The sequence below is a fragment of the Undibacterium sp. Di24W genome, assembly GCF_049340325.1.
Taxonomy (GTDB): Bacteria; Pseudomonadota; Gammaproteobacteria; order Burkholderiales; family Burkholderiaceae_D; genus Undibacterium.
Genome location: NZ_JBMPOP010000013.1, coordinates 1 through 50,436, shown reverse-complemented (window position 1 = coordinate 50,436; position 50,436 = coordinate 1). Strand labels below are relative to the sequence as shown.

Here is a 50,436-nt window from a genome sequence, read left to right as displayed (position 1 = left end):
CTACCTGATCAACCACTGATAATTTAAAGGCCAAGGTGTAATCTCTTTGGCTCCTGCGTTCTGTTGATTTCATTGACGTTCCTTTCAATCACGAAGAAAACTGTCAATCTATTTCAGGACGGGTCACGACGATGAAAAAAAGCTGGCTTGGTTGAATACCGAGCCAGCTTTTTTGTAGGCCCTAACGAATTGGAACAACCACCTCCGCATAATCATAGAGTGCGCCAAGAATTTCCTCTGCCTCTTCATCAGCGGATTCTGAAAGTTGATCGATCTCATCGAAATACATATCGACTGTCCTTGCATTCCCTTCGCCATCTAATAGACGCGATACGCGGTGTTCTTCCCAAGCAAGCAACTCATCGTTGCTGAGGGAGTGAGGAAAATTACGCGCCCGATAGCGGAACAATAATTCGCTTAAACGTTGATCGCTAAAATACGGACGCGCGTTTGCTAATTGCTGTGGATTCATCTGGCGCAAATCATTCAATACTTTTCTATCTGCGCCGCAAATAAAGCCGCCATACAAATCTTCATCAACATCGACAGCTTCGAAGCTGGGGCGAGTGTAAACTTGCTCCCACAGTTGCGGGCTAATTCTTGTCAGTATGTTTTGCACGATATCAGCGTGCGCCATTATTTGCTGCATATCGATGTTCCACTTCGCAGTCATGTCACTGCTCAGCGTTTTTAGATTACCGATCACGATAGGTGACTTGTTCAGATGTACGGTCTTCACAGGAAGGCGTGATATGCCTTCCGGTAATGCATCCGTCTTGCTAAACATGCGTTGCTGTATCGTGCTCACATCTAGGTGTAGCAATTCGCCGGGATCAAATTGCAAGTCCCAGGCGATGACTTCATTTTTGTTGGTCGGATGTATGGCTAGTGGCCACATCACCGCAAGGCAACCGCGCTCGGTGCTGAACATGCCCGAAATATGTAGAAATGGTTTGCCGAGCGAGGGCAGACCGATCTCAGTAGCAACCCTGTCTTTCTTATGCAATGCAAAACAAAAATCAAATAGTTTGGGTTGCTTCTCTTTGATCAATTTTGCCAAGGCTATCGTGGCGCGTACGTCCGATAAAGCATCGTGTGCCTTAGTATGTGCAATGCCATTGGCTGCAGTCAAATGTTCTAGGCGAAAACTCGGTTTCCCCTCGTCATTTAAAGGCCAGTTGATTCCTTCTGGACGCAGCGCGTAGGTGGTGCGAATCATGTCCATAATGTCCCAGCGCCCACATTGATTTTGCCATTCGCGCGCATAGGGATCAATCAGATTGCGCCAGAACATGAAGCGTGTAATCTCATCGTCAAAACGTATCGTGTTATAGCCCACACCAATGGTACTTGTTGCTGCCAACGCTCGTTCAACTTGTACTGCAAATTCATGTTCCGGCAAACCCTGTTCCAGACATTGTTGCGGCGTGATATGCGTGATCAGGCAAGATTGCGGATCAGGCAAAAAATCATTTGCAGGCCGGCAAAAGATATTAATAGGTTCGCCGATCTCATTTAAATCTGCGTCGGTGCGGATCGCCGCAAATTGGGCTGGGCGATCCCTTCTGGTTTGTGCGCCAAAAGTTTCATAGTCGTGCCAGAGAAAGCTATGTGTATACATGCCAGTAGATTTATATAGGATTGAATGAACCTGAGAACTTATTTAGAGGAGCGCTCTTCTCGATTTCTAATGTAACTTTGTATCCCTATCGCCAATAGAAATAATAATACTGATAGGCCCATGAGACCTATGGTCCAACTAAAACCAGTCTCTTCATTAATCCACGGCATTTTCGTAAAATTCATCCCGAAGACACCAGTGATCAAAGTTAAAGGCATAAACAGCGCTGTAATAACGGTCAAGAGCCGCATGGTTTCACTGGTTTTATGTGCGACCGCCGCAAAGTGAATTTGCACGGAGGATTCTAAAGACGCTTCTAATCTACGGGTATGGTTTAAGACGCGATTGATATGTTCCATCACGTCATTTGTGCGTACTAAAAGCAAATCTTTCGCACGGCTAAGCTCGCCCCCTTTGGCATCATAAGTGTCGACAAAGTGATCGCGTAATTCCTGAATCGCATCGTACTGCTCTTCGCATAGATGCTCTAGCTTACGTAGCTCAACGCGTGAATCTAGCAGGGCGACCCAATTATTAAAAGGCTTTCGTGGATCCAATAAAGCACGCTGCCAGCGATCTAACTGGGTCGTCAGCGGTTGGCGCAGATCGAGGTATTGATCCACCATCAAATTTAATAAGCGTAGCATCAAATCTTCAGGTGATGCGGGCAAACGGCTGCTGAGGTTACTCCCATCTTTGGGTTTGTAGCTAAGCAGGCGTGCGCGCATTCCTTCTACCGTACGGCTTTGCAGCGAACGTACGGTGATTAGAGAATTGTCTAGCAAAAGAAAAGAAACGGGCTGTGTTTGCAATCGATGCAAAGCAGCTGGGATTTTCTTTTTGTTGGATTCGACCTTAGCATTCGTTTCAGCATTCAAGGCTAATTTCTGAAAGACGACTAAGTCATAATCTTGAGTGGCGTCAAAGTAGGATGGGTGGCTTAGATTGCAGATGTTTTTCAAATGCAAATCGTAGACACGTATACCGGTTAACTTTTCCACTTCATCGCGCCACGCCTCCGGGTTGCAAGCTACTTCGTTGTGCGTGCAATCGATCCACATGAAATGAGGCGCGTTATCAATTTGATCGTTCTCACCGTCTCCAATCAGGCCATCGTCGTTGCTAAAAGTTTTTGCGTTAAGTGCGACCTGTGTCTCGCTGATGAAAAAAATATCCATGTTTTACAAACTAAGCCATCAAATAGTGTCGATCAGTTGTGTGTAGATTTATTTTAACAAGCGCGCAATGTCGCGCGCGAAGTAAGTCAATATACCATCAGCACCAGCACGCTTAAACGCTAGTATCGCTTCCATCATTGTTTTGTCATGATCGAGCCAGCCATTTTGTGCGGCTGCCTTAATCATGGCATATTCGCCACTGACTTGATATGCGAAAGTCGGCACTTTGAATTCGTCTTTCACGCGGCGCACAATATCCAGATAAGGCATACCTGGCTTCACCATCACCATATCTGCGCCTTCAGCCAAATCTAAAGCAACTTCGCGCAAGGCCTCGTTGCTGTTTGCTGGATCCATTTGATAATTTGCTTTGTTACTTTTGCCCAGATTGCCCGCTGAACCAACTGCGTCGCGGAAAGGACCGTAAAAAGCCGACGCATATTTGGCTGAATAAGCCATGATGCGCGTGTGAATATATCCATTACTTTCCAATGCAGCGCGAATCGCGCCGATGCGTCCGTCCATCATATCGCTAGGCGCAACCACGTCTGCCCCCGCCTCTGCATGCGTCAATGCTTGTCTAACCAACATGGCGGTTGTCTCATCGTTGAGCACATAACCTTCCTCATTAATCAAGCCATCTTGACCGTGACTAGTGTAAGGATCTAAAGCAATGTCGGTCAGAATGCCGAGCTCTGGACAACGTGCTTTCAAAGCGCGAATCGCACGCGGAATCAATCCATCAGGATTGGTCGCTTCGACACCATCTTCAGTCTTCAATGAATTATTGATAGATGGGAAAAGTGCTAATACCGGGATTCCCAGTTGCACGCAGTCATCTGCAACCTCTAATAATTTATCTAAAGACAGACGCTCCACACCCGGCATCGATGCGACCGCTTCAACTTTGTTTTCTCCCTCAATCAGGAATACGGGATAAATTAAATCAGATGCGGTGACATGATTTTCGCGCATGAGTCTACGGGAGAAAGCGTCGCGGCGCATACGACGCATGCGAATGTGAGGAAAATGGGCGGACAGTGTATTAGACATGGCAATAAAAAATTATCGAGGTTAATGAAACTTTTCTTACGAATTTAACTCATAGTATCAGGCATTACGCTTACCGCTGGTCCTCCCTAAGCGGGGCGCCATTTGTTCCCATTCGATTGGCGTTTTTTTTACCCCGACACCTTCAAGTGTCGGGGTTTTTTTCAGATTCTAGTCTGCGTTTACACAAAATCAGAAGTAGGGTTGTTTTCACCAGGCCCTTCGATACTGAATTCAATCGCTTGATCTAAACCAGTTAATTCACGAATCTTTGCGTCTGCTTCTTCTATACCGGTGCGGTTTAATGCTGAAAATAATTGTGCAGTGTAGGGATAGGGGACCCCATCTTTATCGGTGTAGCTTGCAAGAATGTTTTGTGCCAAGCGTAAAGCATTGGTTGCATCATTGCGATTCAGTTTATCTGCTTTAGTGAGCAAGCAGTGAACTGGGCGACCTGTAGGTGCGAACCACTCCAGCATTTGTTTATCCAGATCTGTAAACGGGCGACGTGAGTCCATGATTAAAATCAAGGCGGATAATTGCTCGCGCGTTTGTACATAGTTACCGAGTAGAATATTCCAATGATTCTTCGCTGCGCCAGGAACTTCCGCATAGCCGTAGCCAGGTAAGTCAACCAGCAAAGCGCGGATTTCGTCTTGGCGTGTTTCATCTTTACGATGCTGCCCCACATGAGCACCGCCGATAGAGAAAAAATTAATGTGCTGGGTGCGACCAGGGGTTTTGGAAGCGAAGCAAAGTTTCTTCTGGTTACACAAGATATTGATGGCAGTAGACTTGCCCGCATTGGAGCGGCCAGCAAACGCGACTTCCGGCACCTGTAGTGTTGGTAAATTGCGCAAATGGTTAACGGTAGTAAAGAACCGGGCTTGCCATAGGATGGACATAGGTAGGAGCCAATCAAAAGGAGTAAAGCATAAAAAATGCGAAAAACGGGGCAAAACACAGATGTTTTCCCCTGAAAAGTGAGGTTTCCTAGCGTCAATTGACTTGGAATAGCTCAACATTTCCACTAAAGCTATTGTACAATAAGGGGTTAGCTACGTGGGCTTCATGACACAATGTGCGTTCCGTATGCTTTTTAGCTTCTTTAGCTTCCCTGGCGCTTCGATAGAACCGATTTCCAATTTTTAGTCTCAAGGTGTTTGAATGAACCGTGCATTTTTATCATTTTCCAAGTCCCTCAGTATTCTCGCTTTAGCGGCATCTTCGCTTGTTTCTGTTGCCTCCGCGAATGAAACTGCACATGCAGCTAAGCCAGTAAAGGCAGATCCTGCTAAAGGTGATGCGCTTTACAATAATGGTGACGCGACGCGCGGTATTGTTGCTTGCGTCTCTTGTCATGGCGCCGCCGGCAATTCAACCATTAGTGTGAATCCAAAATTATCCGGTCAGCATGAAGCGTATCTGGTTAAGCAATTAATGGATTTCACCACGCCTGCACGTAACAACGCTGTAATGACAACGTTCTCTAAATTAATGACAGCTGAAGACATGAAAAATGTCGCTGCTTTCTTGGCTGTGCAAAAACCAAAAGCGGGCGCTGCAAAAAATAAAGACATCGTGAATTTAGGTCAAACGATCTATCGCGCTGGTATCGCTGAGAAGAACGTCGCAGCTTGTGCTGGATGTCATAGCCCGAATGGTGCCGGTATCCCAGCACAATTTCCACGTATTGCAGGTCAACATCAGGATTACACGATCGCTCAGTTGACTGCGTTCCGTACTGGTGTTCGTAAGAACAGTGCGCAAATGGTGACGTTGGCAAAACGTATGTCCGATGACGAGATTAAAGCGGTTGCTGATTACATTGCAGGTTTGAAGTAATTTTTGCCTTTTCAGTTAAGCATTCGCAGTCAGTAATTCAAAGTCAATAAGAAAATTAACGGAGGGGGTGGCGCAGGCCATCCCCTTTTTGCTTTTGGAATTGTATGGAACTTGAATCAAATACTTCTGGTATAAAAATTAAGACGCAAAGAGCTTGGCTAGCGAATAGTGTAGAGCTGTTGTCGTCTATGCGGTTTGCAATCAGTTTGCTGACTATTATTTCGATTTCTTCCATTATTGGCACCGTGCTTAAGCAGAACGAACCCTTGCCAAATTATGTGAATCAATTTGGCCCGTTCTGGTTCGAGGTATTTCAGCATTTAAGTTTGTATTCTTTATACTCGGCATGGTGGTTTCTCACTATCATGGGATTTTTGGTGCTTTCAACTAGCTTATGTTTGATCCGTAATGCGCCAAAAATGCTAAAGGATATGCGCAGTTGGCGTGAAAACGTCCGAGAACAATCTTTGCGCAATTTTCATCACAAGGCGGAGTGGAATAGTGCTCTCCCGACGGACGAATTAGCTAAGCAACTTTCTGCTCAAATTAAACGACTCGGGTATCAATTCAAAATAGTACAAAAAGATCAGGCCAGTTTGATCGCCGCAAAGCAAGGCGCCGGTAATAAATGGGGTTACATCTTCGCTCATGCCGCCATTGTCGTGATTTGCGTCGGCGGTTTGTTAGATTCGGATTTGGCGATACGTTTTCAAACCTGGTTTGGCGGGAAAGTACCATTCGAAGGTAGTGGTGTACTCATTTCTCAAATTCCAGAGCAGCATAAACTTTCTTTGGCCAATCCTACTTTCCGCGGGAACATTGCGATTCCCGAAGGTATGAGTGGCAATACAGCAGTGATTCCGCGAACTAAAGGCGTGCTTCTGCAAGACTTGCCATTTACAATTGAGTTAAAAAAATTCAATATCGATTTTTACTCTACAGGTATGCCGAAATTGTTCGCTAGCGAAGTCATGATTAAGGATCATGAGACAGGTAAAAGCTTTCCAGCGACGATCAAAGTGAATCATCCTTTGGTCTATAAAGGCATCGCGGTATTTCAATCCAGTTTTGATGACGGTGGCAGTCGTTTGAAGATTAAAGCGCATCCTATGCAGGGTAGCGATAGTACTACTTTTGGTTTGGACGCGACTATCGGTGGTGCTACTTTATTAACGGCGCAGCAAACAGGCGACCGTGGTGAGTTTACAATCGAATGGACAGGATTCCGTCCGTTCAATGTAGAGAACATGGTGCGTGACGGACAAGACTTGCGTGCAGTAAATCCTAACGAAAATTTTACCCAAAAACTGCGTTCCGATTTAGATAAACACTCAGGCTCCGCCGCTAAGAATGCGAATAACAAAGACCTTAAAAACGTTGGGCCTAGTATGCAATATAAATTGCGTGATAAGAATGGCCAGGCACGTGAATTCCATAACTATATGATGTCAGTGCAATTGGAAGGGCGCTGGGTATTTTTAGCGGGCACGCGCGATTCTCCCAATGAGGCTTTCCGTTATTTGAGAATCCCGGCAGATGAAAATGACAGCATGGAAGAGTGGATGCGTTTGCGTTCGGCTTTGGCAGATCCGGAATTGCGTGCGAAGGCGGCAGAAAATTACGCCAAGCGTGCTTTGCCGACATCAAGTGGCCAAAGCATGCAGGCGCAGCTTGCGGCTTCGGCCAATAAGGGATTGAGTATTTTCGCAGGCGAGGGTGCTACACCTAAGTTGGCAGGATATACCGCGATTGCTGGTTTTTTAGAAAATATTCCGAGTACGGAGCAAGGCAAGGCCGCCGATGTATTTATGAAAATCTTGAATGGCAGTATGTGGGATTTATGGCAATTGGCACGTCAAAAAGATGGTTTGCCAATTTTAGAATTGAATGAAAAAAGAGCCGAATTTTTACAACTGGCAACCGCCGCTTTGTCCGATGCCTTCTTCTACGGTGCACCTGTATATTTACAAATGACTGGCTTCGACGAAATCAAAGCATCGGTGTTTCAAGTGACTCGAGCACCAGGCCAAAATGTCGTGTATCTTGGATGCTTATTTTTAGTCATTGGTGTGTTTTCGATGTTCTATATCCGTGAGCGCCGCTTGTGGTTATGGATTAAACGTGATGGTCAGCAAAGTGCAGTGTTGATGGCATTAAGTTCACAGCGTAAAACATTGGATTTTGAAAAAGAATTTGAACAGCTAAAGTTGCAGTTGGGTGTACCCGCACTGGTAGTTAATAGTGCGGTCGGAAACACGATTAAGACCCAGCCTGAAACTCTGGCTTAGCACGCGACAGGAATTTACTATTATGGAAACTTCAATGGAAACGAGTTTGACTTACCAAAGCTATTTTAAGCGTCTGTCGATTTTCGACTGGTTCTATGCGGTACTGCTATCTATGGGTTCTATGTATGCGATGAGCCGCTATGGAAGCTATATGGATGGCTACGAAAAAGCCATCTTGCTGTTTAGTGTACCCACTTTCGCTTGGTTGGGCTGGAATTGGAAGCCGATGCGTGTGCTAATGATGGCGCTCGCGCTGTTATCTTTGTTTGCGATTTCTCAGTACGGTGGATCTTTGGATGCTGCGAACAAAAGATTCTTTTTAAAGTACTTGTTTTCTAGTCAATCTGCTATTTTGTGGATGAGTACTTTTTTCTTTTTATCGACACTATTTTATTGGGGCGGCTTAATAGCGCGTTCTGACTTTGGTTCTTCGGTTGGTTCGGCTTTATGTTGGGCCGCTGTCGTGATGGGTTTTACTGGCTTGTTAGTCCGGTGGTATGAATCGTATTTGATTGGCGCGGACGTTGGGCATATTCCTGTCTCTAATCTTTATGAAGTATTTGTCTTATTTTCCATGATTACCGCTTTGTTTTATCTCTACTACGAAGGCAGTTACGGCACTCGGCAGTTGGGTGCGTTTGTCATGTTAGTGATCTCCGCTGCAGTTGCTTTCTTGCTGTGGTACACAGTCAGTCGCGATGCGGCAGAAATCCAACCTCTTGTCCCAGCATTGCAAAGTTGGTGGATGAAAATTCATGTGCCAGCCAATTTTATTGGCTATGGGACTTTCTCGTTAGCGGCAATGGTGGGTGTCGCTTATTTGTTCAAGGTAAGAGGCATCTTGCACGATAGACTGCCAAGTTTAGAAGTCTTAGACGATGTGATGTATAAAGCGATAGCAGTTGGCTTCGCCTTCTTCACGATTGCGACCATCCTAGGTGCGTTGTGGGCGGCGGAAGCTTGGGGTGGTTATTGGTCTTGGGATCCAAAAGAAACCTGGGCGTTGATCGTCTGGCTCAATTATGCTGCGTGGTTACACATGCGTCTGATGAAAGGCTTAAGAGGTCAAGTCGCGGCATGGTGGGCGGTAGTTGGTTTGTTGGTTACAACTTTCGCCTTCTTGGGTGTGAATATGTTCTTGTCTGGCTTGCATTCTTACGGCGCACTATAGATTAAACTGTTTTGAATTTTGAACGACGGCATGGATCAATATGATCTGTGCCGTTTTTTTTGCCCCAAAAAATTCAGAAGGAGCAGAAACTTTCTCCATTTTGTAAGGTTCAAACACATAAGCTCGACTTATGACACACTAGAGCTATTCAGTTTTCGTCGGTATCACTAATTAGGAGTCAATATGCGCACGCCGTCCCAAACATTTGGTGATCACCCACCTGTCGCTTCAGAGATTACCCCGCGTGAGATATTCGAATCACGTCGTGACTTTATTCGGCAAATGGCAGTCGGTTCGATAGCTAGCGCTGCCCTATTAGAAATGGCGCAACGCGAAGCCTTTGCGCAAAATGCAGGTGCTAAGTTGACTGCTGTAAGTAACCCCGCCTATATCAGTCTTGATAAAAAAACCGCTTATAAAGACGCGACTACCTATAATAATTTTTATGAATTTGGAACGGATAAGTCAGACCCCGCAGAAACTGCTGGTAGTTTAAGAACACGACCATGGACTGTGACGATAGAGGGTGAAGTCAAAAAGGCTATCACGCTCGATCTTGATAGTATGTTGAAATTAGCGCCCTTAGAGGAGCGAGTGTACCGACTACGTTGTGTTGAAGGCTGGTCTATGGTGATTCCGTGGATAGGTTATTCCTTATCGAATTTGTTGAAAAAAGTCGAGCCAACCAGTAATGCGCGTTATGTGGAATTCATTTCGCTCGCTGATAAGCGGCAGATGCCGGGTGTGAATCGCCCCGTTTTGCAATGGCCTTATACCGAAGGTTTGCGCATGGATGAAGCGATGCATCCGCTGACACTGCTCACCTTGGGAATGTATGGTGAAGTATTACCAAACCAAAACGGTGCACCTGTGCGTTTGACCGTGCCATGGAAATACGGATTTAAGTCGGCAAAGTCTATTGTCAAAATTCGTTTAACGAAAGACCAACCACGGACTTCATGGAATGTGTCTGCACCGGATGAATATGGCTTTTATTCAAATGTGAACCCTGAAGTGGATCACCCACGGTGGTCGCAAGGCTCTGAGCGCCGCATAGGGGAAGATGGTTTCTTAACACGCAAGCGCAAGACCTTAATGTTCAATGGTTATAGCGAAGTGGCCAGCTTGTATGCAGGTATGGATTTGAAGAAGTTTTATTAAGGCTTTGCATGAAATCATTAAGTAATCGTCAATTGCAACTGCTTAAAATCGCCGTCTTTATGCTGGCTGCGCTACCCTTTTTGCGTCTTGTTTTTGCGGTGTATCGTGATGATTTGGGTGCTAACCCTCTAGAGTTCATTACGCGTAATACGGGCGATTGGACTTTGTATTTTCTGTGCGTGACTTTATCGCTGACACCACTTCGCAAATTACTGCAATGGCATTGGCTGATCCGCCTGCGCCGGATGCTGGGTTTATATAGCTTTTTTTACGCTTCACTGCATTTCCTCACCTTTCTCTGGTTTGATCATTTTTTTGACATTGGCGATATGTGGCGCGACCTCGTAAAGCGTCCATTTATTACAGTGGGATTTATTGCTTTCGTTTTGCTGTTACCGTTGGCGATCACTAGCAATAATGTCATGATTAAGCGTCTCGGCGGCAAGCAATGGCAATTACTACATAGACTGGTCTATGTGATCGTACCTTTGGGTGTGTTGCATTATTTTTGGATGAAGGCGGGCAAAAACTTGTTGTTACAACCTTTACTATTTGCCGCCCTAGTCAGTATCCTGTTAGGAATACGTCTGTACTGGCGTTTTCAGGCTAGCGTCAAAAAATAGCCAGGTTATTTTTGCGAACTATCGGCAGCCTTAGCATTCGTTGAGTTTGCAGGAGTAAGGGGCGCGACTGGTGTCACCGACTTTTTCTCAGGCAAATACAAAGGGCCTTTTTGCCCACATGCACTCAAGAGTAAATTGCTTGAAAGTATCAACCCTGTCAAAAGCAGGGTTTTGTAAGTGCGTTTATTCAAAATCTAAGAACCCGTATAGAATGCTGCTTGAAGAAATGGTAGAAGTAGAACATCAATGAAAGCAGGAGTGTAACATGACGGAATCAGAATTTTTATCGCTGGCAGATACTTGCTTGCAACAAGCGCAGGATATGTTTGAACAAGCCTTTGAAACCGATGTTTGGGATGTTGATTGCAAGCGTAGCGGCAATGTATTGGAAATCGAGTTTGTCGAGAATGGTTCGAAAATTATTGTAAATAGCCAGGCACCGATGCAGGAGATGTGGGTAGCCGCACGCGCTGGGGGATTTCATTACAAGTATGACGGGGCATCTTGGCTCAATACGCGAGATAGTTCTGAATTGTTTGCCACTCTACGTAGTAGTGCGGAAGCACAAAACAAACTGTGATTTTGCAACTCGGTCAATTCGACCAGAAACCATAAAAAAGGCGAGAAGATCTCGCCTTTTTTTGTCTTCAGCCACGGCATGCGTTTTAAGTCCTACTCTACGATGACTTCTTCCGAATTTAGATTGCGTAAAGCTGATCCCGGTGGATTCTCAACGTAAAAATAGTCGCCTTCCGCCTGAATGATGCCGTTCGGAACTGGGCGTTCCATTATCGGAACATCTCGCAATGCACGTTGCATGTAACCAATCCAGATCGGCAAAGCGAGGCCACCGCCAGTTTCTCGGTTGCCTAAGTTGCGCGGTTGGTCATAGCCAATCCAGGCAACACCAACAATCTTCGCCTGGTAGCCAGCGAACCAGGCGTCAATCGAGTCATTTGTGGTTCCAGTTTTACCTGCTATGTCTGGTCGCTTTAGAACAAGTGCCTTCGTAGCGGTCCCAAAACGCACCACATCGCGCAGCATGCTATCCATTAAGAATGCATTGCGTTCATCGATAACACGATTGGCTTCGTCATCTGAGGTATCCGGACGTGCTTGCGATAAAACTTTTCCGTCTGTATCTGTGATTTTGCTAATTAAGTAAGGATTAACTTTGTAGCCACCGTTTGCAAATACGGCGTAGGCGCCCGCCATTTGTAGTGGTGTTACAGCACCGGCTCCCAGCGCTAAAGTTAAGTATGGAGGATTTTTTTCTGGAAGAAATCCGAAGCGGCTGGTGTATTCTTGTCCATACTTTGCACCGACTTTTTGTAAAATGCGGATAGAAATCATGTTTTTCGATTTGGTCAGTCCTTTACGCATAGACATTGGACCTTCGTACTTACCATCGTAGTTTTTCGGTTCCCATGCTTGTCCACCAGTTTGACCCGCATCAAAACTGATCGGCGCGTCATTGATAATGGTTAACGGTGATAAACCCTTTTCTAGGGACGATGAATAGATAAATGGTTTGAAGCTGGATCCTGGTTGACGCCAAGCCTGCGTGACGTGATTAAATTTATTAAAGTTGTAATCGAAACCACCTACCAGAGCTCGGATCGCTCCATCATCTGTATTCGCAGCGACAAAAGCAGACTGAACTTCAGGCATTTGTATGATGGACCAGTTCTTGCCCTCCAACATGACACGTATTACCGCGCCACGTTGTATCCGTTTGTTTGCTGGTGCATTTGGCTTCAATCCTGCTGCAGCAAAAGTCAAACCTGTGCTGGTAATCTGTATCTCTTCGCCATTTGCCAACACCGCACGTACAGCAGTTGGATTGGCGTCAAGTACCATCGCGGCCAATATATCATCGCTATCAGGATGATCAGCGAGTTCCTTTTCAATTAGTTCGTCTGCCGCTTCTTTGTTTCTGGGTAGCTCAATAATTGCTTCTGGACCTCGATAGCCGTGTCGACGTTCGTAGTCCATTACGCCTTTACGTAAGGAAGTGTAGGCCGCCTCTTGCTCTTCCTTGGTAATCGTCGTGTAGACATTCAAACCACGGGTATAGGTTTCTTCCTTGAATTGTTCATAGACTAACTGCCGCGCAAGTTCTGCAACGTATTCCGCATGGATACCAAATTCGGCGCTATTCGTTTTGATATGCAATTTTTCGGTTTTTGCAGCTTCAAATTGAGCCTCGGTGATGTAGCCAAGCTGCTTCATCCTTTGCAAAATATACTGCTGTCGAACAGCGGCCCGTTTTGGGTTTGCAACAGGATTGTAAGCAGACGGCGCTTTTGGTAAGCCTGCGAGCATAGCTGCCTCCGCTACTGTTACATCCTTTAGACTCTTGCCAAAGTAAATTTGCGCCGCGGATGAGAACCCGTATGCACGTTGCCCGAGATAAATCTGATTCATGTAGATTTCGAGGATTTGATTTTTAGTTAAATTTTGCTCTATTTTCCATGCCAACAAGATCTCATATACCTTACGCTTCACGGTTTGTTCTGTTGATAAAAAGAAATTTCTAGCGACTTGCTGAGTGATGGTTGACGCGCCTTGTTTGTTACCACTAGTAACATTGTTCAAAGCAGCACGAGTGATCCCTATATAATCCACGCCGCCGTGCTCGTAGAAGCGGTCATCTTCAATGGCCAATACGGCTTTTTTCATCACTTCAGGTATTTCTGAAAAATGGACGACGTTACGGCGTTCTTCTCCAAATTCAGCAATCAACATGTTGTCTGATGAGTAGACACGCATTGGCATTTTAGGGCGATAGCTAGTGATGGCATCGAGTTCGGGCAGGTTGGGGTATGCCATAGTTAGCGCGAAACCGAGAACGAGTATGCCTGTTAGTACAAGGCCAACAAAGATTAGCAATGTTTTCAAAAAAATACTCATTGCCCTAGATCGATGCTTTTTCTCTTCAGGTGGCTGCACGTTTGAAGTCTCGGAGGATGTGGTGGAGGACATAGCACTTTTCGATAGGAAGGGATTGCGTCAAACGCGCATGACTGGCTGTAATCGCAAGATCAAGGCAATTCGCGCAAATCCGAAATAGAATATAGATTGGCATTATAACGGTTGCACAGCAAACTATAAAAATTGCATTTTGGGCTTTTTGGGGCTGAAGTGGAGAATTGACAACGTAAAACATGCTTTCAATCTTGAAAATGCTTTACATTACACATCCCTTATTGCTAGGATTTAACGTAAGCTAGTATGAGTGTCTTCTAAATAGCGGTTTTTAAAAGAAAAAATGGGTTTTGGAACGATTTAAATTGTTTTTTATTTGCAATTTAAGCTTGAAATTAGTGATAAAATTGCAAATAAAATATTATTTTTTGAGGGGATATCCTTGGCTTTAGATCTTGCATCATTGCTCGGAAAAAAGAATCCGCCCTTGGTGGGCTTGGATATCAGTACGTCCGACGTCAAGCTGGTGGAGCTTTCTCGTTCTGGCGAAAAAGGTTTCAAATTAGAACGCTGTGCTACCGAGCCTTTACCTAAAGGCGCAGTGGTTGACGGCAATATTGAAAATCTGGAACAGGTTTCAGAAGCGATTCTGAAGGTATTGAAGCGCGCTGGTACTGGGACTAAAAATGTTGCATTGGCCATGCCTGCTTCTTCCGTCATTACAAAAAAAATGATGTTGTCTGGCAATATGAATGAGCAAGCACTGGAATTGCAAGTTGAGTCTGAGGCGAGTCAATATATTCCATTTGCGATGGATGAGGTAAGCATTGATTTCTGTGTAATTGGCCCGAGTGCTAATTCTGAAGAAGATGTTGATGTTTTATTGGCAGCATCGCGTAAAGAGAAAATCGAAGACCGAGTGGCTGCAGCACAAGCGGCTGGCTTACAAGCAAAGGTTATGGATATTGAATCCTATGCGGCGCGTTCTGCTGTGGAGCGCTTGATCGAGCAGCAAGCGAATGGCGGACAAGATCAAATTTATGCCTTATTTCAAATTGGCTCGAAAGTGACTTATATCTCGATATTGTTAAATGGGGAAGTCGTATATGAGCGTGACCAACAATTTGGCGGTAATCAATTAACGCAAGATATTGTTCGTAATTATGGTCTTTCGTTTGATGAAGCTGAAGCAAAAAAGCGCCAGGGAGATTTACCGGACAGTTATGAAATGGAGCTGTTAGAGCCTTTCCTAGAAAATGCTGCGTTAGAAGTTACTCGAGCCATACAATTCTTCTTCACATCCACGCCTTACACCCGTATTGATCAAATTTTCTTGGGAGGCGGCTGCGCGATGTTGCCTGGTTTGGTGGATATAGTGGCCGAACGGACTAAATTATCTACTTCCGTAATTACTCCCTTTAAGGGCATGGATTTAGGATCCAATGTTAACGAAAAATCTCTGCGTAATGATGCGCCATCATACTTGGTCGCATGTGGATTGGCGATGCGGAGGTTCGGCTAATGATTAAGATTAATTTACTTCCGCACAGGGAAGAAAAGCGCAAAGAACTTAAAAATAAGTTTTACACGTTGATGGCTTTTGCAGCTTTGATTGCTGCCGTGATCTTGATTTTGGGTGGGCTCTATTTCTCAGCTCAAGTATCGTCTCAGAATGAACGGAATGCTTTTATCACCAAAGAAAATCTTGAATTGGATGAGAAGATTAAAGAAGTTGCCACCTTAAAGCAGGAAATTGACGCTTTGAAAGCTAGGCAGGAAGCGGTAGAGGATTTACAAAGTGACCGAAATCAACCCGTTTTCATGATGAATGAATTGGTTAAGCTTTCGCCAGAGGGTTTGTACTTGACCTTAATTAAACAAGATGGACAAAGAATTTCCATCAAAGGCTATGCTCAGTCCCACGCGGTGGTTGGTAGCTTTATGAATGAATTGAATGCATCCCAATGGATGTCAAAACCAGAAATTATTCAAAACAAGGCTACAGTTATAGGTAAAGACCGCGACGCTAAACGTGTTATTGAGTTTGATATGAACGTCGGTATACGTCGACCACGCGAGTTGGAAGCTGCTGCAGCAAGTTCTGCAGCGTCGTCTAAGGCGACTAGTGCGGCGAGTAAAAAACCATAATAGAGAAGAATATGGCAAATTTTAAGGAAACTATTGAGTCTATAGAATCGCAGTTTCGCGACCTCAATGGCTTGCATCCCGGATTGTGGCCAACCGCGCCGCGCATGATGGCAGCAGGTGCTCTGTTGTTGTTGGTACTTGTGGGAGGGTGGTTTTTTTATTGGGACCCGCAAATTGAAGCCATTGATCGTGGACAACAGGAAGAGCAGAAGCTCAAAGATACTTACAAGGCAAAATTGCAGCAGTCTATAAGTCTGGAAGCACTAAAGGAACAGAAAAAGCTGGTTGATCAATATGTTTTGCGTATGGAAAAACAGTTGCCAAGCAGTGCCGAAATGGGAGCCTTGCTTGATGATATCAACTCAGCTGCTAATGGGCGTGGGCTTAGTTTTGATTTGTTTAAACCAGGTACTGTTGTCGTGAAAGATTACTATGCGGAACTACCGATTGATATTCAAATGATTGCTAATTATAACGAATTAGGACGATTTGTTAGCGATATTGCAAAATTGCCGCGTATTACTACTTTAAATAATCTGACTTTCTCAGTGAGTAAAGATGCTAAGAAACCTGGAATTGTGCTTGATGGCATTGCCAAGACCTATCGCTATTTAGATCCAGATGAAGTTTCGACTCAGCAGGAATTGAAGAAAAAAGAAAAAGAGAAAGGAGCGAAGAAATGAGATTGATTAAAGCGCTTAGCTCTTTTTTGATGCTATTGGTATTGACCGCTTGCGGCGATAATGGTGTTGGTGAGTTGAAGGTTTGGATGGATCAAGTAAAGAAAGAGACGCAAGTAAGGGTCAAGCCCGTGCCGGAACCAAAATTATTTGTTCCAGTTTCATATGAGCAAGGAGGTCTGATTGACCCGTTTGATGCCAGTAAGTTAATGGTGGTGTTTGCCCGATTGAAGGCTGCGAATGATAATGGACTGAAACCGAATTTTGATCGCCCTAAAGAAGCCTTAGAGGGATATCCATTAGAAGCTATGAAGATGGTTGGTACTTTTGATAATCGCAAGGCATTTCAGGCCTTGATACAAGTCGGTAAGGCCGTTTTTCCAGCCACCTTGGGCGCTTATATAGGACAAAATTTTGGTAAAATTGTAAGTATTACTGACACCAAGATAGATATAGTCGAGACGGTCCAGGATGCGACAGGTGAATGGACTGAACGAAAAGCAAGCTTAGAATTGCAAGAGGCGAAAAGATGAACGCATTGATAAATAAAAGCACGAGGAGCGCCATGCGCATTAAGTTTCTTTTTCTGGGTCTGGCATTGATTTGTCAATCCGTGTTTGCTCAAAATGATAACTCAATTGATTCCATTACCGCCAATCAACAAGGTGCTAATGTGGTCGTCAAAATTAATCTCAAAAAGCCAATTGAAAAAAATCCAATTGCATTCTCTATTGCTAATCCTGCGCGTATTTCTCTGGACTTTGCAAATACCAGCAATGCGACAGGAAAAACAGCGATTGATATTGGATTAGGTGAAGTTCGCAACCTCAATTTGATCGAAGTGCCCGGACGTTCACGCTTGGTATTTAACTTAAATAGATCTTTAAACTATGCAACTTTGGTTGAAGGCAATTCATTAATTGTTACTATTGATGGCTCAGGAGGATTGGCAACACCAGTGAATTCTGTCGGATTGCCTGTCGTTGACAAAGCTGCGCAGTCTGTGGGTAAACAAAGTATTCGTGATATCGATTTTCGTCGTGGTGTCGCTGGTGAAGGTCGCGTGATAATTGATCTGCCCAGCAATCAAATTGCAGTTGATCCGAAACTGCAAGGCCAAAAAATTGTTGTTGATTTATTTAATGTGAATTTGCCTGAAATTCTAAAGCGCAATTTAGATGTGTCCGATTATGGGTCTCCGATCCAGAAAGTTAGCACAGAACGAAAAGGTGAAAACGTCCGTATGACGATTGAGCCTAAAGGTTTGTGGGAACATAGCGTGTATCAAAGCGATACGCAATTGGTGATAGAGGTTAAGCCTATTAAAGAAGACCCAAATAAGTTGACCCAAGGAACTCAGGGGTACAAAGGCGAGCGTTTCGGTATGAACTTCCAAGATGTGGATGTACGTGCAGCTCTGCAAATTATTGCTGAGCAAGGCGGCGTCAACATCATTGCGACGGATTCTGTAGTCGGCAACTTGACTTTACGTTTGATTGATACACCGTGGGATCAAGCGTTGGAAATTGTCATGCAGATCAAAGATTTGGATATGCGAAAAAATGGCAATGTGATTTTAATTGGGCCTAAAGAAGAACTGCAGACCAAAGAAAAACTTGAATTAGAACGCAAAGCACAAATCGCCGAGCTTGAGCCTCTAAAAACAGAGGCCTTTCAATTGAAGTATCAAAAAGCAGAAAATCTACAAAAGTTATTTCTCGGTGAAACACCAGCAAATCGTATGCTGTCAAAGCGTGGCAGTGCATCACCTGAACCCAGAACCAATCAGTTGTTCATCACGGATGTCAATTCTAAGCTGGAAGAAATTCGCAAGTTGATCCAGAAAATAGACGTTGCAACTAAACAAGTTGTCATTGAAGCTCGAATCGTTGAAGCAGACAATAAATTTAGTAAAAATCTTGGTGCTAAACTCGGTTTTGCAGATATGCGTGGATTTAGAGGCGGTGACGTTGGTTTCGGTGTGTCTGGCAATCAGAGAGCTGCCATTACGGGAAATTATTTAGGTGTAGGCGAACAAACTGGGCAGGCGAAAGTGACTGAGAAAAGCTTTGTACCTAATACCCAATTTATTAATTTGCCGGCAGCGGGTCTTGGCGGTTTGGATGCAGGCAGTTTTGCAGTGAGTTTGTTTTCTGCTGCCGCAAATCGTTTCCTCAATTTAGAGTTGTCCGCATTAGAAGCGGATGGTGAAGGTAAGATTATTTCTAGTCCTCGTGTAGTAACAGCAGACCAAACACCAGCACACATTGAGCAAGGTCAAGAAATTCCCTATCAAGTGTCTACCTTTAGCGGTGCGACTTCGATTTTCTTTAGAAAGGCGACTTTGAGTCTCGATGTTACGCCACAGATTACGCCCGACGGTACGATTATTTTGGCTGTGGATGTCCACAAAGACAGCCGTGGAGAGGAGACTCGCGGTGGCCCAGTAATTAACACTAAACAAGTCAAAACCAATGTATTAGTTGAAAATGGTGGGACTGTCGTGCTGGGTGGTATTTATACGCAAGAGGAGCGTAATGACGTTACCAAGATACCTTTCCTAGGTGATATCCCGCTGTTTGGGAATCTTTTCAAGACGAGCGGCAAGACAAATAATAAAACCGAATTGTTGATTTTTATTACGCCAAAAGTTCAGTTAACAGGTAGTTTCGCAAATCAGTAAACCATAGGACAGCACTTAGTTTGCGGGCTAAGTAGGTTGGTCCCTTGTTTCAATTTATATTTAATAGGTGTTCCATGATGAAGTATATTCGCGCAGTTCTAGCAATCACCACATTTGCCTTGCTATCTGCCTGTGGCGGCGGTGGCGGTTCAGCTGGTAACACTAGCGGGAAAGCATTGTTTACCACGGCAGCTGAGAAGTTGACTATCGTTTCAGGGCAAGTACAAACCTATAATGTTGGTGGAGGTATTCCTGCTTATACGGCAACAAGTAACACTGGTGCAATCACCGCTAGTATTAAAGGAACGACATTAACGATTACTGGTGTCGGAAGTGGAAGCGCAACAGTGACAGTCACTGACGCAGCAGGAGCTTTTGTCAAAATAGATGTAATTGCTGGCACGGGTACAGATTTCTTTATCACAGCGCCAGAAACGCTGACGTTAGGTATTGGGCTAACAAGTTCAACCTTTTCTGCTGGTGGTGGCTCTGGAATCTATCAGGCATCCAGTGGAAACAGGCAAGTGGTTACGGTCACTCAAAACGGTAACCAATTCTATTTAACCGGTGTTTCCGCTGGTAAGACGACAGTTGTTGTTGCTGATTCTGGTGGGATAACAAAAAAAATCGAAGTGACGATTGGTACTGGTCTTAGTCTTTTCACAACGGCCGCTAGTGATGTGAATGTCGCCATTGGTGCTGCTTCTGTTTATACAGTGGGCGGTGGAAATGGTTCTTACAGTGTCGCAAGTAGCAATGTTTCAGTGGCAACTGTATCGATTACTGGGGATAAACTGACCATCACAGGAAAAACAGCTGGTAATTCAACAATCGTAGTTAGAGATGCTACGAATGGTGTGGTTGAAATAAAAGTTGTAGTCGGCTCTAATCTTGATTTATTTACAACTGCGCCTGCGCAAATACGTGTCGCAATTGGTGTTTCTAGCCCCGAATTTACAATTTCCGGCGGCAATCAAGTTTATTCGATTGTGAGTGGAAATCCTCAAGTTGCTACAGTCGGTATTAACGAAAACAAATTTATCGTTCGTGGTGTTGCCAATGGTGTCACGACCATTACTGTCAAGGATGGAGTTGGTAAGACGGTCACATTTGATGTTGTGGTAGGTTCGATTGTTGATTTTTATACTACAGCGCCAAGAACGATTACGATACCAGTAAGCGGAACTGGTGCATATGTCCTCGGTGGAGGAACCGCGCCTTACACAGCAACCAGCAGCAATGCCTCTTTGGTTACAACTTCAGTGTCAGGCTCTAACCTCGTGATTTCGGGGGTAACTGGCGGTATCGCCAATGTCCTGCTCAGAGACGCGAACGGAACAGTAATAAGTCTCGTTGTGAATGTAGGTAACGGCGGTGTTAACAATCCATTTTATGTTTCTGCACCAGGGACATTGAATATTGCGACCGGCGCATCCCCTTCTTATCTCGTGGCTGGCGGTACAGGTCCATACACGGCGGCTAGTAGTAATTTAGCGATTGCAAATCCGACAATTGCGGGCGGTACTCTCACAATTACTGGCGTTGCACCTGGAACCGCAAATATCGTGGTTAAAGACGCTTTGGGCACTCCAGTAACGATTGTTGTGACTGTTGGAACAGGTGGCGTTGCGGTTCAGTTTTATACTAGTGCCCCATCGACGTTTAATTTAGCAACGGGCGCCTCACCAACTTTCTTGTTAGGTGGCGGGAGTTCTCCTTATGTGGCGACCAGTTCTGACGTCAAGGTCGCTACGGTATCCGTGACAGGCTCGGTATTAACCGTTACAGGCGTGGGGCCAGGAACTGCAACACTGTCCTTATTCGATAATGTCGGAGCGAAACTGACCGTGACGACAAATGTTTTGGGTGCAACTAGTCCAACATTGATCGTTTCTCCAATAGCAACAGATAGTTATCCAGGCGACGTCCTTTACTTCCGTGTTGATGGAGGAACCGCACCTTATTCCGTCATTTCGACAAACAATGCCATCGCCAGCATAACGTCCGGTTCTGTACTTGCTAGTGCGGGTACCATCACTGTATTTTCTGCAAAGGCGGGTAAAACCCAAGTGGTGGTCGCAGATGCAAATGGATTGTCACAGACGATTAATATAACGATTGCGGCGACAATTCCTCAGGTCTTGAGATTCACGCCTGCCGCATGGAGTATCAATGAAACGAATGGTGCCACCATACCGCTTGTAATCTCCGGCGGAAATGGTCCTTTCCAAGTATTTACGGATACTCCATTGCTGTCTGCAGTCAGCGGAACCAGTCCTGATGCGACTAACCCATTAACTTTTACTGGACGTACTGTCAACGTGAGTACAGGTACACAAGGGAATCGGTGTGTTGCTGCGGACACAGTCGTTACCTTGACGGTGAAAGACGCATTAAATAATTCCGCTACCAGTGTAATGACTATTGTCAACATTCCTGCTGGTTGTCCATAGCGTGGAAATGTAGAACTAGCAACAATGGCCGCGCCATCTTGATTCGGCGGTTTTTTAAAGTTTAATTTGGCGGTAAAGTCCTTTGTGAAAGAAAATATATTTTTAGTAGGTCTGATGGGCTCTGGCAAAACAACGGTTGGCAGAGCCCTCGCAAAAAAACTTAATAAGCGATTTGTGGATTCTGATCATGAGATAGAGGCGCGTACTGGCGTCGCTATCTCAGTGATTTTCGAAATTGAAGGCGAGGCTAGTTTCCGTCAGCGCGAGGCTGATGTGATTCGTGACCTTTGCCAACAAGATGGCATCGTGCTGGCCACAGGTGGCGGTGCGATTCTTAATCCTCAAAGTCGTGCCCTTCTTCATACACGTGGAACGGTGGTTTACTTGAAAGCCGGTATCAGCAGTATTTTGCATAGAACCCGGCATGACAAAAAACGACCGTTGTTACGTACCGCAGATCCCCGTAAAAAATTAGAAGAGCTTGAGCAGCAACGCGATCCCTTGTATCGAGAGGTGGCACATATGGTCATTGAGACTGGGCAGCCACAATTACAGACCTTGGTGCAGACGATTATTGAAAAAATGCCCGCGGAATCGCTCGCATCTGCCAGCCCAGATGACGTGACGCAGCAAGTAGCAAAACAGCTTCATCCGACAGCCAAAACAAAGTCAAATATGGAATTTGAATCAGCGCAAGCACAAACCTTGAACGTGGATTTAGGCGAGCGTGCTTATCCGATTACCGTAGGTCAAAATCTCCTTTCGAATTCCAGCTTGTTGCAAGAGCGAATTAAGGGGCATCGCGTGGTGATTGTGACCAATACCGTGGTCGCGCCCCTCTATTTAGACTCCTTGAAAAAACAACTAAGTCTGCTCGGAAAACAGGTTGAGGCTATCGTACTTCCCGACGGGGAAGAACATAAAACCTGGGAAAGCTTGATGCTGGTGTTTGACGGATTGTTGGCGAAAAAATGTGACCGTAAAACCACTTTGTTAGCATTGGGTGGTGGCGTGATTGGCGATATGACGGGCTTCGCTGCTTCGGCCTACATGCGCGGCATTCCTTTTGTACAGATCCCGACAACCTTGCTGGCACAGGTTGATTCTTCGGTCGGTGGTAAGACAGGTATCAATCACCCGCTCGGCAAAAATATGATAGGTGCTTTCTATCAGCCGCAAGCTGTGATCGCAGATACGTGTAGCTTAAATACCTTACCTGATCGCGAGCTATCCGCTGGTTTGGCCGAAGTGATTAAACACGGCGCGATTATCGACCTAGCGTTCTTCGATTGGATAGAAGCAAATATCGAAAAGCTACGAGCCAAAGATCCTGCAGCATTGGCTTATGCGGTGTTGCGCTCCTGCGAAATTAAAGCCAATGTTGTTCGCCAGGATGAGCGCGAAGGTGGCTTGCGTGCTATTTTGAATTTTGGACATACCTTCGGACATGCGATTGAGTCTGGACTTGGTTATGGCAAATGGTTGCACGGCGAGGCAGTCGGTTGTGGTATGGTCATGGCGGCCGACTTGTCCTATCGGCTTGGTTATCTCGACTATGTGAGTAAGGTACGCATTAGTAAATTGGTCGAGACTGCAGGATTGCCGACAATTGCACCTGATTTGGGTGAGCAAGTATGGGTGGACCTGATGGAAGTTGATAAGAAAAATGAAGGCGGTCAAATCAAATTCATTCTGCTTAAACCATTGGGGCAGAGTATCATCACGCAAGTTCCACAAGCCACATTGTTGGCAACACTTAGCGCCTGTATTTTGTCTACCTGATGTCTGCATAAAATCACCGAGGATAGTATGTTCACCGATACGCATCTAGCCCCTTACGCTGCACAATCTGCGCAAACTAAAGGGCGGCGTTTCATAGAACCTAGTCCTGGCACTCGATCCGAATTTCAACGCGATAGAGACCGCATTATTCATAGTGCGGCGTTTCGTCGCCTTGAATATAAGACACAGGTCTTCGTTAACCATGAGGGCGACCTGTTTCGTACACGTCTAACACATAGTATTGAAGTCGCCCAAATCGCGCGTTCTATCGCTAGAAATTTGCGTTTGAATGAAGATCTGGTGGAAGCGATTTCTTTAGCGCACGATTTAGGTCACACACCTTTTGGCCACGCCGGGCAGGATGCTTTGAATGCCTGCATGAAAGACTATGGGGGCTTTGAACATAACCTACAAAGTCTGCGAGTCGTCGATACATTAGAAGAGCGTTACGCCAGCTTCGAAGGTCTGAATTTAACATTCGAAGCGCGCGAAGGCATACTCAAGCATTGCTCGCTAAATAATGCCAGAGAGCTGGGGGAATTGGGTCAACGCTTCATTAATAAGACGCAACCGAGCCTTGAAGCACAGCTCACCAATCTGGCAGACGAGATTGCCTACAATAATCACGATATTGATGATGGCCTGCGCTCTGGTTTGCTGACTGAAGTGCAGTTGATGGAAGTCGATTGCTACGCCCGTTTTCGTCGTGAAGTTGATGATACATATCCTGGTATAGGCGGTCGGCGTGCTATTTCAGAGACGATACGACGCATGATCAATATGTTGATTAGTGACCTAACCCAAACCGCACTACGACGTATTCGTGAGGCAACACCGAAGTCTATTGATGATGTGCGTGCACTGCCCGCCATGATGGCGTTTTCAGATGCTACCTATCAAGACGCCAAGTCGCTGAAACAGTTTTTATACGAGCACCTATATCGGCATTATTTGGTGAATCGTATGAGTCATAAAGCCAAAAATACAGTACGGGAATTGTTTGAAGTGATGATGGCTCAGACTAATTTAGTGCCGCCTGATTATCGTGTACAAGTCTCGTCAGATAATGAGCAAACAACGTTTCTGCAAGCGCGTCGCATAGCCGACTATATCGCGGGAATGACGGATCGTTTTGCGATTCGTGAACATAAACGTTTATTTTTGATAGAAGAAGTTTGACGCTAGGTTTTCGACTATATAACGTGAGAATTCTTGTTAGTACTTAAAGATACAAGTTGATTAATTGTAAGGACATAAAATGAAAACGTGGATAAAACATAGTGCGAGCGTGATCGTCGTGGCGTGCGTAACTTTACAAGCACAAGCTGCAGATTTGAGTAAGCTTAGCAACCAAGATGCGAATGCTGGTTTAAAGGCCGCATTGGAAACGGGTGCGAATGCAGCCCTACAAAAGCTCGGCGTCGCTGATGGTTTTTTAGGGAACGACAAAGTAAAAATCCCGCTTCCATCAATGCTAGAAAAAGCTCGTCCTTTGTTGAAGTTAAGTGGACAAAGTAAGCAGCTAGATGAACTAGTCGTTGCCATGAATCGTGCAGCGGAATCTGCCGTTCCTATGGCAAAACCCTTGTTGATGGATGCAGTAAAGAGCATGTCGGTCACCGATGCAAAAAATATTTTGAGTGGTGGTGATACGTCGGTAACGAATTTTTTCCGTGAAAAAACCTCGGTGTCTTTAAGTGCTAAATTTTTACCTTTGGTTAAAAATGTGACCGATAAAGTAGGATTGTCGACCAAGTACAATGCCGTTATGGGCAAAGCTCAAAAATTAGGTGCGGTGCCAGAGAAAGAAGCGACCGTAGAATCCTATGTCAGCAACCGTGCGGTTGATGCACTCTATACGATGATAGCGGAAGAAGAAAAAGCGATACGCCAAGATCCTTTGGCTGCTGGCAGTAAGATTATTGGTAAAGTATTTGGCTTGCTGAAATAATTTGTCAAGCATTTAAAAAAGCCGAAAGATGTTCGTACATCTTTCGGCTTTTTTTCGTCGAAAAATTGGTACTCTTTTACGGCAAATGCGCCAATGGATGGGCGTAGCTTGGCCATACTTCGACAAAAAATTGGGCGATCATTTCTTGCTTAACTTCGGCAATAGTTGGTGGCGACCATAATGGCGAATTGTCTTTGTCTACCACCAAGGCTCGCACACCCTCCAGTACCTCACCATGTTTGAAACAATGACGTACCATAGTGCGTTCTAGACGCAAGCAATCAGCAACGGACTTTGATTTGCAGCGTCGTAATTGTTCTAAAGTAACCGCCATCAATAGCGGTGAACGTTTGTTCATAATAGCCAGTGTTTTTTCTGCAAATTCTGTTTCGTCGCTGGCAAGTGTGGCGCAAATATTGTGTAAATTATTACCAGTGAAATGTTGGTCGATCTTCGTTCGATCATTTGCAAGTTGACATTGAGCATGCGCTATTTCATGCTCAAATTGCGCGGAGAAACGACGAATCGCAACACGTAAATCTGCTTCTGTGTTGTGCTTAATTAAATCCATTAAAGCTGGAATTTGTACGGTCGGAATATAGACATCGGCTAAATTGGCATAGATCGCATCGGCAGCCTGAATTATTTCCCCAGTGAGTCCTAAATACGTACCAATCTCTCCCGGCGTTTGATTGAGAAAGTAACCGCCGCCCACGTCGGGAAATAATCCAATATTTACCTCTGGCATCGCCATTTTGGTACGTTCAGTGACGATGCGCAAACGACTGGCTGTACCTGATTGTGCGATACCCATGCCACCGCCCATGACTACGCCGTTCATCAAAGCGATATAGGGTTTTGGATAGAAATGAATTAAATGATTCAGTGCATATTCTTCGGTGAAAAAATCTTCGAGTAGTGCGCTGTCACCCTTAGGCGTTAATGTGCCAACATCGTAGAAGAAACGAATATCGCCACCAGCACAAAAAGCTTTCTCGCTACTACTGTGAATGAATACAGCATGAATTTCGGGGTCGTTATGCCAAGCGCGTAAAGTGGCGGTTAGTCCACGAACCATTTCTAAGGACAAGGAATTTAGTGCTTTGGGGCGATCTAAAGTGATGATGCCAACATGATTGTGGATTTCTGTCAGGACGTGGGAGCTCATTTTTATCTGTCGAAAATTGTCATATGAGAATTCTACCTTAGGGCATCAGACATAGATGGAAAAAATGGCTTGCAATGTAACTGTAATAGTTTTTCTTCACGTTTCAATGGACATAAAAAAGGACGCTAAAAAGCGTCCTAGGGATCATCGAATTGATGATTCAGTATTCTAAATTAATCTAATTGTGTAGAGGCAGGGTCAGGAATATGTTTGATCGCATCATGTTGATGGTCTTGAATTTTATCCTTGTGTTTGATGACCTGACGATCGAGTTTGTCAATTAAGGTGTCGATGGCAGCATACAAATCGTGCGCCAGACTTTCTACATGTATATCTTTACCGCTAAGGTGTAAATTAATGTCAGCTTTGTGGCGTTTGTCCTTTTCCCGGAGCTTATCAACCGTCAGGATGACGGCGATATCAATGACTTGATCGAAGTGTCGTCTTACCCGCTCTAGCTTGCTTTGTACATATTCACGAATTGCAGGAGTAACTTCGACGTGGTGTCCACTGATGGTGAGATTCATACTACGCTCCTATGGTGATATTGTTTTATTTGCTTCTAAGTTGCCAGTCATTACGATCGCTCATTGGCAGAAATTTGTTTTGAGCTAAATCATATATAACGATAGAAAACAATATTTCAAGAACTGGTTTATAAAGATTTCCTTAGACCGACAGGGGGAATTTTCAGAGCCTCACGGTACTTTGCAACAGTACGGCGCGCGATGACCATGCCTTGTTCTCCCAATATGTCGGCGATCTTGCTATCCGAGAGGGGTTTTTTCTGGTCTTCTTCTCCTATTAATTGTTTGATCAGAGCCCGTATCGCTGTGGAAGATGCTTCACCACCGGTTTCCGTTGCGACGTGACTACCGAAAAAATATTTCAACTCAAACATGCCGTGCGGTGTCAGCATAAATTTTTGAGTTGTTACACGCGAAATAGTGCTCTCGTGTAATCCCAGTGTATCAGCTATTTCGCGCAAAACAAGGGGTCTCATTGCGACAGCACCATGCGTGAAAAAATTATATTGCCTTTCCACTATGGCTTGCGCGACGCGCAAAATAGTGTCAAAACGTTGCCGCATATTTTTGATAAGCCAGCGCGCTTCTTGTAGCTGCGGATTCAGGCAAGGATCACCGCGTTGCTGTTTCATTAAGCCTGCATACATTTGGTTGATGCGCAGGCGAGGCATCACATCGCGGTTCAGCATCACTTGCCACTCGTCGCCAATTTTCTTGACTACAACGTCAGGTACCACGTAGTCAGATTTTGCAATCGCAAATGCTAAGCCAGGCTTGGGATTACATTGACGGATGACAACTTGTGCTTCACGTAAATCTTCGTCATCACACTGTAGGAATTTGCGTAACTTGGTGAAGTCGCGTTGGGCAAACAAGGGCAAATATTGCTCGACGATTTGCAGTGCTAAACGACGCGTCACAAAGGGTATCTTAGGGAAACGCTTGATTTGCAGTGCTAAACATTCAGCGGTATTGCGTGCACCTACGCCTTCGGGTTCGAAGCTTTGCAGCATGGTTAAGGCAAACCGTAATTCCTCTAACTCGACGCAAAGGTCAATAGGAAGGCTTTCATAGATTTCATCCAGGCTCTCGCACAAATAACCATTCTCGTCGATGGCATCGATGATTAATTCGATCAGTGCTCGGTCACGTGGCTCTCTGATGTTCAGACGCATTTGTTCTAACAAATGTTCTCTTAAGGTGGTTTGTGCGGCCTCTAATTGCGGGCGACCATCTTCCTCGTCGTTGTTGGATTTAGAGCCGCTGCCAGGTGCATCATCGAAGCTCCAGTCGTCATTGTTGGCGGTTGCTGCTTCACAGTCGGCGACTTGTTCTGGGACGGCTTCCGTGCTGCTGCCGTTGTCGGGTGCTTTTTCTGTATTTTGAAATTCGCTTTCGCTTTGCTGGCTTGCATTGTTGATGCAGCCATCCGCCAGTAAACGAACTGCATTGTCCAGTGCATCGTCGACGCGTTCCAGTAAGGGATTTTCCGTCAACAACACTTCTAGCTCTTGATGTAATTCCAAGGTGGACAATTGCAGCAAACGTATTGATTGCTGCAATTGCGGCGTCAATGCCAAATGTTGCGAGGTGCGTAGCTGTAAGCTCTGCTTCATGGTTATGCCAATCGCTTACATGCGGAAATGTTCACCCAAGTAGACTCGACGTACCGTCTCATTGGTGATGATTTCGTCAGGGCGTCCACTCGCCAATACCGAGCCTTGATTGATGATGTAGGCGTGATCACAAATACCCAAGGTTTCACGTACATTGTGATCCGTGATCAATACGCCGATATCGCGTTCTTTTAAAAAGCGAACGATTCGTTGAATCTCAATCACAGCAATAGGGTCTACGCCCGCGAAGGGTTCATCCAGTAATACAAAACGTGGATTGGTGGCGAGGGCGCGTGCGATTTCTACGCGGCGTCGTTCACCTCCGGATAAAGCGCGTGCTGGGCTTTCTCGCAAGCCATCAATTTGCAGCTCTTCCAATAGCGTATTTAATCGCTGTTCAATTTCTTTTTTGGAAAGCGCTTTGCCATCCTTGTCATGTTGCAGCTCTAGCACTGCGCGTACATTATCTTCTACCGAAAGCTTACGAAATACCGATGCTTCTTGCGGCAAATAAGATAGACCCAAACGTGCTCTTTGATGGATAGGCAAATGAGAAATGTCGGTGCCGTCGATATCAATTTTGCCTGCATCGGATGGCACCAAGCCAACGATCATATAGAAGGACGTTGTCTTGCCAGCACCGTTCGGTCCTAACAATCCGACGACTTCACCACTTTTGACTTGAAGCGAGACGTCACGAACTACCTGGCGCATGCCATAGCGTTTTTGCAGGCCTTGAATTACGAGAGTACTGGTAGTCATTTTTCTTGTTTAACTTCTGTTTTTGCTTGCTTAGGTTCGGAAGTAATAGTCACACGACCACCACCAGGGATGCGTTTGCCTGAAGTAGAGTTAGTTGCAGTAAATACGTCGTTAATGCTATCGTAAGACAAGAATTCGCCATTCTGTTCTTGTGTCATTTTTTGTTGGCTTAAGTAGCGGACATTGGCTTTCGCAATAAACTTAACAACTTCAGTCTTCTTGTCATACTCAACGCGATCCGCTGAACCTTCTATCCACAAGTCGCTACCACCATCGCGCTTCTGACGGAAAAACACTTGGCTACCTGGCCTGCCAGTTAAGATCACCATGCCACCATCTGCTGTTTCGGTTTCTACGGCATTTTCTGCTTTGATCAACAAAGTACCGCGTGTCAGCTCGACATTACCCGCCAATGTTTTGGTACCAGTTTTACCGTCGTAGACCGTATGCTCTGCGTTTATTAAGGTCTTTTTTTGGCTATCTGCTTTTTCAGCATGAGCGAGCTGAGCCAGTGTAGTCGTGAGTAATAGTGCGCCACCAGCAAGCGTTAAAAAACGTGTGGTGGAGTTGATTGCAAAATGCATTTTTTGATCCTTTGCCATTGATTTCATAGTAACTAAGTGTGCGGCTTTTTTTAAAGCCCCGTTATTTCCCCACCTTGTTCACTACCTTATTTTCAATCCTGTTTTCAATCTTATTGTCAATTTCAATATGTACGTTCTTCAAGAAACGCACTTTCTGGTCGGCGTTGTTCGCTTCCATGCCATAGGCACTAATCGTTGCTCTTAATGTCGTCATTTTGACCCGTGCATCTGTTTTCATTTTCTCGCTATCGGGGTAAAGAATTAAAGAACTTGTTTCCATGATGATCGCGGCAGTTCGCGCGCTTTTTGCTCTTTCAATGACCACATTGTTAATCATGTGAATTTGATCTTCTGGTTTCGCGTTAGCGGATTCTTTGACTTTCTGTTTTACGATGGCACGATCTGCACGAATTAGCATAGGCGTCTTCTCTTCATCAATACTTACAATTCGTGGATGCAGAATTTCGAATTCATCTTCTTGCGGAAAGTGTGTGAGTTTCTCACCTGTGACGCGATAATTCGTATTACCTGATTGTGATAAGCGCACAAAATTAAAATCTTCTACAAAGTAGTCCGGCTCGCTACGCACCTTTGAGCCGTTTGCGCGCTCTTCACTATTTCGACGCATGACCTCATAGGCCCAAAAGCTACCTAGCATCAATAGACCAAGCAGAGCTACTCCTAGCCAAACGCGGATACGATCAGCCGTCATTGTTCACATCCAAAAAGGGAGCTAATGCAGCTTCATATTTGTTTTGCGCTTTCAGAATAAAATCACATACTTCGCGTGCAGCGCCACGTCCGCCGCTTGCCTGAGTGATGTAGTCAACCCGAGTCCGCACCTCTTGATGTCCATTTGGAACGCTGGCAGCAAAGCCCACGCGCAATAGTATAGGTAGATCAATCACATCGTCACCAATAAAGCCGCAATGTGCGTGAGTGATACCTAAATCTTGCGTCAGTGTTAGAAACGCCGATTTCTTATCATGTATGCCTTGCATTACATGGCTAATCCCCAGATCCGCTGCGCGCTTAGCGACAATGGCGGATTTCCGGGCACTGATAATCGCCGTTGCAATACCTGCTTGTTGTAACAATTTAATGCCTTGACCATCCAATACATTGAAGGTCTTCATCATCTCGCCCTCGGGGCCAAAATGCAAACTACCATCGGTCAGAATCCCGTCAACATCAAATATCATCAAGCGTAGTTGTGCAGCTTTGTTTTGTGCTGTGGAGAAGGTGATTTCACTCATTAAATCACCTTGGCGCGAGTCAGGTCGTGGATATGTAAGGCACCTACCAATTTGCCTTCTGCGTCCGCTACCAGCAATTGATTAATACGATGCGTCTCCATCACTTCTACTGCTTCGACCGCTAATTGTTCTGGGCGCACGGTGCGTGGATTCTTTGCCATCACGTCAGCAATAATAAGGTCAGAGAAGTTACTTTGCTTTTCCATCATGCGGCGCAGATCACCGTCAGTAAATACGCCAACAATTCGATTGTCCTTATCGACGATCGCAGTCATTGCCATGCCTTTTTGCGTAATTTCCAGCAGGGCACTGGTAAGTTTGGTATCCGGTGTGACTTGTGGAATGGCTGCACCCGTTCGCATAATGTCTCTGACATGCGTGAGTAAACGCCGACCTAAGGCACCACCTGGATGGGAACGCGCAAAATCTTCTTCCTTAAAACCTCGCGCATCTAATACCGCCACCGCCAAGGCATCACCCAAAGCCAAAGTGACCGTTGTGCTGGCGGTCGGCGCGAGGTTGAGCGGGCAGGCTTCTTTTTCTACGTGCACACTTAAATGGATATCTGCCAATTTGGCTAAGGTGGACTCAGGATTGCCTGTAAATGCGATCAGCTTGACGCCAAGTCGCTTTAGAATCGGCAGGATCGCAATGAGTTCGCCCGCTTCGCCAGAATAAGAAATCGCAATAAAAACATCTTGTGCCGTCACCATCCCAAGATCACCATGTGCCGCTTCAGCGGGATGGACAAAGAACGATGGGCTTCCAGTTGAAGCAAATGTCGCCGCAATTTTTCGCGCGATATGGCCCGATTTACCTATTCCAGACACGACAACTCGACCATGGCAATGCAAAAGCATGGACAGCGCGGCACAAAAACTGTGGGCGTCGCTGCCTGCCAATCGTTGTTTGAGATTTAAGATGGCATCTGCTTCAATTTGTAGCGTCTCGCATGCTAATTGCAACGCATGGCTCGTGGTTTGCTCCGAAGTCGCGTCAGATGCGCTAGAGAAAGGAGTTGGGGATGGAGTAATTAGTGTGCTCATATTCAGAGTATAAACCAAATACGAACAAGCAAGAACTCTGCCAGAGTTAAAATGATTCACTCCAAATCAAACAATTCTTCAAAAATGTGTTGGGTAAATGCTTGAATTTGCTTTTGTTGTTACAGAAAGAATTGCCAAGCTTGTAAATTAAAATGTAATCAAGGATACTTTTGCGAATACGATTTTTCGTATTCATTTTTGCGTATTTTTTATTTGTTTATTTTGTGAAAGTCATACTATGAATCCCTATTCAGTAGATCCGAACGGTAGTTCCTCTGATCCAGCGTCACAAGTCATAGAGTCCCAAGCCGCCTCCGATGGCGCTCAATTTGTTCAGGAAGGGAATTCGATTGATGCGGGACGGGCGACAGCATGGTATGGCTATGGCTTCGATCAATTTAAAGCCAATGCTGGTGTCTGGATCGGCATGCTGGTGGTACTGTTTTTGATTATGATGGTGTTGGCATTTGTACCTGTTCTGGGTAGTTTGGCATCGAATGTATTAATGCCAGTGTTTTTTGGCGGCTTAATGCTCGCGTGCCAAGCGCAAAAAGAAGGTCGAATAGTAACGTTTGATTTCTTATTTGCTGGATTTAAAGATAAGTTTGGTCCGTTGGCATTATTAGGTTTGTTTTGGATGATCGCTATTGTATTAATTACTGTGGTTGCTGGTATCTTCGCCGCTTTGTTATTTGGTGGTGCAATGGCAACCGGCGCTTTAACAGGCGGTGCAGGTGCCATGATGGGCTTGGGTATAACTGCGGTATTAGGCTTTGTTGTAGTCGCAATGATTATTTCAATTCCGATGGCGATGGCGATCTGGTTCGCACCTGCTCTAGTGGTATTTCACAATATTGCGCCAATTGACGCCTTGATGACGAGTCTGAAAGCCAGCTTAAAAAACTGGGTCGCGTTTTTAGTGTTTTTTGTGTTGTACATCGTATTTGCGATTATTGCTACGATTCCTTTGGGACTGGGTTGGTTGGTACTTGGTCCTGTTTTGATTGGTGCGATGTATGCGGCTTACCGCGATATTTTCTTGAAATAATTTTCCTGAAATTTGCTTGATTGAACGCAGAGTGGTGACACTCTGCGTTTTTTTTCGCTTTCATTTTTGAGTGCCACCTACGTCAAATGTGGTCTCGCTGTCATTTTTCTAAACTTACTTGAATTCTCCATTCCTATGAGCACGCATAATCAGTAATAATAGTACACATGAATGCTCTCGATACCACTTTACTTTTGCTCAGCAGCGCTGTACTTGGCGTGGTCGCTTTGCGCATGTTGAATTTGCCACCCATGTTAGGTTATCTGGCTGTCGGCATTGTGATTGGGCCGCATGCGATGGGATGGGCGCAGGATAGCTCCACTACCCATTTGCTTGCTGAATTTGGTGTCGTGTTTTTGATGTTCTCTATCGGCCTTGAGTTTTCATTGGCCAAACTTGTTTCTATGCGTCGCGCTGTATTCGGATTGGGTATGGCGCAGGTTATTTTTACGATTGTTCTGGCGATGGCGCTTTGTATGGGCGCAGCTATCATTTTGCCGCAATATTTTGATATGACTTGGGAAGCCGCATTTGCCATTGGTGGCGCCTTATCCATGTCTTCAACGGCAATCGTTTCAAAAATGCTTACAGAAAGATTGGAGTTGGAAAGCCCGCATGGACGTCAAATTATTAGCGTGCTGTTGTTCCAGGATTTGGCCGTCGTTCCCTTATTAATTTTGGTTCCAGCGTTGGCTTCCAATTCTGAAAACCTGCCTATGAGTTTGGCCGTGGCGGGAGGTAAAGCGATAGTGGTACTTTTTCTTTTGTTCTTTGTCGGTCAAAAAGTTGTGCGTGAGTGGTTTGCTATCGTAGTGCGACGCCGCTCGCAAGAATTGTTTATGTTGAACCTGTTGTTGTTCACGCTAGGCGCGGCGTGGTTAACGGAGAAAGCAGGCTTGTCCCTAGCGCTAGGCGCTTTCGTCGCAGGCATGCTGATTTCAGAGACGGAATACAAACATCAGGTTGAAGAAGATATTAAATCTTTTCGTGATGTTTTATTAGGACTTTTTTTTATCACCGTCGGCATGCTTTTGAATCTGGGGCTGATTGTGGAGTACGGTTGGCTCATCTTGATACTCTTGATCGGCCCGGTCTTACTCAAATTCGGTTTAATCTTCGCTTTGGCACGTTTGTTTAAATGCCCAACCAGTGTAGCTTTGCGTACGGGTTTAGGTTTAGCGCAGGCGGGTGAGTTCGGCTTTGTACTTTTAAATCAGGCCGGCGGTTTAAATTTGATTGATCCCTTATTACTGCAACTAATCCTAGCATCAATGGTTTTGTCTATGTTGATTTCGCCATTCATTTTGGCGAAATCCGATTGGATAGTACTGAAATTGTCTTCGAGTGAATGGATGATGCAATCGCTCGCATTGACGCAGATTGCCGCCAGAACGATGACCACTAAAAAACATGTGATCATTGCTGGATTTGGACGTAGCGGACAGAGTCTGGCGCATTTGTTAACTGAAGAAAAAATTGATTACCACGCACTCGACTTAGACCCTGATCGTATTAGCGAAGCGCAGACCGCAGGTGCCAATGTTTCCTATGGTGACGCCGCGCGGCGAGAGAGTCTGACGGCTGCGGGTATTAATCGCGCAGCAGCATTGGTGGTTACTTATACCAATACGCCATCAGCTTTAAAAATTCTTCATTTGGTGCATGAGTTAAATCCTAGTTTGCCAGTCGTGGTGCGTAGTCATGACGATACAGATTTAGAAAAACTACGTGCCGCTGGGGCGACCGAAGTGGTGCCTGATTCTATGGAAGGCAGTCTAATGTTAGCTTCGCATGCCATGGTATTGCTTGGTGTGCCTTTGCGCCGCGTAGTGCATACTGTGCAGGCAGCGCGGTATGCGCGCTACGAATCGCTGCGTGGATTCTTCCGTGGTGCAAGCGACGCTGCGGACGATACTGAGAACATGCAAATACGATTGCATACCGTCGTACTTACGGATAGATTGAAGGCGCTAGGTAAAACCATTGCTGAGCTCAACTTGAATGAATTTGAAGTCGATGTGACGACAATACGGCGAGGCAAGAATCGTTTGGAACCGACTGCCGATTTACTTCTACAAGCCACAGACGTGGTGGTTTTGCGAGGTACTGCCGAAGGCGTTGCTCGCGCTGAACAGCGACTGTTAAAGTAAGAAGCAGAAACGAAGAACGCAAAATTAAGAACAAGCAAAATAAAAAATATCAGAAAGAGTGCCGCCATGATTAATGCGAATACTTACATCAAAGAACATATACGCACCGTTCCCGATTGGCCGCAGCCGGGCGTGCAGTTTCGCGACATCACGCCCTCGTTGCAAGATCCTAAAGTGTTTCGTGTCTTGATCGATATTTTTTTAGCACGCTATGCGAATGCGAAGCTAGATTTGATCGCTGGTTTAGATGCTCGTGGTTTTATTCTCGGTTCGGTCGTTGCCTATGAATTGAACTTAGGTTTTGTCCCGATTCGCAAAAAAGGTAAATTGCCTTTCACCACGGTCTCAGAACAATACGAACTAGAGTACGGTAGTGCAACGGTTGAGTTACATACCGATGCATGCAGCAGTGGCGATCGGGTGTTATTGATAGATGATTTGATCGCAACAGGTGGCACTATGATGGCCGGTAAGAAGCTTTTAGAGCGGCTAGGTGCAATTGTAGTTGAGGGGGCGGTGATCGTGGATTTGCCGGAACTAGGTGGATCAAAATTGATAGAAGCGAGTGGATTGCCCGTTTTTAGAGTCTGTGATTTTGCAGGACACTGAGATTTTAGTAATTTATTTTGCCTAAAATTTAAGCAAATATTTTTTTGGCGCCTAACAAGCCTACGGGAATTGAGTTATACTCCGAAGTCTCCAAGGAGCGCTGCGACAGTTTTTTTGCCTTCATACTTTCATAATGAAGCACACTGCCAGGCTTGGATTAGACGAGTGGATAGCTAGGAAACCCTAAAAATCATACTCACAGCAACTGCGCTCACGTTACTTTTTTCACTAGAAAGGAGGGCGTGAGAACGCCACCATCATGACATCTCAATCCACTCAAGATTTCCACGTTGCTGATTTAAGTTTGGCCGACTGGGGTCGCAAAGAAATTCAAATCGCGGAAACAGAAATGCCCGGCTTGATGGCAATTCGTGAAGAATTCGCTGCCAGTCAACCTTTGAAAGGCGCACGCATCACTGGCTCATTGCACATGACGATCCAGACAGCGGTGCTTATCGAAACATTGAACGCACTTGGTGCACAAGTTCGTTGGGCATCCTGCAACATCTATTCAACACAAGACCACGCTGCTGCCGCAATCGCTGCTGGCGGTACTCCGGTGTTCGCATTCAAAGGTGAAAACCTCGATGAATATTGGGAATTCACGCATCGCATTTTCGATTGGACCGATGGTGGTTACTCCAACATGATTTTGGATGACGGCGGCGATGCAACCTTGTTGCTGCACCTTGGCACACGTGCTGAATCCGATATCTCCGTGTTGAACAACCCAGGTTCAGAAGAAGAAACTTGCCTGTTCAATTCCATCAAAAAGCATTTGGCAATTGATGCAACTTGGTACTCCAAACGCTTAGCGGCAATCAAAGGCGTAACAGAAGAAACCACGACAGGCGTACATCGTTTGTATCAAATGCATAAAGAAGGCAAGCTCGCTTTCCCCGCAATCAACGTCAATGATTCTGTCACGAAATCCAAGTTCGATAACTTGTATGGCTGCCGCGAATCTTTAGTCGATGGTATCAAGCGCGCAACCGACGTCATGATCGCAGGTAAAGTCGCCGTTATCGCTGGTTACGGTGATGTAGGTAAAGGTTCTGCACAAGCGATGCGTGCTTTGTCGGCACAAGTTTGGGTCACAGAAATCGATCCAATTTGCGCATTGCAAGCAGCGATGGAAGGCTATCGCGTTGTAACGATGGACTACGCTTGTGAACACGGCGATATCTTCGTGACGACGACGGGTAACTACCATGTAATCTCACATGAGCACATGTTGAAGATGAAGGATCAAGCGATTGTTTGTAATATCGGTCACTTCGATAATGAAATCGACGTTGCCGCGCTCAAGCAATACAAGTGGGACAACATCAAGCCACAAGTCGATCACGTGATTTTCCCAAGCGGTCGTCGTATCATTTTGTTGGCTGAAGGACGTCTGGTGAATCTGGGTTGTGGTACTGGTCATCCTTCCTACGTCATGAGCTCATCGTTCGCCAATCAAACCATTGCGCAAATCGAATTGTTCTGCAATACCGCTCAATATCCAGTCGGCGTCTATACTTTGCCGAAACATCTCGACGAAAAAGTCGCACGTTTGCAATTGAAAAAACTCAACGCGCAACTGAGCGTTTTGACGGAAGAGCAAGCGAACTATATCGGCGTGAAAAAAGAAGGCCCGTATAAACCAGAGCATTACCGCTACTAAGACGCGCCATAAATCCGATTGCTGGGCGCATATCGTTGTCGTGAATATTCGCAATATCGCAATATTGCTGTGTTTTACTTCGCGGTCTGCATCCCAGTAATTGAATTTCTGTCGATCTTAGCTTTTCAAATTTGTGAAAATTTTGGAGATTCCATGCGCTTACTCGCTACTTGGTTAATCAATGCATTAGCGCTACTCGCGCTACCATATTTACTCAGCTCGATCACGATAGATAGTTTCACGACCGCATTGTTAGTAGCTGTGGTCCTCGGGTTTGTGAATACCGTAATCCGTCCCATCTTGTTAATCCTCACTTTGCCTGTGACCGTCTTAAGTCTGGGTTTGTTTATTTTTGTGATTAATGGACTGATGTTTTGGGCAGTGGCCAGTATGTTTGATGGCTTTCATGTCGAGGGTTTTTGGTCTGCGGTTTTCGGTGCCTTGTTGTACAGCGTGATCTCATGGACACTCTCCACGTTACTCCTAACAAAAAATGAAACCACATAATTTTAGTATTGAATTCTTTCCGCCGAAGACGGAAGAAGGAACCGAGAAATTACGGGTCACGCGCACAAAACTGGCGGAGTTAAATCCTAAGTATTTTTCGGTAACCTTTGGTGCAGGTGGTACCACGCAGCAAGGTACGCTGGACACCGTAGTTGAAATTCGCAAAGAAGGTTTTGACGCAGCGCCCCATCTGTCTTGCGTTGGTGGTACCCGCGATTCGATTCGTCAGATTTTGCAAACCTATAAAGATCACGACATCCATCGTCTAGTAGCATTGCGTGGCGATTTGCCAAGCGGTTATGGCATGGGCGGTGAGTTCCGATACGCCAATGAATTAGTCGAATTTATTCGTGCAGAAACGGGTGACTGGTTCCATATCGAGGTGGCAGCCTATCCAGAGATGCATCCGCAAGCTAAATCACCACAAGATGATTTGCAGAATTTTGTGCGGAAAGTACAAGCAGGAGCGAACGCTGCGATTACCCAATATTTCTACAATGCAGATGCTTATTTTCAATTTGTAGAAAATGCCCAAAAAGCCGGTGTGAATGTGCCTATCGTTGCAGGCATCATGCCAATTACGAACAGCAGTCAGCTCATGCGTTTCTCGGAAATGTGCGGTGCAGAGATTCCACGCTGGGTTCGTTTGAAGTTGGCTAGTTATGGTGACGATAGTGCTTCGATTAAAGCTTTTGGTTTAGATGTAGTCACTCAGATGTGTGAACGCTTGTTAGCTGGTGGTGCTCCGGGTTTGCATTTCTATTCTTTGAATCAGGCTGCGGCGACAACAGCTATTTGGACGAGATTGGTGAACTAGTTAGTTAATAGAATAAGCAAAACAGTGTAAGCTAGATGCCACAGTAAAAGTCGATTTACCGTGGCATTTTTGTTTGGCTAAATCGGAATTTTCTTAGTATGAAATCACCTAAGCGCTATAAAAAACTTTGGTTCTTGTTCGTATTGCTTTTCTTGATGTTGAGTTTGTGGTGGGGCAGCGATACCCAACATCGCGATGCATCGACTAGCGCTGTTGACGATACCTATGTGTGGTTTGCCCGTTTAAATTCTGATTCGAATTCCAAGTCTAAGTCTGTCACAAGTGCGTCGCCCGCGCAGAAATTTACTGATGCCTCATCTACAAAAACGCGAAGTCACGACGAACCAGATATTTGCAGCGACATCGTTAAGACATCTGATCATGGTCGACTCGCGAAAGACATGGAACCAATACTGGAACGGTATTTGCGACAGGCTGATCCTGCCATTGAACAAGCACTTATGCAGATATTGCAAACGGGTGATCCTAGGCAAAAAGGGAGTGCATTGGCGTTGCAGGCGGAGATACAAGAAAGCAAGGCACGTGATCGGTTCTTAGACTTACATCCAAATTGTGAGAACAACGAGGACTGTGAAGCACAATTGTCGATGGCGGTAGAGAGCGCAGCAAAAACGCAGATTGATGCAATTGCCAAGATGGCGGTGTATTCATCTGATCCAAAATTGTATGCGATGGCTTATAACGCTTGCAAGCCGTTAGCCGCTCAAAGAGGTTTTTGTACCCAGATTAATGCTACGCAGTGGGCGAGTCGTGATCCTGAAAACGGTACTACATGGATGCACGTTTTTCAGGAGCTAAGTCGAGCTGGTGCTGCAGAAAATCAAAGCATGATTGCTAATGCGCTCTATAAACTGTCGAAGGCAAAACGATTTGATGCGTATATTGATGTTTCTTCCTATCTATCTGAGCAGTTTATGCCAAAAGAAGATACGCTGGCGCAAGCACGAATGCAAAATTTGGCTTGGCAGGTATTGATTAAGTCACCATTGCCACATTATTCACTAATTATAAATGCATGTAAGGGAAACCTCCTCGACGACGGCAATCGACGTCAGATGTGTGAGGAAATAACGCAGCAATTACTGCGTCAAGATGGATCCATAATTGATTTCGGAATCGCCAGAAAAATGGGTGAAAATCTTGGTTGGGATAAAACCACGACCCAAGTCATGCAAGAAGAAATTTTAGCAATAAACGCGATGTTGCGAGATCGGGCCAAGAAAACTGAACTCCAATTAAAGTCACAAGAGGGTATGTTGCTAGCTTGCCGTGAACATTTAAATCAATTTAATCAAGGAATAAAAATGATGAGCGAGGGCGAATATAAGCAGTATCGGCTTGAACTTGATCAATATCCATTGTCGCGCGCTGAATTAGTACACATATCACGCGAAGCACAAAAGGCGGCGCAAGCTAGTAAGAATTAAGTTAATTCATGTTTTGTTTGTTAATCGTGATTCGCTTGATTCGAAATGCAGCGTTTGCACCGGAAGTTAATTTATTCTTCCAATCGAGTGGTAATAATTAGAGTGATTTGGAAAAATACTTCGCCTAACTTAGTTTGAACTAGTGTGAATAAAAAATGAAGCCGCGTAAGAAAAAAACCACGACGTTAGTCGTGGTTTTTCTAGGCGCGGCATCACATTTAAAACTAATTGAGCTTTGTAAGTGAAAGTCAGAAAAACAGATTTTCTAGTTCTACACCCGGTTCTTCAGCGCGCATAAAAGCTTCCCCCACCAAAAATCCATGCACATTCGCATCACGCATACGTTGTACATCAGCCTTATTCATAATACCTGATTCTGTGATGACGAGCTTCCCATCGTGAATCCGTGGCAGCAAGCCCAATGTCGTATCTAGTGTGACATCGAAAGTCCGCAGATTGCGGTTATTGATGCCAAGCAGATTGGTCTTAAGCTTTAATGCAGCATCGAGTTCCTCACCGTTATGCACTTCAACCAAAACCCCCATGCCCAGTTCGTGGGCGCAGGCTTCGAGTTCCGCCATTAATCCATGATCGAGTGCCGCAACGATCAGTAAAATACAATCTGCCCCCCAACTTCTGGCTTGATACACCTGATAGGGATCGATCATGAAGTCTTTGCGCAAAACTGGCAAAGTACATGCAGCGCGTGCTTGTTGCAAATAAATGGGTGCGCCTTGAAAAAACACTTCGTCGGTCAACACCGACAAGCAAGCTGCGCCATGTTGAGCGTAACTAGCGGCGATCTCTGCGGGCAGAAAATTTTCGCGGATCACACCTTTGGAGGGTGACGCTTTTTTGATTTCAGCAATCACCGCTGCATCGCCTATGGCGATTTTGTTGCGCAGGCTCGCTTCGAATCCGCGCAATGTTTGTTGTGCTTCTTTGTTGCTTTCTACGTCAGCGCGCAAGCTGGTGTAGCTCTGCACTTTTTTATCGCGCGCGACTTCTTCTACTTTGACTTCGAGAATTTTGTTGAGTATGTCTGACATCGGATTTCCTGAATCTAATTTGTTTGAGAGGCTTTTTAATTCTTTCAAACGTAGGGCGGGTTGTAACCCGCCGTTTCGTAGTAGTTTTATTCGTGCGGGCGGCGGGTTATAACCCTCCCTACATTTGAATTATTTACTTTCCCAACTGTTGTGTGACTTCGACCAGCTGATTTAACTTTGTCAACGCTGCACCAGAGGCGATAGCCGCTTGCGCTTTCTTTACCCCATCGGCTATCGAATCAGCAATGCCTGCGCCATACAAAGCAGCACCTGCATTCAAGCTGACGATATCGGTCGCTGGTCCGGGCACATTATTCAATACATCGAGAATACGTGCTTTGGACTCCTCTGCGCCTGACACTCTCAAGCTGCGATTCGAGACCATTTGCAAACCAAAGTCTTCAGGATGAATATCGTATTCGCGGATTTCACCATTGACTAATTCACCGACCATGGTTGGTGCACCGAGTGAGACTTCATCCATATTGTCGCGACCCCACACCACAATCGCGTGTTGCGCACCTAAGCGTTGCAAGACGCGCACTTGAATGCCGACCAGATCAGGATGAAACACGCCCATCAAAATATTTGGTGCACCAGCAGGATTCGTCAGCGGACCAAGGATGTTGAAAATCGTACGCACACCTAATTCACGTCGTACTGGTGCAGCATGTTTCATCGCCGCGTGATGATTTGGTGCGAACATGAAACCGATATTAGTTTGCGCGATTGATTGCGCGATTTGTTCAGGTTGTAAGTTGATGTTTACGCCCAGCGATTCGAGTACGTCGGCGCTACCTGACGACGATGAAACACTGCGACCACCATGCTTAGCGACGCGTGCTCCAGCCGCAGCTGTAACGAACATCGATGCGGTCGAAATATTAAAGGTATGTGCGCCATCACCACCAGTGCCAACGATATCAATTAAATTCTTGGTGTTTGCCATCGGCACTTTGGTCGAAAATTCGCGCATGACTTGTGCCGCTGCGGTGATTTCGCCTATGCTTTCCTTCTTTACGCGTAAGCCCATAGTGAGCGCCGCAATCATGATCGGCGACATTTCTCCACCCATGATTTTGCGGAACAGCGACAACATCTCATCGTGGAAAATTTCGCGATGTTCAATGAGGCGGGTTAGAGCTTCTTGCTGTGAGATCGTCATCTTACTTCCCCAATAAAAAATTCTTTAATAATGCGTGACCGTGTTCCGATAAAATTGATTCAGGATGAAATTGCACCCCTTGCAAATCAAAAGTTTTATGACGTACTCCCATGATCTCGCCATCTTCCGTCCAAGCAGTGACCTCTAAACAATCTGGCAGACTTGAACGCTCAATGGCCAGCGAGTGATAGCGAGTGATTGTGTAAGGACTAGGCAAATCGCTGAACACGCCAACGCCAGTGTGCGCAATCGGCGAGGTCTTCCCATGCATCACTTCTTTAGCGCGAATGACTTTGCCGCCAAAAGCTTCGGCGATACTTTGATGTCCGAGACAAACCCCAAGAATAGGAATTTCACCAGCAAAGCGCTTGAGCACAGGCACAGAAATTCCCGCTTCCAAAGGTGTGCAAGGACCAGGGGAAATGCAAATGCGATCAGGCTTCATCGCCTCGATTTCTTCCAGCGTAATTTCATCATTACGATACGTGCGAACTTCCTCACCCAACTCAGCAAAATATTGCACGAGGTTGTAAGTGAAGGAATCGTAGTTGTCTATCATTAGTAGCATTTTTTTAAACCTCTCAATAAAGAGAAACTTGAATTCATTTATAAAAATCGAATACGGTACTTGTGGCGAGAGAAATTCAATCAGCGGGATGCAGATCGAGGCGCACAGCGCAGCAATATGTCTATATTGCGAGCATGTGCAACAAAGAGCTGCGCCCGCTTATTGGATTTATGCGTCATAAGTTAAATTTCTCCGTCTAAACCATCTTGTACTTGCTCGGCAGCACGCAGCATCGCACGTGCTTTATTCTCGGTTTCTTGCCATTCCATTTCAGGTATAGAGTCGGCAACTACACCCGCTGCGGCTTGCACGTACAACATGCCGTCTTTCAACACGCCAGTACGGATTGCAATCGCCAAATCCATCTCGCCGCCAAATGACAAATAGCCGCAGGCACCACCGTAAATGCCGCGCTTGACTGGTTCGAGTTCGTCTATCAATTCCATTGCGCGAACTTTCGGAGCACCAGATAAAGTGCCAGCAGGGAAGGTGGCTTTGAGTACATCTAGGTTGGACATATTCGGCTGCAATAAACCTTCAACATTGGACACGATGTGTTGCACGTGGGAGTACTTTTCAATCACCATTTTTTCGGTCAGTTTGACACTGCCGGTTTGCGCAATGCGGCCGATATCGTTGCGCGCTAAGTCGATCAACATCACGTGTTCGGCGATCTCTTTTGGATCTGCCAATAACTCAACCGCAAGCTCTTCGTCACGTTCTGGCGTTACGCCACGTGGTCGTGTTCCAGCTAATGGACGGATCGTAACTTTTTTATTGCCATCGCTAAGCTGCTCGTTGCGCACTAAAATTTCCGGTGAAGCACCAATGATGTGCATGTCACCGAAATTGTAGAAGTACATGTACGGCGAAGGATTGATCGAACGCAGTGCACGATATAAAGACAGCGGTGAATCGACATAAGGTTTCTTGATGCGCTGACCGATCTGCACTTGCATCAAATCGCCCGCCATAATGTATTCCTTGGCTTTCAGCACCGCTTTCAAATAATCTTCTTTAGCGAAGTCGCGTATCGCTTCGGTACGCACTGATGCTGAGGTGATAGGTACATCAACACTACGGCGCAACATCGCACGCAAATCTTTCAAGCGTTGACGCGCTTTGCTCCAAGCTTCCGGCTGTGTTGGATCGGCATAAACGATCAAATACAATTTGCCGGAGACATTATCGATCACGGCAAGTTCTTCGGTGAGCAGGAGTTGAATGTCTGGCAAACAGAGATCATCTTTTGGTGCTGTTTTTTCTAAACGCTTTTCCACATAACGCACGGCATCGTAGCCAAAGTAACCAGCGAGACCACCGCAGAAGCGTGGTAAACCTGGACGCAAGGCCACGCGGAAACGTGATTGATATTCAGCGATGAAATCTAAAGGATTGCCTTCATGTGTTTCTATGACTTGTGCGTTCTTGATGACTTCGGTGTGAAAGCCAGTGGAGCGAACTACGGTGGATGCTGGTAAACCGATAAAGGAATAACGACCAAAGCGTTCACCGCCTTTGACAGATTCCAACAGAAAGCTGTTTTTGCCGCCATTGGTAGCTTGCGCCAGTTTCAGGTAGAGCGTGAGTGGCGTTTCCAGATCGGCAAAAGCTTCAGCGATCATCGGAATACGATTGAAGCCTTGTGCGGCCAAGGATTTAAATTCGAGTTCAGTCATGATGTATGTGCGTTAAATGTGTTTGACCGAAGAGACCACATTCAATCAGCGCCAGACGTCAGGAATGCAGACGAGGCTAGCTCAAAAATGTGAAATCAAAAGGTCGAAACGGTACAGCGAAAACTTACAGAATCTTGTCAAAGATGACGAGAGATGAAAAAACGTCGTTGGCGCGAATCAGGGTTTGGATAAAACTCAGACACACAGACGAAAGCGCCCACACTGGTCAGGTAGATTGCCAGCGTCGCCATAGCCAGGCCTCAAAAGTGCCTGGAGTAGTTGATGGACGTTTCTTATCGAGGAACATTCTAATTTTGTTAGAAGCTTGATGAATTGGTTAATGTTTTTTTACTGACTAGAAAATGAGCAGCAGCCAATAAGGTTTCGACTATACCATCACTTTCAATAGTTTGTACAGCCTCGCCGTGATTGTAGCCATACGGCACCGTCAGCACTGGACAGCCCGCTGCGCGCGCTGCTTTGGCGTCATTCGACGAATCGCCAATCGCGACGACCTGTGTCGGCGCCAAGTGAAAATCGAAGCAAACTTGTAACAGCGGTAAAGGATCAGGTTTTTTGCGGGCCAAAGAATCTCCGCCGTACACGATCTCAAAAAAGTCGCCCAGGCCTTTTTTAGCCAGTAACGGCGTGGTGAAAGCGATGGGTTTATTCGTTACACAAGCCAGACGCAATCCTTGTGCTTTGAGTGCTTGCAGGCCTTCGACGACATCGGGATATAAAGTGCTGTAATCGCCATTGATCGCCAGATAGTGCTTTTGATAGCTCGCCATCGCTTGTTCAAAATGCTGTTCAACTTGATCTGGTGCGAAATCGGTTGATAGCACACGATGGATGAGATTTTCTGAGCCTTTGCCGACGAAATTGGTGATGGTGACGATGTCTAAAGGCCGAAGTGAAAATTCTGCACGCATGCGATTGATGGCGACTAAAAAATCAGGTGCGGTATCTAGCATGGTGCCATCTAGATCGATGATGGCGGCTTGGATGTTTTGAAATTTAGGCATGTCGCGAATTGCACTACTTATTTTGGGGACTTTTTAATGATTGAACGAGCTCTGTTTTAAATGCACTTACAGGACATTTTGTAACTGCTGCCTATCTTGCTTTTCCATGCGTCAGTCGTGTCTTTTTCTGCATTCATATTTTTTCCAACTTTAGCGCATTTCTTTATACAACTTTCAAATGTCTCAGGTGACCCTGCGTACAAACTCGCCCCAATATAGGTAAAACTAATTGCGAGAAACAATAAAATGAGTATGATCTTGCTGCGAGTGCTTATTCTTTCTTCTTCCATTTTAGCTCCCCGGTGATTGTTTTCTTAATTGCTGATTTGAATTAACCCACCAAAGCCAACTCACCCCGCATAGCATTAATCACCGCCTTATAATCAGGCTTACCAAAAATCGCAGATCCAGCCACAAAAGTATCCGCACCCGCCGCGGCGATCTCACGAATATTGTCCACTTTCACACCGCCATCCACTTGCAACATAATGTCACGGCCAGTTTCATCAATTAATTTGCGTACAGCAGCGATTTTTTTCAGAGTATGGGGAATGAAAGACTGTCCACCAAAGCCAGGATTGACTGACATTAAAAGAATCAGGTCTAGCTTATCCATCACGTGTTCCAAGACATGTAAAGGCGTTGCTGGATTAAACACCAATCCTGCCTTGCAACCGTGATCGCGAATCAATTGCAGGCTTCGATCGATGTGCTCGGAGCCTTCTGGATGAAAGCTGATGATATTCGCACCCGCTTTGGCAAAGTCAGGAATGATACGATCAACGGGTTTCACCATGAGATGTACATCAATCGGGACTTGCACATGCGGACGAATCGCTTCGCAGACCAAAGGGCCTATGGTCAAATTTGGCACATAGTGGTTATCCATGACATCAAAGTGAATCATGTCCGCACCTGCGGCAACGACGTTTCGAACTTCTTCGCCTAGACGAGCGAAGTCAGCAGAGAGAATGCTAGGGGCGATGCGGTAAGTTGTCATATTGAAATCTCGGCTAAGTGTGCAAAATAAGTACGCAAAATGATAGGTTTGACAGACGAAATGTCTTGAATCCGCTATTTTACTCCTGCGAAGAATGCTGTGCTCTTGTAAGATGCACGTTTTAAGCGCTTTCTGAATGTAGATAAACACGCATTCGGCGAGTGATTTGCCTGTTTTTCGTATTTGCCATTGATTGGGGCGAGGTTTTATGACTAAGTATGAATTTAAAGTGTCTGTTGTGGCACAGTATCTGGAAGAGCAGTCGAATCCAGATAAAGCGCATTTTGTATTTGCTTACACGATTACGATTAAGAATACCGGTGATATTCCGGCGCAGTTGATTTCGCGTCACTGGATCATTACTGACGCGAATAATAAAGTGCATGAGGTACAGGGCTTAGGTGTGGTGGGGCATCAACCTCTACTTAAACCGGGTGAAGCTTTTGAGTATACCAGCGGCAGTTCTTTGGAAACACCGCATGGGACGATGCAGGGGATTTATTTCTGTGTCGCGGAAGATGGACATAAATTCGATGCTCTGATTCCTGAATTTGTTTTATCTTTGCCGCGCACTTTGCATTAAACCTGAGGCTTCTTGGGTTTGCTTTAGTTTTTATCTGTTTCGCTACTGTTTTTCGTGTTTTTATTCGACGGTTTTTTTCCTGAAAACATCGTCCACCAAACGATAAAAGCAAATAAACCGAAAGCGCCTAAAGCTTCAACTGCTAATAACCACATAATTAATCCTTTATGAATTCTTTGTTCGAACAAAAACGCATTTTAGCAGCATCGCTGATTTTGACTTTGGTGGCTTGTACGACGCCACCGAAACAGCTGCCAACGGAAACAAAGCCAGTAACACCGCCTGTGATATCGACTATACCGCCGACGGTACCTCCAGCAGTCCCGCCTAAGTTAGCACCAATTACGAATTACACTCAGGCATACAAATTAAGTTCTTTCAGTGAAATGCCTGGTTGGGGTAATGATGATTTACGTGAGGCGTGGCCGGCTTTTGCTAACTCCTGTTTTGCGCTGAAGAATAAAGCAGAATGGAAGGAAGTCTGCAGTAAACTTAAAAATGTAGATGCGAAAGATGTCGCTTCCATTCGCGGATTCTTTGAAATGAACTTCGCTCCTTATCAAGTGCAGCATCTTGACGGTGCAACCGAAGGCATGGTCACTGGCTATTACGAGCCACTGTTGAAGGGCTCCCGTACCAAAGGCGGCGTGTTTCAGACTGCTTTGTATGCGGTACCGAATGATTTGCTGACGATCGATTTAGGTAGTGTCTATCCCGATTTAAAGAATATGCGTTTGCGTGGGCGACTAGTCGGCAATAAAGTTATCCCTTACTCTTCACGTGCTGAAATTTTGCCTTTCCTCGCAGGGAAAGAATTGGTTTGGGTCGATGATCCTGTCGATGCTTTTTTCTTGCAGATACAGGGTTCTGGCCGTGTGCAATTGAATGAAACTGGCGAAACTGTACGCGTGGCCTATGCAGATCAAAACGGACATCCGTATAAGTCCATCGGTCGCTATTTGGTCGATAAGGGAGAGCTAACCTTGGATCAAGCTTCAGCGCAGGGCATTAAAGGCTGGATTGCCAAGAATCCTTCGCGTCAGGATGAATTATTAAACGCCAATCCTAGTGTGGTGTTTTTTAAAGAGGAAAAATTGCTGGATCCTAGCATTGGTCCAAAAGGTGCATTGGGTGTGCCATTGGTGCCACAAAGATCAATTGCGGTTGATCCTACGCAATTACCACTAGGTGCACCCGTATTTTTGTCGACTACAATGCCGCTTAGCAGTATCCCACTGCAGAGATTGATGATGGCGCAAGATACCGGTGGCGCGATTCGCGGTGCGGTGCGCGCTGATTTCTTCTGGGGTTTTGGTCGTGAGCCGGGCGAGCTGGCTGGACGTATGAAGCAGCGTGGGGCAATGTGGTTGTTGCTGCCTAAGACTTTTGAAGTCAAGAATAATTAAACACATTTATTTATTGGAGTAAGTAATATGGAATATCAGAACATACTTGTAGAGACTAAGGATAAAGTTGGCGTGATTACCTTAAATCGCCCAAAAGCATTGAACGCCTTAAATGATCAGTTGATGGACGAGTTAGGCCATGCGCTATTCGCCTTCGATCAAGATGAGAACATTGGCTGCATGGTAATTACTGGTAGTGAAAAAGCCTTCGCGGCGGGTGCTGATATTGCTGCGATGGTCGACTATAACTATATGGATGCGTACAACGGGAATTATGTTACTAAGAACTGGGAGCATATTTTACGCGTGCGCAAACCAGTGATTGCAGCAGTGGCTGGTTATGCTCTCGGCGGTGGTTGCGAGTTGACGATGATGTGTGATTTTATTATTGCGGCTGATAATGCGAAATTTGGACAGCCCGAAATTAAATTAGCAACACTGCCTGGTTGTGGCGGCACTCAGCGCTTACCTCGTGCCATTTCTAAATCTAAGGCGATGGACTTGTGTTTGACTGCACGCTTGATGGATGCGAGCGAAGCGGAGCGTGCGGGCTTGGTCTCGCGTGTTGTGCCTCTAGATAAATTGATGGAAGAAACTTTAGCTGCTGCGACGACGATAGCCTCTATGTCTTTGCCTGTAGTGATGATGATTAAAGATGCGGTGAACCGTTCATTTGAATCTGGCTTAACAGAGGGTGTTCATTATGAGCGCCGTTTATTTCATGCAAGTTTCGGTACACATGATCAGCGCGAAGGCATGAAGGCATTTTTGGAAAAACGCCCAGCTAATTTTCGCAATAAGTAAGCACCTGCTGTGTAATAGCTATTAAGCCTTGTTCTATAAAGTGCTCCGCTTGCGGAGCGCTTTTCTTTTGTAGCGATGGTTTTGCACTTTGGCTAACAGCTCAAGTTGAGGATTTATATGATTTATTCAGTTTATCCAAATAATACTTGCCAAAGAGGAGCGGTGCTTGCTATAGTTCGCCTCCCGCAGAAATGCTGGGCTGAAATAAGAGAAATGCAAGTAGCTGGTCGTTAAGTTCCTGATGTTTGAATTGAAGTTGAAGAGACTAAAATTTAAACGGTGTTTAAAACAGGGGGTTGACGGAAATAAAGAAGTGCTGCATAATCTCGTTTCTCTGCTGCTGACGAACACAACGCTTCGTAGCAAAAACAAAATCCTCCGGGTGAGTTTG

Annotated in this window: 46 protein-coding genes and 1 riboswitch; of the genes, 25 read left to right on the top strand and 21 right to left on the bottom strand. The window is 45.4% G+C overall.

The genetic code is table 11. The features are described from left to right. Window positions 1–181 precede the first annotated feature (181 nt). The 4 genes from sbcB to yihA all read right to left on the bottom strand — a co-directional run bounded on the left by sbcB (window position 182) and on the right by yihA (window position 4,754). Entirely contained in the window at window positions 182–1,621 is a 1,440-nt protein-coding gene (gene sbcB / locus ACO0KZ_RS20195; protein ID WP_422998575.1) for an exodeoxyribonuclease I, read from the bottom strand. Window positions 1,622–1,659: 38 nt separating this feature from the next. Then, on the bottom strand, window positions 1,660–2,799 hold the full coding sequence (locus ACO0KZ_RS20190) for a magnesium transporter CorA family protein (protein ID WP_422998573.1): 1,140 nt from the start codon (window positions 2,797–2,799) through the stop codon (window positions 1,660–1,662). A 48-nt stretch (window positions 2,800–2,847) separates the two neighbouring features. After that, a complete protein-coding gene (gene hemB, locus ACO0KZ_RS20185) occupies window positions 2,848–3,852 on the bottom strand; it encodes a porphobilinogen synthase (protein ID WP_422998571.1) in 1,005 nt (334 codons plus the stop codon). 179 nt (window positions 3,853–4,031) lie between these two features. Next, a complete protein-coding gene (gene yihA, locus ACO0KZ_RS20180; protein ID WP_422998569.1) occupies window positions 4,032–4,754 on the bottom strand; it encodes a ribosome biogenesis GTP-binding protein YihA/YsxC in 723 nt (240 codons plus the stop codon). Window positions 4,755–5,016: 262 nt separating this feature from the next. Here yihA and ACO0KZ_RS20175 point away from each other — a divergent pair, with 262 nt between their 5' ends. The 5 genes from ACO0KZ_RS20175 (at window position 5,017) to ACO0KZ_RS20155 (ending at window position 10,937) form a co-directional block, all read left to right on the top strand. Then, window positions 5,017–5,694, top strand: a complete 678-nt coding sequence (locus ACO0KZ_RS20175; protein WP_422998567.1) for a c-type cytochrome — start codon at window positions 5,017–5,019, stop codon at window positions 5,692–5,694. 104 nt (window positions 5,695–5,798) lie between these two features. Continuing rightward, window positions 5,799–7,982: a cytochrome c biogenesis protein ResB gene (locus tag ACO0KZ_RS20170; protein ID WP_422998565.1), complete on the top strand. Its 2,184-nt coding sequence runs from the start codon at window positions 5,799–5,801 to the stop codon at window positions 7,980–7,982. A gap of 22 nt (window positions 7,983–8,004) precedes the next feature. Beyond that, window positions 8,005–9,153: a c-type cytochrome biogenesis protein CcsB gene (gene ccsB / locus ACO0KZ_RS20165; protein ID WP_422998563.1), complete on the top strand. Its 1,149-nt coding sequence runs from the start codon at window positions 8,005–8,007 to the stop codon at window positions 9,151–9,153. Between the two features lie 183 nt (window positions 9,154–9,336). Next, on the top strand, window positions 9,337–10,314 hold the full coding sequence (msrP, locus tag ACO0KZ_RS20160) for a protein-methionine-sulfoxide reductase catalytic subunit MsrP (protein WP_422998561.1): 978 nt from the start codon (window positions 9,337–9,339) through the stop codon (window positions 10,312–10,314). A gap of 8 nt (window positions 10,315–10,322) precedes the next feature. After that, on the top strand, window positions 10,323–10,937 hold the full coding sequence (locus tag ACO0KZ_RS20155) for a sulfite oxidase heme-binding subunit YedZ (protein ID WP_422998559.1): 615 nt from the start codon (window positions 10,323–10,325) through the stop codon (window positions 10,935–10,937). 5 nt (window positions 10,938–10,942) lie between these two features. Here the strand turns inward: ACO0KZ_RS20155 and lptM are convergent, their stop codons facing one another. Further along, window positions 10,943–11,098 carry an LPS translocon maturation chaperone LptM gene (gene lptM / locus ACO0KZ_RS20150; RefSeq protein ID WP_422998579.1) on the bottom strand — a complete coding sequence of 52 codons (156 nt, stop codon included), beginning with the start codon at window positions 11,096–11,098 and terminating at the stop codon, window positions 10,943–10,945. A gap of 104 nt (window positions 11,099–11,202) precedes the next feature. Here lptM and cyaY point away from each other — a divergent pair, with 104 nt between their 5' ends. Beyond that, the gene (gene cyaY, locus ACO0KZ_RS20145; RefSeq protein WP_422998557.1) at window positions 11,203–11,517 is read left to right on the top strand and encodes an iron donor protein CyaY; all 315 of its coding nucleotides are present in this window, start codon (window positions 11,203–11,205) and stop codon (window positions 11,515–11,517) included. Window positions 11,518–11,609: 92 nt separating this feature from the next. Here cyaY and ACO0KZ_RS20140 read toward each other — a convergent pair whose 3' ends face one another. Beyond that, window positions 11,610–13,850, bottom strand: a complete 2,241-nt coding sequence (locus tag ACO0KZ_RS20140; protein WP_422998577.1) for a penicillin-binding protein 1A — start codon at window positions 13,848–13,850, stop codon at window positions 11,610–11,612. Window positions 13,851–14,307: 457 nt separating this feature from the next. On the opposite strand from ACO0KZ_RS20140, the gene ACO0KZ_RS20135 reads away from it, so the two are divergent. The 9 genes from ACO0KZ_RS20135 (at window position 14,308) to ACO0KZ_RS20095 (ending at window position 25,562) form a co-directional block, all read left to right on the top strand. Continuing rightward, entirely contained in the window at window positions 14,308–15,387 is a 1,080-nt protein-coding gene (locus ACO0KZ_RS20135) for a pilus assembly protein PilM (protein WP_422998555.1), read from the top strand. After that, a complete protein-coding gene (locus ACO0KZ_RS20130) occupies window positions 15,387–16,013 on the top strand; it encodes a PilN domain-containing protein (protein WP_422998553.1) in 627 nt (208 codons plus the stop codon). The genes ACO0KZ_RS20135 and ACO0KZ_RS20130 overlap by 1 nt, the downstream gene beginning before the upstream one ends. Window positions 16,014–16,117: 104 nt before the next feature. Beyond that, the gene (locus ACO0KZ_RS20125; RefSeq protein ID WP_422998551.1) at window positions 16,118–16,696 is read left to right on the top strand and encodes a type 4a pilus biogenesis protein PilO; all 579 of its coding nucleotides are present in this window, start codon (window positions 16,118–16,120) and stop codon (window positions 16,694–16,696) included. Continuing rightward, window positions 16,693–17,226 (top strand): pilus assembly protein PilP, encoded by a 534-nt coding sequence (locus tag ACO0KZ_RS20120; protein WP_422998549.1) that lies wholly within the window; start codon window positions 16,693–16,695, stop codon window positions 17,224–17,226. The genes ACO0KZ_RS20125 and ACO0KZ_RS20120 overlap by 4 nt, the downstream gene beginning before the upstream one ends. Before the next feature lie 32 nt (window positions 17,227–17,258). Next, window positions 17,259–19,376, top strand: coding sequence for a type IV pilus secretin PilQ (gene pilQ, locus ACO0KZ_RS20115; RefSeq protein WP_422998547.1), 2,118 nt, complete (start codon window positions 17,259–17,261; stop codon window positions 19,374–19,376). A gap of 74 nt (window positions 19,377–19,450) precedes the next feature. Further along, window positions 19,451–21,829, top strand: coding sequence for a beta strand repeat-containing protein (locus ACO0KZ_RS20110; protein ID WP_422998545.1), 2,379 nt, complete (start codon window positions 19,451–19,453; stop codon window positions 21,827–21,829). An 84-nt stretch (window positions 21,830–21,913) separates the two neighbouring features. Further along, window positions 21,914–23,611 (top strand): bifunctional shikimate kinase/3-dehydroquinate synthase AroKB, encoded by a 1,698-nt coding sequence (aroKB, locus tag ACO0KZ_RS20105; RefSeq protein ID WP_422998543.1) that lies wholly within the window; start codon window positions 21,914–21,916, stop codon window positions 23,609–23,611. A 27-nt stretch (window positions 23,612–23,638) separates the two neighbouring features. Further along, window positions 23,639–24,790 carry a deoxyguanosinetriphosphate triphosphohydrolase gene (locus ACO0KZ_RS20100; protein WP_422998541.1) on the top strand — a complete coding sequence of 384 codons (1,152 nt, stop codon included), beginning with the start codon at window positions 23,639–23,641 and terminating at the stop codon, window positions 24,788–24,790. Between the two features lie 79 nt (window positions 24,791–24,869). Then, complete coding sequence (locus tag ACO0KZ_RS20095) at window positions 24,870–25,562, top strand: DUF4197 domain-containing protein (protein ID WP_422998539.1); 693 nt, start codon at window positions 24,870–24,872, stop codon at window positions 25,560–25,562. Window positions 25,563–25,638: 76 nt separating this feature from the next. Here ACO0KZ_RS20095 and ACO0KZ_RS20090 read toward each other — a convergent pair whose 3' ends face one another. The 8 genes from ACO0KZ_RS20090 to ACO0KZ_RS20055 form a co-directional block, all read right to left on the bottom strand. Beyond that, window positions 25,639–26,730 carry an enoyl-CoA hydratase/isomerase family protein gene (locus ACO0KZ_RS20090; RefSeq protein WP_422998537.1) on the bottom strand — a complete coding sequence of 364 codons (1,092 nt, stop codon included), beginning with the start codon at window positions 26,728–26,730 and terminating at the stop codon, window positions 25,639–25,641. Between the two features lie 173 nt (window positions 26,731–26,903). Continuing rightward, window positions 26,904–27,257: a ribosome hibernation-promoting factor, HPF/YfiA family gene (gene hpf / locus ACO0KZ_RS20085; protein WP_422998535.1), complete on the bottom strand. Its 354-nt coding sequence runs from the start codon at window positions 27,255–27,257 to the stop codon at window positions 26,904–26,906. A 128-nt stretch (window positions 27,258–27,385) separates the two neighbouring features. Then, window positions 27,386–28,873: an RNA polymerase factor sigma-54 gene (locus ACO0KZ_RS20080; RefSeq protein ID WP_422998533.1), complete on the bottom strand. Its 1,488-nt coding sequence runs from the start codon at window positions 28,871–28,873 to the stop codon at window positions 27,386–27,388. A gap of 15 nt (window positions 28,874–28,888) precedes the next feature. After that, window positions 28,889–29,635, bottom strand: a complete 747-nt coding sequence (gene lptB / locus ACO0KZ_RS20075) for an LPS export ABC transporter ATP-binding protein (RefSeq protein WP_422998531.1) — start codon at window positions 29,633–29,635, stop codon at window positions 28,889–28,891. After that, the gene (lptA, locus tag ACO0KZ_RS20070; RefSeq protein WP_422998529.1) at window positions 29,632–30,219 is read right to left on the bottom strand and encodes a lipopolysaccharide transport periplasmic protein LptA; all 588 of its coding nucleotides are present in this window, start codon (window positions 30,217–30,219) and stop codon (window positions 29,632–29,634) included. The genes lptB and lptA overlap by 4 nt, the downstream gene beginning before the upstream one ends. A gap of 61 nt (window positions 30,220–30,280) precedes the next feature. After that, window positions 30,281–30,931: an LPS export ABC transporter periplasmic protein LptC gene (gene lptC, locus ACO0KZ_RS20065; RefSeq protein ID WP_422998527.1), complete on the bottom strand. Its 651-nt coding sequence runs from the start codon at window positions 30,929–30,931 to the stop codon at window positions 30,281–30,283. Continuing rightward, a complete protein-coding gene (locus ACO0KZ_RS20060; protein WP_422998525.1) occupies window positions 30,921–31,475 on the bottom strand; it encodes a KdsC family phosphatase in 555 nt (184 codons plus the stop codon). The genes lptC and ACO0KZ_RS20060 overlap by 11 nt, the downstream gene beginning before the upstream one ends. Then, window positions 31,475–32,521, bottom strand: a complete 1,047-nt coding sequence (locus tag ACO0KZ_RS20055; RefSeq protein ID WP_422998523.1) for a KpsF/GutQ family sugar-phosphate isomerase — start codon at window positions 32,519–32,521, stop codon at window positions 31,475–31,477. The genes ACO0KZ_RS20060 and ACO0KZ_RS20055 overlap by 1 nt, the downstream gene beginning before the upstream one ends. Window positions 32,522–32,759: 238 nt before the next feature. On the opposite strand from ACO0KZ_RS20055, the gene ACO0KZ_RS20050 reads away from it, so the two are divergent. From ACO0KZ_RS20050 to ACO0KZ_RS20020, 7 genes are all read left to right on the top strand, one after another. After that, a complete protein-coding gene (locus ACO0KZ_RS20050) occupies window positions 32,760–33,569 on the top strand; it encodes a BPSS1780 family membrane protein (protein ID WP_422998521.1) in 810 nt (269 codons plus the stop codon). A gap of 167 nt (window positions 33,570–33,736) precedes the next feature. Continuing rightward, window positions 33,737–35,719, top strand: a complete 1,983-nt coding sequence (locus tag ACO0KZ_RS20045; protein WP_422998519.1) for a monovalent cation:proton antiporter-2 (CPA2) family protein — start codon at window positions 33,737–33,739, stop codon at window positions 35,717–35,719. Window positions 35,720–35,785: 66 nt separating this feature from the next. Beyond that, window positions 35,786–36,328: an adenine phosphoribosyltransferase gene (locus ACO0KZ_RS20040; RefSeq protein WP_422998517.1), complete on the top strand. Its 543-nt coding sequence runs from the start codon at window positions 35,786–35,788 to the stop codon at window positions 36,326–36,328. Between the two features lie 86 nt (window positions 36,329–36,414). Further along, a riboswitch (S-adenosyl-L-homocysteine riboswitch) is annotated at window positions 36,415–36,548 on the top strand. A gap of 39 nt (window positions 36,549–36,587) precedes the next feature. Next, a complete protein-coding gene (gene ahcY, locus ACO0KZ_RS20035; RefSeq protein WP_422998515.1) occupies window positions 36,588–37,994 on the top strand; it encodes an adenosylhomocysteinase in 1,407 nt (468 codons plus the stop codon). Window positions 37,995–38,147: 153 nt separating this feature from the next. Next, complete coding sequence (locus tag ACO0KZ_RS20030) at window positions 38,148–38,501, top strand: phage holin family protein (protein WP_422998513.1); 354 nt, start codon at window positions 38,148–38,150, stop codon at window positions 38,499–38,501. Next, window positions 38,488–39,318 (top strand): methylenetetrahydrofolate reductase [NAD(P)H], encoded by an 831-nt coding sequence (metF, locus tag ACO0KZ_RS20025; protein ID WP_422998511.1) that lies wholly within the window; start codon window positions 38,488–38,490, stop codon window positions 39,316–39,318. Before ACO0KZ_RS20030 ends, metF begins: the two co-directional genes overlap by 14 nt. A 98-nt stretch (window positions 39,319–39,416) precedes the next feature. Further along, window positions 39,417–40,766, top strand: a complete 1,350-nt coding sequence (locus tag ACO0KZ_RS20020; RefSeq protein ID WP_422998509.1) for a hypothetical protein — start codon at window positions 39,417–39,419, stop codon at window positions 40,764–40,766. Between the two features lie 248 nt (window positions 40,767–41,014). On the opposite strand, the gene trpC is transcribed toward ACO0KZ_RS20020, so the two are convergent. From trpC to rpe, 6 genes are all read right to left on the bottom strand, one after another. Then, on the bottom strand, window positions 41,015–41,815 hold the full coding sequence (trpC, locus tag ACO0KZ_RS20015; protein WP_422998507.1) for an indole-3-glycerol phosphate synthase TrpC: 801 nt from the start codon (window positions 41,813–41,815) through the stop codon (window positions 41,015–41,017). Window positions 41,816–41,948: 133 nt separating this feature from the next. Next, window positions 41,949–42,980 carry an anthranilate phosphoribosyltransferase gene (trpD, locus tag ACO0KZ_RS20010; RefSeq protein WP_315486848.1) on the bottom strand — a complete coding sequence of 344 codons (1,032 nt, stop codon included), beginning with the start codon at window positions 42,978–42,980 and terminating at the stop codon, window positions 41,949–41,951. Window position 42,981: 1 nt separating this feature from the next. Next, window positions 42,982–43,548 carry an anthranilate synthase component II gene (locus ACO0KZ_RS20005; protein WP_186942218.1) on the bottom strand — a complete coding sequence of 189 codons (567 nt, stop codon included), beginning with the start codon at window positions 43,546–43,548 and terminating at the stop codon, window positions 42,982–42,984. Window positions 43,549–43,730: 182 nt separating this feature from the next. Beyond that, window positions 43,731–45,227 (bottom strand): anthranilate synthase component I, encoded by a 1,497-nt coding sequence (trpE, locus tag ACO0KZ_RS20000; RefSeq protein WP_422998504.1) that lies wholly within the window; start codon window positions 45,225–45,227, stop codon window positions 43,731–43,733. A 317-nt stretch (window positions 45,228–45,544) separates the two neighbouring features. Continuing rightward, on the bottom strand, window positions 45,545–46,252 hold the full coding sequence (locus ACO0KZ_RS19995) for a phosphoglycolate phosphatase (RefSeq protein WP_422998502.1): 708 nt from the start codon (window positions 46,250–46,252) through the stop codon (window positions 45,545–45,547). 331 nt (window positions 46,253–46,583) lie between these two features. Continuing rightward, window positions 46,584–47,252 carry a ribulose-phosphate 3-epimerase gene (rpe, locus tag ACO0KZ_RS19990; RefSeq protein ID WP_422998500.1) on the bottom strand — a complete coding sequence of 223 codons (669 nt, stop codon included), beginning with the start codon at window positions 47,250–47,252 and terminating at the stop codon, window positions 46,584–46,586. 208 nt (window positions 47,253–47,460) lie between these two features. Between rpe and apaG the strand changes: the two genes are divergently transcribed. Further along, entirely contained in the window at window positions 47,461–47,835 is a 375-nt protein-coding gene (gene apaG, locus ACO0KZ_RS19985; RefSeq protein WP_422998498.1) for a Co2+/Mg2+ efflux protein ApaG, read from the top strand. 23 nt (window positions 47,836–47,858) lie between these two features. Here apaG and ACO0KZ_RS19980 read toward each other — a convergent pair whose 3' ends face one another. Further along, on the bottom strand, window positions 47,859–47,990 hold the full coding sequence (locus ACO0KZ_RS19980; RefSeq protein WP_422998496.1) for a hypothetical protein: 132 nt from the start codon (window positions 47,988–47,990) through the stop codon (window positions 47,859–47,861). Window positions 47,991–48,002: 12 nt separating this feature from the next. Between ACO0KZ_RS19980 and ACO0KZ_RS19975 the strand changes: the two genes are divergently transcribed. Both ACO0KZ_RS19975 and ACO0KZ_RS19970 read left to right on the top strand, forming a co-directional pair. After that, a complete protein-coding gene (locus ACO0KZ_RS19975) occupies window positions 48,003–49,241 on the top strand; it encodes a murein transglycosylase A (protein ID WP_422998494.1) in 1,239 nt (412 codons plus the stop codon). Between the two features lie 27 nt (window positions 49,242–49,268). Further along, a complete protein-coding gene (locus tag ACO0KZ_RS19970; protein ID WP_422998492.1) occupies window positions 49,269–50,045 on the top strand; it encodes an enoyl-CoA hydratase in 777 nt (258 codons plus the stop codon). The last annotated feature ends 391 nt before the right edge of the window (window positions 50,046–50,436 follow it).

What these genes read in the sequence shown, in the direction of transcription:
- sbcB (WP_422998575.1), bottom strand. Translation starts at nt 1,621, where the DNA reads ATGTATACACATAGCTTTCTCTGGCACGACTATGAAACTTTTGGCGCA.
- ACO0KZ_RS20190 (WP_422998573.1), bottom strand. Translation starts at nt 2,799, where the DNA reads ATGGATATTTTTTTCATCAGCGAGACACAGGTCGCACTTAACGCAAAA.
- hemB (WP_422998571.1), bottom strand. Translation starts at nt 3,852, where the DNA reads ATGTCTAATACACTGTCCGCCCATTTTCCTCACATTCGCATGCGTCGT.
- yihA (WP_422998569.1), bottom strand. Translation starts at nt 4,754, where the DNA reads ATGTCCATCCTATGGCAAGCCCGGTTCTTTACTACCGTTAACCATTTG.
- ACO0KZ_RS20175 (WP_422998567.1), top strand. Translation starts at nt 5,017, where the DNA reads ATGAACCGTGCATTTTTATCATTTTCCAAGTCCCTCAGTATTCTCGCT.
- ACO0KZ_RS20170 (WP_422998565.1), top strand. Translation starts at nt 5,799, where the DNA reads ATGGAACTTGAATCAAATACTTCTGGTATAAAAATTAAGACGCAAAGA.
- ccsB (WP_422998563.1), top strand. Translation starts at nt 8,005, where the DNA reads ATGGAAACTTCAATGGAAACGAGTTTGACTTACCAAAGCTATTTTAAG.
- msrP (WP_422998561.1), top strand. Translation starts at nt 9,337, where the DNA reads ATGCGCACGCCGTCCCAAACATTTGGTGATCACCCACCTGTCGCTTCA.
- ACO0KZ_RS20155 (WP_422998559.1), top strand. Translation starts at nt 10,323, where the DNA reads ATGAAATCATTAAGTAATCGTCAATTGCAACTGCTTAAAATCGCCGTC.
- cyaY (WP_422998557.1), top strand. Translation starts at nt 11,203, where the DNA reads ATGACGGAATCAGAATTTTTATCGCTGGCAGATACTTGCTTGCAACAA.
- ACO0KZ_RS20140 (WP_422998577.1), bottom strand. Translation starts at nt 13,850, where the DNA reads ATGAGTATTTTTTTGAAAACATTGCTAATCTTTGTTGGCCTTGTACTA.
- ACO0KZ_RS20130 (WP_422998553.1), top strand. Translation starts at nt 15,387, where the DNA reads ATGATTAAGATTAATTTACTTCCGCACAGGGAAGAAAAGCGCAAAGAA.
- ACO0KZ_RS20125 (WP_422998551.1), top strand. Translation starts at nt 16,118, where the DNA reads ATGATGGCAGCAGGTGCTCTGTTGTTGTTGGTACTTGTGGGAGGGTGG.
- ACO0KZ_RS20120 (WP_422998549.1), top strand. Translation starts at nt 16,693, where the DNA reads ATGAGATTGATTAAAGCGCTTAGCTCTTTTTTGATGCTATTGGTATTG.
- pilQ (WP_422998547.1), top strand. Translation starts at nt 17,259, where the DNA reads ATGCGCATTAAGTTTCTTTTTCTGGGTCTGGCATTGATTTGTCAATCC.
- ACO0KZ_RS20110 (WP_422998545.1), top strand. Translation starts at nt 19,451, where the DNA reads ATGATGAAGTATATTCGCGCAGTTCTAGCAATCACCACATTTGCCTTG.
- ACO0KZ_RS20100 (WP_422998541.1), top strand. Translation starts at nt 23,639, where the DNA reads ATGTTCACCGATACGCATCTAGCCCCTTACGCTGCACAATCTGCGCAA.
- ACO0KZ_RS20095 (WP_422998539.1), top strand. Translation starts at nt 24,870, where the DNA reads ATGAAAACGTGGATAAAACATAGTGCGAGCGTGATCGTCGTGGCGTGC.
- ACO0KZ_RS20090 (WP_422998537.1), bottom strand. Translation starts at nt 26,730, where the DNA reads ATGAGCTCCCACGTCCTGACAGAAATCCACAATCATGTTGGCATCATC.
- hpf (WP_422998535.1), bottom strand. Translation starts at nt 27,257, where the DNA reads ATGAATCTCACCATCAGTGGACACCACGTCGAAGTTACTCCTGCAATT.
- ACO0KZ_RS20080 (WP_422998533.1), bottom strand. Translation starts at nt 28,873, where the DNA reads ATGAAGCAGAGCTTACAGCTACGCACCTCGCAACATTTGGCATTGACG.
- lptB (WP_422998531.1), bottom strand. Translation starts at nt 29,635, where the DNA reads ATGACTACCAGTACTCTCGTAATTCAAGGCCTGCAAAAACGCTATGGC.
- lptA (WP_422998529.1), bottom strand. Translation starts at nt 30,219, where the DNA reads ATGCATTTTGCAATCAACTCCACCACACGTTTTTTAACGCTTGCTGGT.
- lptC (WP_422998527.1), bottom strand. Translation starts at nt 30,931, where the DNA reads ATGACGGCTGATCGTATCCGCGTTTGGCTAGGAGTAGCTCTGCTTGGT.
- ACO0KZ_RS20060 (WP_422998525.1), bottom strand. Translation starts at nt 31,475, where the DNA reads ATGAGTGAAATCACCTTCTCCACAGCACAAAACAAAGCTGCACAACTA.
- ACO0KZ_RS20055 (WP_422998523.1), bottom strand. Translation starts at nt 32,521, where the DNA reads ATGAGCACACTAATTACTCCATCCCCAACTCCTTTCTCTAGCGCATCT.
- ACO0KZ_RS20050 (WP_422998521.1), top strand. Translation starts at nt 32,760, where the DNA reads ATGAATCCCTATTCAGTAGATCCGAACGGTAGTTCCTCTGATCCAGCG.
- ACO0KZ_RS20045 (WP_422998519.1), top strand. Translation starts at nt 33,737, where the DNA reads ATGAATGCTCTCGATACCACTTTACTTTTGCTCAGCAGCGCTGTACTT.
- ACO0KZ_RS20040 (WP_422998517.1), top strand. Translation starts at nt 35,786, where the DNA reads ATGATTAATGCGAATACTTACATCAAAGAACATATACGCACCGTTCCC.
- ahcY (WP_422998515.1), top strand. Translation starts at nt 36,588, where the DNA reads ATGACATCTCAATCCACTCAAGATTTCCACGTTGCTGATTTAAGTTTG.
- ACO0KZ_RS20030 (WP_422998513.1), top strand. Translation starts at nt 38,148, where the DNA reads ATGCGCTTACTCGCTACTTGGTTAATCAATGCATTAGCGCTACTCGCG.
- metF (WP_422998511.1), top strand. Translation starts at nt 38,488, where the DNA reads ATGAAACCACATAATTTTAGTATTGAATTCTTTCCGCCGAAGACGGAA.
- ACO0KZ_RS20020 (WP_422998509.1), top strand. Translation starts at nt 39,417, where the DNA reads ATGAAATCACCTAAGCGCTATAAAAAACTTTGGTTCTTGTTCGTATTG.
- trpC (WP_422998507.1), bottom strand. Translation starts at nt 41,815, where the DNA reads ATGTCAGACATACTCAACAAAATTCTCGAAGTCAAAGTAGAAGAAGTC.
- trpD (WP_315486848.1), bottom strand. Translation starts at nt 42,980, where the DNA reads ATGACGATCTCACAGCAAGAAGCTCTAACCCGCCTCATTGAACATCGC.
- ACO0KZ_RS20005 (WP_186942218.1), bottom strand. Translation starts at nt 43,548, where the DNA reads ATGCTACTAATGATAGACAACTACGATTCCTTCACTTACAACCTCGTG.
- trpE (WP_422998504.1), bottom strand. Translation starts at nt 45,227, where the DNA reads ATGACTGAACTCGAATTTAAATCCTTGGCCGCACAAGGCTTCAATCGT.
- ACO0KZ_RS19995 (WP_422998502.1), bottom strand. Translation starts at nt 46,252, where the DNA reads ATGCCTAAATTTCAAAACATCCAAGCCGCCATCATCGATCTAGATGGC.
- rpe (WP_422998500.1), bottom strand. Translation starts at nt 47,252, where the DNA reads ATGACAACTTACCGCATCGCCCCTAGCATTCTCTCTGCTGACTTCGCT.
- apaG (WP_422998498.1), top strand. Translation starts at nt 47,461, where the DNA reads ATGACTAAGTATGAATTTAAAGTGTCTGTTGTGGCACAGTATCTGGAA.
- ACO0KZ_RS19980 (WP_422998496.1), bottom strand. Translation starts at nt 47,990, where the DNA reads ATGTGGTTATTAGCAGTTGAAGCTTTAGGCGCTTTCGGTTTATTTGCT.
- ACO0KZ_RS19975 (WP_422998494.1), top strand. Translation starts at nt 48,003, where the DNA reads ATGAATTCTTTGTTCGAACAAAAACGCATTTTAGCAGCATCGCTGATT.
- ACO0KZ_RS19970 (WP_422998492.1), top strand. Translation starts at nt 49,269, where the DNA reads ATGGAATATCAGAACATACTTGTAGAGACTAAGGATAAAGTTGGCGTG.